Origin of the sequence: Aureitalea sp. L0-47, assembly GCF_026126405.1 — a bacterium.
Classification (GTDB): domain Bacteria; phylum Bacteroidota; class Bacteroidia; order Flavobacteriales; family Flavobacteriaceae; genus Pukyongia.
The window spans coordinates 1-57,671 of record NZ_JAFMTQ010000017.1 but is presented as its reverse complement, the minus strand read 5'-3'; the positions used below and the strand labels follow the sequence as shown (position 1 = coordinate 57,671).

The following is a 57,671-nucleotide window of genomic DNA, read 5'->3' as shown; positions in this document are numbered from 1 at the left end:
CTCAAAGAGTTCGGCCGTGTTCGTCATGTTGAAGTTTCCGGCGATGATAAGGTTACGGTGCATCCAGTTGTTCTGTCGCAGGAAAGGATGAACATTTTCTACGCTATTTATTCCGAAGGTACCATAGCGCACATGGCCTAAAATCAATTCACCTATATAAGGAATGTTCTTCTTTTGGGCAGCAACATCTCCCGAATACTCGGGATGAGCAATGAATTCAGAATTAATACGCTCATTGATCTGCGAAAAGATATCTTGAATGGGTTGGGACTGGTTACTGCGCACCCTGCTGATATATCGTTCCCCGGGGGAAACATCAAGTTTGATACTGGCAAAGCCGGCACCATCCTGCCCACGATTGTGCTGCTTTTCCATCATGAGGTACATTTTGTTTACCCCATAAAAAGCCGTACCGTATTTTTCACGATAATATTCGAGTGGTTTCAGTAAGCGGATCATTGCAATCCCGCATTCATGTTTTAAAGCGTCGCTCATGCTTTAAGGTATGAGAACCAAAAACGCCCCGAATTTCAGGGCGAGTGGTTAGGTTAATTCTATATCAAATTGTGTCAGGTTCTGAAATTGCTTCAGACGCTGATGCACTTCTTTGGATGTAAGGTTCAGCAAACGTTCCGTTCCGAATTTCTCAACACAGAAAGAAGCCAGGGCAGAACCATAAATAATGGCGTTTTTCATTCCTTCAAAACTGTAGTCTCCCGTTTTCGCCAGATAACCGGTAAAACCTCCAGCGAATGTATCACCCGCGCCAGTAGGGTCAAATACTTCTTCTAATGGCAGTGCCGGAGCAAAGAAAATATCGTTTTCATGGAACAACAAGGCGCCGTGCTCTCCTTTCTTGATCACCACGTATTTAGGACCCATCTCCATAATCTTTTTTGCGGCTACCACCAGCGAATACTCATGAGTCAATTGTCGCGCCTCTTCATCGTTGATGGTGATCACATGCGCTTTAGAGACCACATCCATCAATTCTTCCAGTGTATTATCCATCCAGAAGTTCATGGTGTCCAGAACGATCAACTTCGGATCTTTCATTTGCTCGATCACGCTCAACTGAACGGCCGGGTGTAAGTTTCCAAGCATAACCACTTCGGAATCCACGTATGCCTCAGGCACCCTGGGACTAAAGGATTCCAATACGTTTAATTCTGTGACCAGGGTGTCGCGAGAATTCATGTCGTTGTGATATTTTCCACTCCAGAAGAATGTTTTTCCCCATTCCACGATCTCCAATCCGGAAACATCCAGATCCCTGGAAATTAAAAGGTCGATATATTCTTGAGGGAAGTCCCCGCCTACCACCGATACGATGGCACCATCTGCATCGAATTGGGAAGCGGCCAAGCCTATAAAAGTGGCTGCTCCTCCCAGGATTTTATCGGTCTTGCCGAATGGTGTTTCAATAGCGTCGAACGCGACGGTTCCAACGATTACGAGCTTGCTCATTAAAGGCCTGTTTTGAAAGATGCAAAGTTAGGTATTTTAATTGAAAACTAAATCCTTATTAAAAGAGAGACAACTGATAGTTTTGAACTTGAAAATATGGATGATGAATGTTAAAAGAGAGGTGATTAGGAAGTCGGAGTTGGCAGTTTATCGAAAATATTCGCTGCTTAACTAATAAATTGTAATTCACACAACAGTAAGAAAGAAAATTCCTACATTTAATCTTGATTTTGTAAGGCGAAGAGTTCGCCTAATACAACTAACTAAATCAAATTCTGAAAAAAGTACTTTAGAACTACATCATACTTCATAGATTGGGACCATATTCAAGACGGTTTTAAAGTACGATAAACCCCCTGATTTCGAGCAGGGGGTTTTTATTTTCTTCCGAAGTCGGCGGGGATCTCACCCCAGGCCTTGGTTTCCCATTTTATGATCTTAGTCTCGTATTTATTATTCCGAAGCCATTTTTCGGCACGAGCGATCAGTTCAAAGAGCTTTTTGTTTTTAGCCGTCTGTTTGAGTTTGGTATTGCATTTCTTTCTTTTTACCCATCCCATAGCAATTCTGCTATCGCTGTAGATATTGCGGTCGCTTTCTTTTTCTTTCAGGTAAGCGATCCCATGAACCAATGCCAGGAATTCACCAACATTGTTTGTGCCTTGTTCAAAAGGTCCCTGGCGAAATAGCTCCTTGTGCGTTTGCGTGTCAACCCCCCTGTATTCCATTTTACCGGGATTACCGCTTGAAGCGGCATCTACGGATATGGTATACAGGTCTGGATCACCGATTTTCTCTAGCTCTTCAGGGGAAAGACGCGTCTTTTTCTTGCCCTTTCCTTTATAGTCTGCATACTCTTTGTTGTAGGCGGTTTTTGCTTCGGCAAAGGTCTCAAAAGATTTATACTGTGCTCCTTTCACACCTTTAATAGAACGCTGACATTCCTCCCAGCTCCCGAAGATTCCTGCTGGATTTCCAAACCAAACAACATAGAATTTCTGTTTCTTCGCCATCTTATTCAGTTTCTAGCAGTGTCTCGATTACTTTCGGAAAATGCTTGTATTCAAGTTCGTGGATTTTCTCAGCAAGTGAATCCGGATTATCTTCTGAACTCACGGCCGTACTGGCCTGGAAAATAATCGTCCCCTCGTCATAATGCTCATTAACATAGTGTATCGTAATACCACTTTCTTTTTCACCATTGGCGATAATCGCTTCGTGCACATATTTACCATACATTCCTTTACCGCCGTATTTAGGTAAAAGTGCCGGATGGAGATTGATCACTCTGTTTGGGTATTCGTGCAAAATATGATCGGGAAATTTCAGAAGAAAACCTGCGAGAACGATAAGATCGACCTCATTGCTTTCGAGGATGTCGAGTACGCGACCAGTTTCGTATAAGTCGACCTTATCAAAGAATAGAGATTTAATATCTTCATTTTCAGCTTTTTCGAGAACCTTGGCATGCCTCTTGTTAGAGAGCACAAGGACAACCTCTCCAACAGATGAGGTCTTAAAGTATCGAATTATATTCTGTGCGTTGGTACCGGCGCCAGAGGCAAAAATCGCGATGCGCTTCTTCATTAGCTAGGGGTCGTTGTTCGTAGAAGTAAATTATAAATAACAAAAGTAAGGCAAAGGAGTTTTACTTCGCTCAAAAATTGCTAAATTGCTTATCACATTTCTTAGTTAAAGTGGGGTATTAATTTAAAATATTTTATTTTTGCCACTTAATTAAATTCTAAATTCAAACATTATGTCAGACATTGCATCAAGAGTAAAAGCAATCATCGTAGACAAATTAGGCGTTGACGAAAATGAAGTAGTTAATGAAGCTAGCTTCACCAACGACCTTGGGGCAGATTCCCTTGATACAGTTGAGCTTATCATGGAATTCGAAAAAGAATTCGATATTCAGATCCCAGACGATCAGGCCGAAAACATAGCCACTGTAGGTCAGGCTATCTCATACATCGAAGAGGCCAAGTAAATATACTTCCGTATGGAACTTAAGCGAGTTGTTGTTACAGGTCTTGGTGCCCTAACTCCCATTGGTAACACCGTTTCCGAATATTGGGACGGTCTGAAAAATGGAAAAAGCGGATGCGCGCCTATTACCTATTTTGATACTGAAAAGTTCAAAACCAAATTCGCTTGTGAAATTAAAAATTACGATCCTAAAGACCATTTTGACAGGAAAGAAGCGCGTAAGCTGGACAAATTTGCCCAGTATGCCTTGGTATCCTCAGACGAAGCCATAAAGGACGCCGGAATAAATCTCGACGAAATTGATAAATTTCGGGTAGGGGTTATATGGGGTGCAGGAATTGGTGGGCTGGAGACCTTTCAAAATGAAGTTATAAATTTTGCAGAAGGGGATGGAACACCGCGTTTCAACCCCTTCTTTATTCCTAAAATGATAGCGGATATTGCCCCGGGTAATATCTCTATCAAGCACGGCTTTATGGGGCCGAACTATACAACGGTCTCAGCATGTGCTTCCTCTGCGAATGCAATGATCGATGCACTCAACTATATTCGTTTGGGCCATTGCGATATCATTGTTACAGGAGGTAGTGAAGCTGCAGTGACCAAAGCTGGAATGGGTGGTTTTAATGCCATGCATGCCCTTTCCACACGAAATGATAGTCCTGAAACCGCCTCACGTCCTTTCGATGCAACCCGCGACGGATTCGTCCTGGGAGAAGGTGCAGGAGCACTGATCCTGGAAGAATACGAACACGCGAAGAAAAGAGGAGCAAAGATCTATGCTGAAGTTGTAGGTGGAGGAATGTCTAGTGATGCATATCACATGACGGCACCTCATCCAGATGGTATAGGTGTTGAACGTGTAATGCTGAATTGCTTGCGCGATGCGAACATGAATCCGGATGAAGTAGACCATATTAACACTCATGGAACTTCTACACCGTTAGGTGACACCGCCGAATTAAAGGCGATCTCAAAAGTTTTTGGTGAACATTCCGAAAACATCAATATCAATTCTACCAAATCCATGACCGGTCACCTCCTGGGTGCCGCGGGAGCTATTGAGGCAATCGCTTCTATTTTAGCGATGGAGAACTCCACAGTTCCTCCTACAATCAATCATACAACGGTGGATGAAGAAATTGACCCATCTTTCAACCTAACGCTTAACAAGGCGCAGCACCGCGAAGTGAAGGCAGCTATGAGTAATACCTTCGGATTTGGGGGGCACAATGCTTGTATCTTATTCAGAAAACTAGAAGACTAACTCATGTAGATGGCTTCAATAAAAGACATATTTAATCCTCGTGCCGAAAGGGACGAGGATTTTTTTGTGGCGATTAAGAAGATACTCGGTTTTAAACCGAGAGATATCAGCATTTACGAAGAGGCTTTTACGCACCGGTCGATGAACGAAACAAATAGTGATGGTCAGCGACAGAATTACGAGCGACTGGAGTTCCTGGGTGATGCCATGTTGGGAGCAGTGATCGCCTCTCATCTCTTTATGGAAGTACCATCGGGAGACGAAGGGTATCTAACAAAAATGCGGTCCAAGGTAGTAAGTAGGGAGCACTTAAATGAATTGGGACGAGACCTGAACCTGCTGAAACTCTTAAAAACATCGATCCCTTTGGATCAGTTTGGCGGAAATATTCATGGCAACGTATTCGAGGCTTTAGTAGGAGCCATTTACCTCGACAGGGGATACAGATATTGTGAAAAGTTTATTCATCGGAGGGTTATAAAGCCTTATGTTGATATCGAAAGACTAGAAGGAAAGATCATTAGCTATAAGAGTCTTTTCATCGAATGGTGCCAGAAGAATAAAAAACCATTCAAGTTCATTGTTTATGATGATACGGGTGCCGATGAACTGAAACACTTCGCCGTGAAGCTACAACTAGAAGATAATATCGTTGCTAAAGCCAGGGCGACATCCAAGAAGAAAGCAGAGGAAAGGGCTGCCAAACGGGCTTTCTATAAACTTCAGACCGAGATCCAACGAGACCTTGCGTAAGTTGGAAACAACTTATTAACCGCAAACGTTTTCGCTTGCTGTATTCATAAATTTTAAGCTAAGTAAACACAGGGAACGCAAAACAATGTCTATTTTTAAGCTGAATATTAAAGTATGGCCAACTATAAACTGATCTTAGAGGAAGATTTCAACACCGATTTCTCGTTATTGGCGATCCATTGCAGCGCGGATGCTTATAAGATGGCTTATCTTTTAAATCGATACCTCGGATTGAAATTACACAGAAGAAGAACAGACCTGGATTTTTCGAAACAGGGACTGGAAATTTCTTTTCCCTGGTTTGAATTCGAAGATGAACAGGAATATACCACTTATGATCTCCTATCTAATAAATTTAGAACAGTAGGTGCCAGAACAGTGGCCAGCGGTGGACTATTCGGTGAAGAGGATTCAGAAGAGATGGTAACGGAAAACCTCATTCCCGAACTTAGGAACGTCGATTACTTTTTAAAAATATCTTCCGATTCCCTGCAACTTCCTTTGCGCAAAATGGCGCAGAGCATCAATGAAATTAACGAAGTTATTTCAGTGTATACTGTTGAGATCGATCAGCTTAAATCCAAGCATAACTTAATTTTCGACTAATGCCAAACCAAAAAAGAACAAAAATTGTAGCCACATTAGGGCCTGCGTCTTCAGAAAAACATGTGATCAAAGAAATGATCCTGGAAGGTACTGATGTATTCCGCATAAATTTTTCTCATGCAAATTATGAGGATGTCGAACAGCGGATTAAGTATATAAGAGAGTTAGCTGAAGAATTGAATCGCTCTACGGCTATATTGGCTGACCTCCAGGGACCGAAACTACGGGTTGGTGTAATGAAAGAAGAAGTTATCGTGGAGCCTGGTGATAAGATCACTTTTTGCACAGGTGAGGAATTCGAAGGGTCGAAAGAGCGAGTTTATATGAATTATGGCAACTTTCCAAAGGATGTAAACCCTGGTGAACGCATTCTGCTGGACGATGGAAAACTGATCTTCGAAGTAGAGACTACAAACAACGAAAATGAAGTTCAGGCTGTGGTGCTTCAGGGCGGACCACTTCGCTCCAAAAAGGGAGTGAACCTGCCAAATACAAAGATCTCATTACCGGCCCTTACCGCCAAGGACAAGAAAGACGCAATTTTTGCAGTAAAGCAAGAAGTGGACTGGATCGCTCTGTCCTTTGTTCGTCATGAAGCGGACCTCAAAGAACTTCAGGCTTTGATAGAAGCTCACAGTGAATACAAGATCCCCATAATTGCGAAGATTGAAAAACCCGAGGCCGTTGAGAATATTGAAAGAATCGTCCCATATTGCGATGGTCTTATGGTAGCTCGGGGAGACCTGGGAGTTGAAGTGCCTGCTGAAGAAGTGCCGCTTATTCAGAAACAGTTGGTGCTTACAGCCAAACGATCCCGAATCCCGGTCATCATAGCAACCCAGATGATGGAGACCATGATCGGCTCGCTCACGCCTACCAGGGCTGAGGTGAACGATGTTGCCAATTCCGTAATGGACGGGGCCGATGCGGTAATGCTTTCCGGAGAGACTTCGGTAGGGAAATACCCTGTAGAGGTTATCAAAACCATGACCAATATCTGTAAGCAGGTCGAAAATAGTGAACTGATCCGTGTACCACACGAGCCACCTCATGTCCGCACCAATCGATATATCACTAAGGCGGTTTGCTTTCACGCAGCGAAAATGGCTGACGAGATTGAAGCAACAGCCATTTGTACACTTACTAATAGTGGATATACAGCCTTCCAGATCTCGGCCTGGAGGCCCGATTCACACATTTTAGTTTTCACATCGAACAAACGTATTCTGTCTAGACTCAATCTGCTTTGGGGTGTTCGATCCTTTTATTACGACAAGTACGTAAGTACGGATGAAACAGTGGAGGATGTCAATCAAATTGCCCTTAAAAACGGCTTTGTGAAGAAAGGAGATTATCTTATAAACCTGGCGGCTATGCCCATAGTGGATAAAGGTATGGTGAATACCCTGAGGGTGTCTCATATACAATAGCATTTCACTTCAAAGAACGATATTATTGCTCACATTTAGATATTAGTTCGATGTAATGGTATAAACCAAAAAATCTATACCATTATGAAAACAAAAAATATACTTCTTGGCCTCGTTTTACTAGTGAGCCTTTCTGGGATAGCGCAAACCTATACCTTCATTGGAGCCGGTGCAGACAACCGCTGGCGTGATTCCCAAAACTGGGATCCGGTTGGAATTCCTGATATCAATAGTGATGTAATACTACCTAATGGATCAATCTCAAAGATCAGAGCTAATCCCGATCCTTTGGACACATTGGCTGTACAGTCAATAACCATGCTTGGAAACGCTGTGCTGAATGTAGAAGGCAGGTGGGGTGTCGTGGACACAAATTCAGATATACAGAATAATGCTTCAATTAACTGGTCTGCCGGCGCTTTTGGTGGAGGGGGAACACTCAATAATTCTGGAACTATTAACTTACTTTCTGCAAGTATTCACGAGATTGGAGGTGGGGCTTCCACTTGGGTTAATGAAGGCACTATCAATCTTTTTGAAGGAGGTAATTTCATCATTACGGGAACGGTGGAAAATAGATTGAGCGGAACTATCGACTTCAAGAATACTACCCTTATAGGAGGAAATGGTTTACTTATTAATAAAGGATTGATACAATCTACCATTACCGTGGGAGCCCAAAACGCATCTATATTGGTGCCGCTGGAAAATGATGATGGTACCATATCTGCAGCCGCTTCCGATACAACAGTCATTCTCAATAATCCCGGATTATATAACAACGGAACTTTCAACACTTTATCCACGGGACAAATAGAATTCATCGGAGATGCTTTTACAGTCTCAGGGTTCCTGGATGGAAATCTTGCAGGGAATGATGCCTTAGTTTGGACTGCGCCTATGATAGTGCCGAATTCCGCATCGTTCAATTTCACAGGACAAGGTTATGTGAGTTGGAATCAGGCCACATTAGGCGGAGGTGGAATTTTCACCAACAGAAGCGAGATGTGGACCGGAGGAGGTAATAAAGCTATTATAGACAATACCACCTTTCGCAATGAGGGAGAATTGAAATTGTCGCACGCACTTACAATTACCGACGGTGTTTTGGAGAATGATGAGGATGGAGTTATTATGTTGGATGGAGGTAATTATCAGATCGGAGCCGGAGGAGCAATGGCCGATAACCGTTTAATAATTAATAATGGATTGATTGAGAGAACTTCAGGATCTTTCACAACAATCGTCCCCGAATTATTCAATAATGGGGTAATTGATATAGCCACAGGTGAAATCATAAAGAGCAGTGCTTTACCCTTTACAAACACCGCTAACGGCGTTGTGAAAGGGAATGGAATTTTCGATTTTACCGCCAATTCAAACTACGTGAATAGCGGAACCTACGCACCAGGTTCATCGCCGGGGGTGCTGACGTTCCAGGGAAATTTTGACAGTGAATCCACATCGGTTTTAGAAGTTGAACTGGATGGAAATATGCAGGGCGACGAGTACGACCTGCTCGAAATAGTGGGTAATGCAGAATTCAATGGAACCATCGATGTTTTATTAGGTTTTGATCCGGAGATCGATGATGAATTTGTGATTGCAACAACTACGGGTGCGATAAACACCTGTAATCTTCCGGCTACAGTAACCGGACAGAATGGATTTAACCAGTATACATTTTCAGTGGTATGCAGAAATGACAACGAACTTGTTCTAACGGCGGAATCTGTGATACTAGGCAATGAGCAATTTGACCTGGATAAGGAGATCGCGGTTTATCCAAATCCAGTTAGCGATGTGCTGAATGTTCAAAGTTCATTTGCAGAGATCGATCAGATCACCGTGGTTGATCTCAACGGGCGAGTAGTTAAATTAATTTCGCAGATCTCAGGCAACGAGGCCCAACTCGATCTCAGAGAACTTGCTTCAGGAATGTATCTTGTAGAAATTACCACTGAAAAAGGAACCACCACAAAACGAGTTGCGAAGCAATAAGAAATTCAGAATAAAATAAAAAATGCGACCTAATGAGAGTCGCATTTTTTTATGATCAATTTACGTATTACTTGATCTTTTCCGTCTTCGAGATCTTCATGCCTTTGTCGGTTTTTTCAATTACGACCAGGTTGTCGAGTTTCTTCGATTTATATACATAAGAGATCCTTTCAAGCGTATTTTCTTTTCTTCTGATATCCAACTCGCTCGTCCAAACGTCCTTCTTAGGCTTGCTGTCGGCCACAGTTTGCTCGTCCTTGCCTTTCGGGTTCGGAAAATCGAATTCTTTCGGAAAATCGAACAATCGCTGTGCAATAAAGAAAGCATCATGCCAGTCTGCTTCTGGTAAAAGAATGGATTCGGTATTTTCCGGACTACTAACCGTTCCCCCGTTCTCTTCAGAATAAACAACTTCAGGGAAGAACTGGTTTAATTCTGAAGCATAGCCTTTTGCTGTGATATTCAATTCAGGAGGGAAATATTTCGATAGGTAACCGTTGAAAGCATAACCTTTCTTATGATTGAATTCAACCTCATCCATGCCTCCTTTGATTCCGCCCACAGTCATGGTGGCTTTGTCTTCAGCATTGATTACTTTAACCTTAGTACCATAAGGCATTTTAGCAAGTTTGTCGCTCTGGAGATTTCCATATTCCCTCAGGCTTAAGCCGCTGGGGGCTAATACGTATACATAATCGCCACCTGCCATGGTTTCCGCATTTACATCGGCAAGAGCAATATCTTCGGACTGAATTTGGGTTATGTCTTGTTCAGGGTTTACTTCTGAAGTAACCTCTTTGGCGTCATTCTTACAGGAAATTAGTGTTGCTGTTAAGACGATGGCAGCTAGTGTTAAAACTACTTTTTTCATGATTGTAAAGGATTTAGTTAATAATGATTAAAGTAATTTCATTTCACAAGCTAGAAGTCGAGTTTAAGTTGTACGTCTATTGAATTTTCGGGTGGAGGTTTATCCTCCTTTGTCTTGTCCTCGTTATTGAGGTTTGATAAGCTTATACCCAACAAACGTACCGATTCCCGCATTTTGTCTTGGAATAACAAATCTTTAACGTTTTCCATGAGTAATTCCTTTGTTGAAACGAAGTAGGGCAGGGTTCTACTGCGGGTTTGAAGGGTAAAATCGCTGTATTTTATCTTTAGTGTGATGGTCTTACCGGCTACCTTACTCTTTTTTAATCGGCGCTCTACTTCCGCTGCTATATCCTCTAATCTTTCCAGCATGAAAACCTCGCTGGAAATATTCTCGCTAAAAGTTCGTTCGGCCGCCAGCGATTTTCTTGTACGAGTGGGCTTTACCTGGCTGTTTTGAATTCCTCTTACAATATTGAAATAGTAAGCGCCACTCTTTCCGAAGTGCTCTTCCAGGAACTCTATAGGCTTCGATTTAAGATCCTTGCCGGTAAAGATCCCAAGCCGATACATCTTTTCCTTCATCACTTTTCCCACTCCATAGAACTTCTTGATATCCAATCCTTCCAGGAATTCGATTACCTCCTCAGGCGGAACCGTTTTCTGGCCGTTGGGTTTATTGATATCACTGGCAACTTTAGCGACGAATTTATTCACCGAAATACCCGCAGAAGCATTGAGCCCGGTTTTTTCCTTGATGCGGTCGCGAATATCCCTTGCCACCAGGGTAGCACTCGGATTCCCTTTTTTGTTCTCAGTAACATCCAGGTAAGCTTCATCCAGGGACAGTGGTTCTACCAGGTCTGTGTATTCGTGAAAGATCTTATGGATGGCTGTCGATATCTCCTTGTAGCGATCAAATCTTGGTCTAACGAATATGAGCTCCGGGCAACGTTGCCTCGCCAGAACCCCACTCATGGCAGAGCGCACACCAAATTTCCTGGCTTCGTAGCTTGCCGCGCTAACGACACCTCTTTTCCCTCCCCCTCCTACGGCAACCGGTTTTCCCACGAGATCCGGATTGTCCAATTGCTCCACGGAAGCGTAAAAAGCGTCCATGTCCACATGAATGATCTTTCGTATGGGAAAAGCTTCAGCCATCCTATAAAATTATGATATCTTAGTGAGTCTTTCAGTATAAAATGAATCTCAACCAAATTACCATACCTTCAAAGAATGTCCCCAGGGCAATTGAGTTCTACGAAAAACTCGGACTCAGACTAATTGTACATACGCACGATCGCTATGCACGGTTCGAACTACCCGATGGTGATGCGACTTTTTCGATCCACGAAGTGGATGAACTTCCTGAAGGTAATGGTGTAATCGTGTATTTTGAGGTGGATGATGTGAAAAAGACAGTGACCGAATTAAAAGAAAAAGGGTTTGAATTCGATACGGATATTGAGGAACAATCCTGGTTATGGACCGAAGCACGACTTCGTGACCCCGATGGGAATCAATTGATTATTTTTAATGCCGGAAGGAACAGAAAATATCCACCCTGGAGAAAAGAAGGCGTATGATCGAGATCGAACGTAAATTTTTAGTGAAATCAATGGCTTATCGGGAAGAGTGTTCTTCAAAGACCACCATGGTACAGGGGTTTCTGAACACAGACCCTGAACGGACGGTACGGATAAGAATTCACGGGGAGATTGGATATATAACCGTAAAAGGAATATCAAACGATTCCGGCACCACACGATTTGAATGGGAAGACGAGCTTAATTTGTCCGATGCCAAGGCATTGCTGAAGATCTGTGAACCCGGCATCATCGAAAAGACACGATACGAAGTTGTGATTGGTGATCACACCTACGAAATAGATGAATTTCACGGTGAAAACGAAGGCCTGGTAATGGCGGAGATAGAATTGGAAAGTGAGAATGAGGACTTTCCAAAACCCAAATGGTTGGGAACGGAGGTCACCGGGGACGTACGATATTATAATTCGAATCTGGCAAAACAACCTTTTAAATATTGGAAAGATGAAGCGTAGCACGTTATTAATTCTATTCTTAGTTGCGATTAATTTGGTGGCCTGTAAGGAAGAACATCACGGTGATAAAGAGGGTCATGAACTACATCAAAAAGAGGTTGACCACAACGGCCATGACGATGACGAGCTTCACAAGCACGAAACCAAATCGGTTGCTAAGCAAAAGAAAGAGTTAACGGACGCGGGGTTCCAGATATTCGATTATATAGATTCTAAAACGGGTGACACTATCCTCATGCAGCAGTATTTTATTGCATTTTTAAAGCGGGGCTCTGTACGATCCCAGGATTCGATAGAAGCAGCTAAGTTACAAGAGGCACACTTGAAGCATCTGGGTGAAATGTATGAAAAGGGATACGCGGATATTTCAGGCCCCTTCGGAGATGATGGTGACATCCGCGGGATAACGATCTACAATGTTCCCACCTTGGAAATGGCCGATAGCCTCGCAAATATGGACCCTTCGGTAAAAGCTGGACGTTTGGAGATCGAAGTCCATCCCTGGTGGGCGGCAAAAGGGTTTCCTCTACGCTAACGAACTATCGTGATCACCTTTTTTATTATTTCTGAATCTGACACCCCTTCAACACCTGTCTCAAACATTGAGTTAATTGCTATTCCCTTTTTTATTGCTGAAAGGTGAATGCTCTGAAAACCGGCAACTTTAAAAAGTTGGGCATTGGTTTCGTTTATTCCAGCTCCCGGCATGATCTCTATCCTACCAGCCGAATGTTCCTGGAGCTGTTTCAGTAAAGGAATTCCATCCGCCGCATTCAATTCCAGGCCGGAGCTTAAAAGGCGATCCACACCAAGTGCTATCAATGAGTTTAATGCTGAAATGGGATCTGCTACTTCATCGAAGGCCCTGTGAAAAGTAAATTCCATACCTTCCGAAGCCTTGACCAAATGTTTTGTTCGTTCGAAGTCGATCTCGTTTTCCTGCGTTAGCACGCCACTCACCACGCCTGCACAATTGAGTTCGCGGCAGAATTCGATCGTATCCAGCATTTCATGAAATTCGACTTCAGAATAAACAAAATTCCCTTTCCTGGGACGTACCAGAACATTTATGGGGATATCTAATTCTGTGGTCACTTTTTGAATTGATTCTCTGGAGGGGGTGAGTCCGCCAACACCGAGATCCGTGCACAATTCAATGCGATCTGCACCACATTCCTGGGCGATCCTGGCACTTTCGAAATTAGACGCACATATCTCTACTATCATTCTATGATGATTTCATCAATAAACGTCCAGGCCTTGTTTCCGGCGCCTTGCGCACCCTCTGGGATAGTTCCGTAGTTTGGGATACGAATTTTCAATTCGCCCAAGCTGTAATCCGCAAGATGTGAAAGGTCAATGTGTGCCCTTAAAAAATTCTCAGATGCATCCCGCTCTAACCTGTTTGTCGTTACAAACATTTGTCCATCCTTCAAGGTTCCTGAAACGGACATAATTTTTGGGGCATAGATCCACTGACCAGGAGCGTGGTAGAATCGGGTCCTGATCCCGGAAATTTCCAGGGAGTCACCCAGATCGATCTCGATCTCCAAGTCCTCTCCCCAAAACCCTAACCATTCACTATCCCCATATCGAGTATCACTTCCTGAAATGCCGTTGATCAAAGCCTCTCTTCCACCTGCTGAATAGGAGGGATTAGGTTCTTTATTGATTGAAATTTTACCGTTAATTCCTTTGTGAAACATGATCTTCTGTTTGAAGGTATCGCTCAGCTTTTTGTTTTCCTTAAATACCAAAGCTTCAATTTCCGAATCTTCTCGAATTTCTAATGGAGTTTCATAATCGAGCCATTCACTGCCATTCAAACGATACCGAATCTCTTTCCCCTGCGTTGGTGTTTGCAGCTGAAATTTCACACCACTTTCTTCCTTCAGCACTTTCCCATCTATGGTGTATAAATGATTGGCGTAATTGACACCTAAAACATCAAGCCTGGAATGAAACCATTCAACGCGATTCACAAACTCCCGATAGTCGTTGTCAAAATCATTTGTGGGCCCGTTCCACACCACTTCACTCATGGCGAGCATACGAGGGAAGATCATATACTCCAATTGTTGCTCGGTTTTCATGTATTCCGTCCAGACATTTCCCTGGGCACCCAGAACATATTTGGCTTCTTCAGCATTTAGTTCCGAAGGAATAGGATTAAAGCCGTATACCTTTTCCAAAGGAAGGAATCCCCCAATGGCCAATGGTTCGTTTGGGTTGTCACTTTGATAGTAATCGAAATAGGCATGGGAAGTAGGCGTCATGATCACATTATGTCCCGCCTTCGCCGCTTCGATACCACCTTGCACTCCTCGCCACGACATTACCGTTGCATTAGGAGCTAGGCCACCCTCCAGTATCTCATCCCATCCGATCATCTTTTTGCCTTTACTGTTCAGGAAGGTTTCGATCTCTTTTATGAACCAACTCTGCAGCTCATGTTCGTCGGCCAGGCCTAACTCGCGGATCAGTTTCTGACAATGATTGCACTCTTTCCAGCGTGTTTTGGGTGCTTCATCTCCTCCTATATGAACGTACTCTCCGGGGAACAATTCGATCACTTCAGACAGCACGCCCTTCAGAAAGGCGAAGGTCTTTTGGTTCGGACAGTAGATATCTTCAAATACGCCCCATTTGGTGGCTACGGGGATCTGCTCACCCGTACATCCAAGCTCGGGATAAGCGCTGATGGCCGCCTGTGCATGACCGGGCATTTCGATCTCAGGGACAATCGTGATATGATGCTTTCTCGCATGTTCAACGATCTCGCGAATGTCCTCTTTGGTGTAGAATCCTCCGTATCGCTCACCATCAAAATGCTGTGGTTGATCGTTGTAATGTCCCACCAGGGTCTCATTGCGATAGGCAGCGTGAGAAGTGAGTCTGGGAAACTGCTCTATCTCGATTCGCCACCCCTGGTCTTCGGTGAGGTGCCAGTGGAAATAATTCATCTTAAGCATGGCCAAATGGGAGATGTATTCCTTAACGAATTCCTTCGGAAAGAAATGCCGGGCTACATCCAGGTGCATGCCGCGGTAGGCGAATTCAGGTGCATCCCGGATAGTGATTACTGGAATTTGGATAGACTCTTTTCCGAAGGAATTGATCCGTTCCATTTCCGGAGGTAACAGTTGCCTCAAACTTTGAACCGCATAGAATGCTCCTGCGGCTTCAGATGCTTGAATCCTTATTTGTTTTTCAGAAACGGTGAGTTCATATCCTTCCGGAGGTATTGAGTCTGTCATTTCGATCACAATCTCTGCCGAAGACGCTTTGCTATCTTCTAATGGAAGCCCGGCTCCATTCTGTACATAGTTCCGAAGGAAATCCACGGAACTTCGAAATTCATCCGGTGCGTGGATCGCAGTGCTGCCGTCAAGTTCAAAATATCCTTCACCTAATTCCAGAGAAGATGGTTTCGGGATGATGGTGGGAGCTACTTCGGAGACTGATTCGGGTGTATCCGAACAGGAAAAATTCAGAAATAAAAGAAATCCTATAGCGAGAGAAAACAGTGGTCGGTTCATACAATCGTAATCTACGCCCTAAGTTACTAAATAATTGTAGCGATTCAGGTGGTGGGTTTGGTGATGACGAGCCGTTGTTTGAGTTGATTTCCCTCCTGGTCCACAACCGTGAGCATATATTCCCCCGGAACAGGTTGTACCGCAATTTCGTGGAAGATTTCGGTAACACCAATGAAGCTCTCATCGAGGTACCAGTAGAGTTTACTGTCTTCGTTTCTATGGGCCACTTTAAAGATGATATCATTGATATTCTCATCGAAGTCCTTTGCCAGTAAAATCGCTTCATTTGGCTTCGGATAAATGAACTCCATCAGTTGTTCCCCGTCCCTTAAGCAGTCGTTTCTGAACGGCGGCAAGGGAACGTACTCCGGGTGTTTTTTAGAATAGTAGTATTCTATAGTAGGAGGAAGCACAAATCGTTGCTGCTGTTTCATTTCCGCCAGGGAATAGCAGGAAGAGTTAACCTGGAAGGTTTCGCTGGCGTCCAGGAAGACCCTCTGGTGATAGGTACATGGAGTAGTCCTTATGCCTTTGACAGGGATAAATTCAGTAACAATATCATCGCAATGAACTCCAGCCAGGTGACCACTCGTTGCGCAGAGTTCCGCTTCGGTGAGCTCGTCGTAAGGAATGTCGAACCAACGACTTTTCGGCAGGACATCCAGCACACTGAACAAAGCGGGAGCTGCTGCCTGTATTCCTGTGAGTCCGGGCCTTCCTTCCCCATCGGCATTTCCTACCCACACCCCAATAGCGTATTTGGGAGTAACTCCAACTGCCCAGGCATCTTTGAAACCAAAACTTGTCCCCGTCTTCCAGGCGATAGGTTGTGAATTGCTGAAAAAACTCCAGTTTTCCTCCCCAGCTGGCCGGTTCACTTGTTGTAAAGCATCCAGGGTCTTAAAGATGGCTCCAGCATCAAACACTATAGGATCTTGTTCTCTTTTGTTTGGAGTTGGGTTTTTACCGTTGACCATTAGGGGTGATCTCAAGCTATTTTGGTTGTATTCGCTGGAGGTTCGATTGAAATAATTCAGTGTAGCAGCCATACCGGCATAGGCATTGGTCACTTCCCAAAGAGAACTCTCCGCACCACCGAGAATCAGGGAAAGTCCGTATTGACTCGAAGGTTTGTCGATTCCTTTGAAATCGAGTTCTTTCAAACGCTTGTGGAATCGTTCGAGTCCGTAAGAACGCAACATTCGAACAGCCGGGATATTCAGTGAGCGTGATAGTGCCACACTTGCGGGAACCGCCCCGTTGAACTCTCCATCGAAATTTTCCGGATTGTAGCCGTTTATAACCGTAGGGACATCAGCAACAAGGGTGTTGGGCAATAACTCTCCGCTGTTCAGCATGGAAGCGAAGAGGAAAGGCTTTAATACACTTCCTGTACTGCGACTCTTGTTGATAATATCAACATATTTATTGTTTTCTGAAGTTGTTGGAGCGTTGCCAACATAACCAAGCACCTCGCGAGTGTCTACATCCAAAACAAGTACGGCCATATTGTGGATGCCGTTTTGCTTTAATTCGAAGTGATGGCGGCTCACGATTCGATTTAATTTATTCTGAAGTTCATAGGAAATAGTACTCACTTTTCGCTCACCCGGATACTCTTTTTTCAATCTTTCGGTAAGGTGAAACGCGATGTCGGGAAGAGGATAGGGTTTCCCCGGGAGTGCTTCTGCCAGTGCCAGTTCATAAGTAGTTTCATCAATTATGCCTTTATCCAGCAATTTCTTCAGTAAGCTGTCTCGTTTTTGTTTCAGAATTGCTTCGTTCTTGCCAGGGAAGATCAAGGAAGGGGCGTTCGGGAGAATAGCAAGGGCGGCCGACTGTCCCCAGCTCAGTTCCGAAGAAGGCAAACCGAAATATCTCCAGGAAGCTGTTTCCAATCCCACTACATTCCCTCCGAAAGGAGCATGCGAAGCATAAAGACTCAGGATTTCCTCTTTAGAAAATCCCGCTTCAAGTCGGGTAGCCATAACGATCTCTATCCCTTTCTCGAAGTAGGTTCGTTTTTTGTTCTTTCGTGAAAGTCGGATCACCTGCTGAGTAAGCGTACTTCCACCCCGACGTTTATCCGTGGTGAGATTCTGCCATAGGGCCTTTCCCATAGAAACCGGATTGAACCCTGGATGGGAATAAAAATATTCATCTTCGAAATGAAGAATACACTGTTCAAAACGGCTGGGGACGGAATCCATTTCAGGGAATCGCCACTGGCTATCTTCGGCTATTCGAGCGCCCAGCATGATCCCTTCCCTGCTTTCAACCACGGTAGAAGTAGGATCTTTAAACAATTCCGAAGGCAAACAAAACAACCATAACAGGAAAAGCACCACAAGCGCTACTAATTTGCGCTTATGGCGTTTCACCTTCTGAATAATATGCTGTGTCCCCAGGGTCATCTACTGTTCTACAGTTACCCACTGGCCCTTGTTTCGGGCGTAATAGGTGTTGTCGTACATTGCCTCAACCTGTGTGCCTGGCAGATAGTAATTACCAAGGTAAGAAGCATTCACTTTAACGGTAAAGGTCTTGGTGGATCGCCGTTTCAGATCGAAATAATAATTCACCCTGTCATCCCGAATATCCGTATATCGCGCCGAACCGGAAGCACCGCCTCCAAGTTCTGTGAAGCTGGTATTCAAGATCTCCCACCCACTTGGCAGTATTTGCGTAAGTGCCAGGTTGTCCACGTAATCATTGGAAGTGTTGGTAACAGCTATCTTCAGGTTGATCTCCGTGGTTTGTCTCAATTGTGAAACATCCATGGTCTTTCCTTCTCCATCGAGGTACTGGGTTTTAACCGCGAGATTCCTCTGCTCTGCCAGTTCTTCTCCCAGTGGTAATTTACCTTGTTGGGATACGGAAACGTAGATCACGTTTCCTTTCTTATTCGTAATGTTCAAACTATTGGATCCCATACGAACATCAAGGTCCCTTTCAGCCATGGCGCGATCGGATTTCACGTCAAAGGCGTTACCATTCATAGTATAAGCGACGTCGATGTCCTTCCCTCCATTCTTAGAGATCATTTTCGACAAGGACAGTAATGCATAGGCTGTTTCCTGTGTGCTGTACCACTTGGAGGACGAGAGTCCTTTTGCCAGTGAAACGGATAACTGTCGTCGACGATCGTCACCGAGTTCGATCATAGTTTCCAGGGCCATGGCCTGGTTCCTGAACACCGAGCCATAAGTGTAATAATTGTAGCGCTCCGACTTAAAGTTGATATTAGCCGATTTTGCGATATCCTCCGCAACCTTTGTTTTACCTGCCAGGGCGTAGGCTGCTGCCAGTCGCCATTTGGCATCGTTACTGAGGCGTCCGGATTCGCGCAAACGGTTCATGGCTGCCAGTTCTGGCTGACCTGCAAGCGCCAGGGTAAATAATCGATAGGCCTGTGTGAGACTGGAATTATAGGAAGTACTGTTACTTCTCCATTGTCTCGCGGCATTCTTCTGGTAGCGCAACCAGTTGTCCAGGAATGTGATCGGCAGGGCATAGCCCTTTTTCTTGGCCTCCAGCATAAAATGACCGGCGTAGTTGGTTCCCCAAACATTGATCTCAGATTCACCCGGCCAGTAACTAAGTCCGCCACTCGCGCGTTGGAAATTATTCAACCTTTTGATCGCAGCTTTTACGTTGCTCTCCATCTTCTGTTTCTTGTCGTAGGTTAGATCGAAAATATCTGCTAGGTATAACTGCGGAAAAGCTCCCGAAGTGGTTTGTTCGATACAACCGTGAGGATAATGGATCAAATACCCCATTCGCTTGTTGAAGTCCATTGGTGGTAGTGTTGAAAATTCAATGGCAGCTGAATTGGTGCCAGCCACACCGTAAGTGTCGAAATTAATCGACTGGGCCTGGTTTGGATCTAAGGTATAGAGCCGTGCTCGCTGGGAGATCGGATTCGGATTTTCAACATCGATCTCAACATTGTAAGTCGCTTTTTCTCCATTTCCTGAAGCCGTTACCTCTATGGTTTGAAATTCTGAAGCAGGCAGGACCTCGAACTCAAAGTTCACTATCTGTTCGCCTATTTCAGGGAATGAGACCTGTTTAGAAGTACCGTTCAATGGTTTTAGAGCATCACCGGTTTTCACAGTGATCGTTGCGTTCTTAACCTTCTTCTCCATGGCGAATACGGTGACTGGGAGCGTCACTTTTTCACCAGGCGAAAGCTTTCTGGGAAGCGATGCGAGAACCATCAACGGTTTTCTAACCGGAGTAGTTACCTCGTTCTTGCCGTAGGCACCTTTTGAATTATCTCCCGCAACGATCATAGTGCGTACAGAACCTACATAATTCGGCATGGTAATATCGTGTTTGGCGGTCTTGCCTTTTTTAAGGGTAAACGGGCCTAAGAATTTTACCACGGGCTTAAATCGGTCTGCTTTTCGATTTTTTGCCCCCGCGGCATCATCGCCACCACCCACGGCATAAATATTATCCACACTTCCTGAATACGCCCCGATGATATAATCGTAAATATCGAAGGTTTTTACACCCAGCGCTTCCCGAGTGTAGAACGCTTTATGGATCTCGGGAGTTTTAAATCGAGTAAGATCCAGCAATCCTTCATCCACCATGGCTATGGTATAGGTCATGGCTTTGTTGTTTTCTTCGGAAACTTCTACTGTGAAGGTTTCTTCCGGTTTCAGCACCTTAGGCATATCGAGCATAGGCTCCAGTTTTGTAGCCGGGTCTTCAACCAGCATCGGGATCACTCCGTAGAGTCGGATGGGCAGATCATTTTTGGTTTGCTCATGAGGCTGAAGCAGTGAAATGTTCACGAAAACGTTCGGCGTCATTTCCTTGGTAAGTTCTACGGTTGCAACCGTTTCGCCTTTCTTTGTATCGATCCATTGAGTGGAGAGCACTTCCGTTCCGCTTTCCACACTGATCAGGGCTTTGCCTTCGCTGCCTGATGGGAAAGTGATTTTTGCCTTGTCACCTACCAGGTAGGATTCCTTATCGGAAGAAAAGATCAACATTTTGGCACTTTCGGAATCACCATCAACCGGCTGTCGCCACCAATTTCGGTAGAAGTAAGTGACCGTTCCCGTGGCGTGACCCGAAGCCTTGTCCATTACCCGTATGAGATATCGCCCTCTTTCCTCTTCAGGAATGGTGAGGTCAAAATTCCCTTTTCCATTATTCCCTGTGGTTATGGTAAAATTTTGAACCGGACGATGCACCCTCGCATTCTCATAGCGCGATAAGTTGTCCCTTCCGCGACTCCACCACCAGCGCCATTCGATCTTAAAGACCTGCACCTCCAGTTTACGGTTTCCTGCCGCATTACCCTGTGCATCCACAGATGCTACGTTAAAAGTTGTCTTTTCATTGGTATAATAGGAACCGTAACGATGCGGTTCCGGAGATCGCAGCCCTGCAAAATGTGAATAAGGTGATAATTGTTTCGTGAACACATCGATGGAAAAGTCACCACCCCCCTCAAACACCTTGGTGAGGAATGTCGCGTTCAGCATTCCCGGGGCTTTTTTGCTGATATTGAATTTTTCAGAAAACGTCACTTTTCCGTTTTCAGATAATTGTGTGCTGAGTACCGGGACCTCAACTTCATCAAACCGTCGCACCGGGTCGTTGAAGGTGTATCCTTTGAATTTCTCAAAGGCCGTAGAAGTAGATCGCAAAGTGGCGTCCATCTCTATCTTCATGTTTCTCGCCGGAGCGCCATGCAGCCACATGGCTTCGGCACTGCCACTCACCGCCTTGCTTGCGTCCAGGATCTCGTCGTCGAAATCGAGCTTGATCTTTAACCGGTTGGGTTTAACGGTGGCCACCCTCAATGTTTTACTGAAATTCACACCACCAACATTTACACTTGCATTCCAGTTTCCTGTGGGTGCGGAAGCATCTGTCGCCAGCGGAAAATAGTAGAAGTTCTCTTCGGAAATTCCACTTGATAGTGAGGCTCCGTTCAGCACTCTTCTTTCTACTAATTTGCCTCTTGCATCCTTCAGCTGAAGGGTTACAGGATGGTCTTTCGGAAGTGGATTCGACAGGTCGTTCAGTACAAAAGTAAGATGGATGCTATCACCGGGTCTGTGAACCCCCCTTTCAGTATAAATAAACCCCTTTAATCCTTTCTGAAGTTCTTTTCCGGACACATCGAAATTACTAAGTGACAATGCGTTTCCATCATCCAGTTTCACATAGGCGTAATTCGAACCTTTTTGTGCAACGGCAAAGGCTATGTTCTTTTCGCTATCGTACACGGTAAGACCTTCTCCGTCGGTAGTTGTCGTATGTATCATTTGCTGCTGGAAATTGTACAATTTGATCTTCACCGAAGGTTCCGGCTGTGAGGTGATCAAATTCGAAGTAGCAAAATGATATGCCCGGTTCTTGCTTTTTTTCGCGATCAGTCCAAGATCGCTACCCATTACATTCAATGTCACGTTGCGGTCTTCGTTATAGTAGGCGGCGTGACAGGGGTTGTCGCGTTCGCTCCAGTTGTAGGTAAAGGTGCGCCAACGATAGATCTCATTGTCCCAGTATCGTTCCTCGCGTTCCGCTTCGTCCAGGTCGGAAGCATCCGCGTACTCCACGTAATCGTCCTCCGGGTTTCCTTCTTCAGAACCGGAACAGTCGTAGAGTGCATTTTCCTTCTTGAAACTAAATTCCACCTGGTAGAGGGCGCCCGGATCGGCCTGAAAAAATTCAGAGAGATTAATAGCATGCGCTTTCCACAAGCCATCGGCTGGAATACCTTCTTCTACTAGTGAAATGGTCTTGGTGGCAACTCTTCGGCCCACTCTTCGGATGTTGTAGTTACTCGTGTTATTTAGGTTGGAAGTTTGCAGGAACTGAAGCATATTATCTTCAAAGATCTTGACCACCCGAATGTCTACCGACTTCAGATTCACCGCTTCAAAATAAAGGGGAGTAGAGGCCGCATTGGGGAGTATTACGCCTGAAGAAAGCAAACGAACAGCCGGCTTGAGTTGTTCGAAGGAGATCAGTTCTGAGAATTCGGTCTTAAGTCGGAAGCCATCCACATTCTTGATCCCGTTAAATAATGTGACTCGTGAGGTGCCCGTTAGCCGTGTGTTCGGATAAACAGTTAGCACATTTCCATCGGTTTCAAATCGAAGGTCAGAGGCATTCTCGATGGTGACAAGGCCGGCGAAATCCTGGTTTGGTTCCAGAGGATCGGAAAAATTAAAAGTGAGCGACGCCTGTGGGGAATGACTGCTTTTCACGTCAACTACCTTAAAATTGTTTTGCCCCGGGATAGCGAAAGTGTTGGAGCCTTTGGACTCCGCTGCGATGGCTTTACCGTCCCATTCGATAAGAATCTCCGTGTCGTCTACTTTTCGTTGGATACTATCGATAACAAAATCGTAGAATTTAGAGTTGTCTATCCCGTCGGACCACTTAAGGGGTAGAGACTTTCCACCCTGACTTACCGTTATGAGCTTCTGAACCTGGTCATGGGTAATCAAATCGGCTGAGGTTATGGTTCCGGAGACGTATTGCCATTCTTTGCTGTACGACTGAAGATTCCCGAGATCCACTTTGAAATTCGGGGTAATTGTCTTGAAAGCGAAGGTATAGTTTCGGAATTCCTTGTCGATGTCGCTATAGAGATCGGCCAGTTTAACCGTGACCGAATATTCGGTATCGGGTTTCAGGAATTCGTCGGGATCAAAGATAAGCGTGGTGCTATTCTCAATAGATAGTTTTCCTTTGGTGGCTGGGACGATCTTCAGAAATTTTGAGTCGATCTCCTCGGTGACCTCGTATTGTTCAAGAGGCTGGGCCAGTTCGATACGGATGGATTCCGCGATACTTTGGTTTCCGTAGGAATGATGAGAAATGTAATCTTTAAACTTAAAAAGGTTGTCGGTTTGGGCGGTTTCGGATTTGTCCTTACAGGCAGAAAAGAGGACAACTACAGCCAGGATACCTAGGCGAAGCAGTGATTTCATAGGTGATGGTTTTACTAATTAAAGGTACGATAAAAGGGTGGTAGCACAAAGGCGGTCTCGTCAGCAAACTGGGAAATATCTCAATTCGTTGATAACGTAAATTCGTCTGCTGGGTGGGTAAGGGTTGCCTTTAAAACGAGCTGCTTTGTTGTCTTGGTATACTGAATTTTAACATTTATCAGAAGTTTAACAAAAAGGCTATGTTCCTCTTCGAAACTCATACTCGCGTTCTATCTTGCAGATACGCGTTTTATACCATTGATACCAGCGATTACGGCCTGTAGATTGTGCTTCCAAATGATCTATGTTTTCCTTCCAGTTTTTAATGTCTTCAAGGCTTTCCCAATAGCTGATGGATATCCCCAGTCCGTCCCTGGCGCTTTCGAAGCCCAGGTAACCGGGTTGCTGTTTGGCGAGTTCTTCCATTTTTGTTGCCATCTCGGTATACCCTTCCGTGTCCTCCGAAAGTTCATTGGTAAAAATGACGGCGTAATAGGACATCTTATTCGTTTTTGTAGATTCCAATGCTTAGTTCCCCATCTGCGTTCATGTGGGCTCGGTACATTCCCGCTGTGTTGAATTCCATGGCGACATTTCCGTCCTTATCGATGGCAACAATTCCCCCATCACCTCCCAGGTCCGGTACTTTTTTCTGAATTACTTCTGAAGCAGCCTCCTGTAGGCTAACTCCTTTGTACTCCATCATGGCGGAAATATCATGCGCTACCATCGCCCGGATGAAATACTCTCCCCATCCTGTTGAAGATACCGCGCAGGTAGTGTTGTTGGCGTAGGTGCCTGCACCGATGATAGGGGCATCTCCAATTCGGTTCCACCGTTTGTTGGTCATCCCGCCAGTTGAAGTTCCCGCAGCCAGGTTGCCATTCTTGTCCAGGGCGGCACAACCTACCGTTCCGAATTTCGAATCTTTTATAAAGGGATCCTCAAAAGTAGCCGATACCTGTCGATCCTTTTCAATTTTCTTAATCCTCTGAAGCGACTGGAATCGACGTTCGGTATAGAAATAAGAAGGTTCTACTAGTTCGATACCCCTTTCTTCAGCAAAGGATTCGGCACCCTTTCCCGCAAGCATAACGTGGGGAGAATTGTCCATGACTTCAACAGCGAGGTCGATAGGGTTTCTTACCCGGGTAACCCCCGCTACCGCACCGGCGTTCAGGGTAGCACCGTCCATCACCGAAGCGTCCATTTCGTTGGTTTCATCGTGTGTAAAAACAGATCCTTTTCCAGCATTGAAAAGCGGTGAGTCCTCCATGACATTGATCGTCCTCGTCACGGCTTCCATAGCTGTACCACCGTTTACTAGAATTTCATGGCCCACTCGAATGGCTTCCTCCAGTTTTTGCTTGTAGGCCGTTTCCATAGAATCAGACATATTTTTCTTTAGGATGGTTCCTGCTCCTCCATGGATCACGATCCCGAAAGTTGGTGCTGCTTCAGCCACATTTTCGGAAGAAGTGCTGTCATTTTCAGTGGTTTTTGGGTTGTTTTCACAGCTAAATAGCAGGGAAACAAGACTTAGGAGAATAAAAATTCTGGACATCGACTCTTTTTTATATTGAGTTCCGAATATACCAAAAAAGGCCCTGTTTTCCGAAGGTGAGATTGAATTTTCAGTCATTTAAATCTTACACAGAGCGTGCATTTCATCGATAAAGTGCATAAAAAATACGCTGAAATACATTTTTAATGATTTTTTTTCTATATTTGACGAAGCATCATGCCCCAAATTTGATGCCCCCCGCTTATGAAACTTGTAAAAACCAGCCTACTGGCTATGGTATTATTTGCTACCGTAGTCTCATGCTCCAAAGACGAATCTGTCGTTGTTGAAGAAGCCAATTACACTATTGATCTTAACCTTGCCATGGAAACCGATTGGGAGTTGGCCGATGCCGTTCTCGACCTGGTGAACCAACACCGTGCAACGCTCGATTTGCCGGCAATCAAAAGAGATCAGACGTATGCTTCAGCCTATGCTGTGGAACACACCCAGTATATGATTGAAAAGTCACGCCTGAGTCACGATAACTTCGGTGTGCGTTCGCAAGCTCTGAAAGACAGAGGTGCGAAGATCGTTGGTGAGAACGTAGCCTACGGTTACGAAACCGCCGAGGATGTGGTTCATGCCTGGCTAAACAGTCCCGGACACAGAAAGATCATTGAAGGATTGTTTACTCATTCCGGTTTTGGGATCATCGCTAACGAACGTGGGGATTTTTACTTCACCCAGCTGTTCTATAGAAAATAACATTACTTTTTTTATAAGTTAAGCAATTGCCGTACTTTTATGTTTGCACATATAAAGTACGGCAATGGCTATTCCAAAACCTTTCAATTTAAATCAATGGGTAGAACAGAACAGAGACCTGTTGAAACCTCCTGTGGGGAATAAGAACCTTTACAAAGAGTCCGACGACTATATCGTAATGATAGTTGCCGGTCCGAATGCAAGAAAGGACTACCACTACAACGAAACGGAGGAACTTTTCTACCAGTTAGAAGGGAATATTGAGGTCATCATTCAGGAAGATGGTGAACGCAAAGTCATGCCATTAGGCCCTGGAGATATGTACCTTCATCCGGCTAAAGTTCCGCATTCTCCGAACCGCAGCGAGGGATCCATAGGTTTGGTTGTTGAGCGAAAACGAGACGACATGGATGCCAAGGACGGTCTGCTGTGGTTCTGTGACAACTGCAATAACAAACTTCACGAAGTCTATTTTCCACTTCACGACATCGAGAAGGATTTTCTGAAGCATTTTAAAGAATTCTATGGTTCTGAAGATATGCGAACCTGTAATAATTGCGGTCATGTGATGGAAGCCGATCCAAGGTTTGTGAGCGAGGACTGATGAAGGATTTAGAACCGGAAGAGCAGCCACACCCATTTTTGGTTTTTACCCATTGGTTTCACGAGTACAGTTCAAAATCAAATAGCAAATTCACCGGAGCCTGCGTCTTATCGACTGTGGGTGAGGATGGCTTACCCAATGCACGTAACATTTCAATAAAAGGACTCGAATACCCCTACCTTATATTTGGTTCTCCCACTAGTTCTCTAAAAGCAAAGGAGATTGATGCAAATAAAAATGTAGCACTCACATTCTGGTGGGAAGAATCCATGAGGCAAGTGAGAATTCAAGGCGTTGTTTCGAAAGCAAATGATGAAACCTCCAACTTCCTCTTCCAGGACAGACGTAAGGAGGCTCAGGTGGTAAGCTTAATAAGTGAACAGGGGGCTGAACTTTTATCCTGGGAGATGCTGGAAGGGAGATATCGAATTATGCTCGAGGATATGAAGGATAAAGAAATCCAAAGGCCAGAGCATTGGAGTGGTTTTCAGATTGAACCCTTTCGCTACGAATTCATGGAGTTCAGGAAAACAAGGTTGCATTTCCGTAAAGTATTCAGCAAGAAAAATGATGGATGGGAAATGAAAATGATCCAACCCTGATCTCTAGACGAAAGCCCTGAATATCATTTCTATTTCCGAAGGGATTACGTACCTTCGCAGTATTAAATTCAGCATAAAAAATTATACAATATGATAACTGCAGCAACTTCCTTCGGAATTGAAGAAGCCCTTGAGAAATTAGGTGTTCAGGAGGTAAATTACGGCACCTCCACAGGCTCGAATTGGATGCCGGGCGAAGAGACCATTGCTTCCTATTCTCCAGTAGACGGAAAGCTTATTGGGAAGGTCACAACGACCACCAAAGATGAATACGAACAGATGATGAAAACGGCTTTGGAGGCCTTTAAATCCTGGCGTGTTATGCCGGCACCTCAGCGAGGGGAGATCGTTCGCCAGTTTGGCGAAGAACTTCGTCGTTTAAAAGAACCACTTGGTAAATTGGTTTCCTATGAAATGGGTAAAAGTTACCAGGAGGGACTTGGCGAGGTACAGGAAATGATAGACATCTGTGATTTCGCAGTGGGTCTTTCGCGTCAGTTGCACGGATTTACCATGCACAGTGAGCGACCCGGACACAGAATGTATGAACAATATCACCCGCTGGGAGTTGTAGGTATCATTTCTGCCTTTAACTTCCCTGTAGCTGTTTGGAGCTGGAACACAGCTCTTGCCTGGATATGTGGAGATGTTTGTGTTTGGAAACCTTCGGAAAAAGCGCCGCTATGCGGAATTGCCTGTCAGAAGATAGCAGCAAAAGTCTTTGCAGATAACAACCTGCCTGAAGGTATTTCTTGTCTGATCAATGGAGATTACAAAGTAGGGGAATACATGACCACCGACAAGCGAGTTCCTCTTATTTCTGCAACGGGATCCACCCGTATGGGTAAGATTGTTGCGAAAACTGTTGGTGAACGACTCGGGAAGTCATTGCTAGAACTTGGTGGAAACAATGCCATCATCGTAACTCCCGATGCCGATATCAAAATGACGGTGATCGGAGCGGTATTTGGCGCGGTAGGAACCTGCGGACAACGCTGTACTTCTACACGAAGATTGATCATCCATGAAAGTGTATACGACAAAGTAAAAGACGCTGTAGTGGCTGCCTACGGACAACTCAGAATTGGAAATCCACTGGATGAGAATAACCACGTTGGCCCACTTATCGATAAAGATGCTGTTGCCATGTATCAGGACGCATTGAAGAGGGTAGTTGAAGAAGGTGGAAACCTGGTTGTTGAAGGTGGTGTACTTGAAGGAGAAGGATACGAAAGCGGATGTTATGTGAAGCCAGCGATTGCTGAAGCGGATAATACTTACGAGATCGTACAACACGAAACTTTTGCGCCAATTTTATACTTACTGAAATACTCCGGGGATGTTGAAAATGCGATCGACATCCAGAATGGAGTGGTGCAAGGTCTTTCTTCAGCTATTATGACGAATAACCTGAGGGAAGCCGAACGTTTCCTCAGCCATGCCGGAAGTGATTGTGGTATCGCGAACGTAAATATCGGTACGAGTGGAGCCGAGATTGGTGGTGCCTTCGGAGGTGAAAAGGAAACCGGTGGCGGACGTGAAAGCGGAAGTGATGCCTGGAAGATCTACATGAGACGCCAGACGAATACCATCAATTACACTACTGAATTACCTCTTGCTCAGGGGATCAAATTCGATCTGTAATTGCATCTACATAGATAAGAAACCGCCTCATTCGAGGCGGTTTTTATTTTATTGGTATCTTGCTTTAAAACCGCTTGCTTATGAAACGAAGAGACTTTGCCAAAAATCTCTCAATCGCCGGGGGAGTGATTGGGCTGGGAATGCTTTCAGCCTGCGAACAGCAAACCGAGGACCCTTCCGAAGAAACAAATAACACAAATAAGAGTACAGTTTCCAAGGAACTGGCAGACACCATGTATGCCAAAGCCCTGGAAATTACCAAATCCAAGGTGAGAGGCGGCGTTGCAGAACCCTTTTTCAAAAAACCGTTTATAGATGCGGCCTTCTCCCCGAATATTTTTCTCTGGGACACCTGTTTTATGTGCTGCTTTGCAAAGTATCACCTTAGCGAACTCCCGGTCTACCAGGCACTCGATAATTTCTACGAGCAAATGGAGGAAGATGGTTATATCTGTCGCGAATACAGGCAGGATGGTCGCCCACTCTGGTCTAAAGATCACCCGGTTTCCATCAATCCACCACTTCTGGCCTTTGCGGAATGGGAGATATACAAGGTTTCAAAGGATATGCTCCGACTCAAAAAGGTATATCCAATACTGAAAAAGAACTTCGAGTTCCATGTGAAAACCTATATGATGGAGGACAACCTTTTCTACGGAGATACCCTTGGAATGGGAATGGATAATATCCCTCGCGCACCCCGCGATTGGGAGCCTCAAGAAGGTAACGGAATGACCCATCATGAACTTGGAGAAAAGCTAGGTAGAATGAATGTCTCAGGGGAAGAAAGATTAAATGCATTTATTGCAGAGTACGTTGAGACGAAGCAGGGAGTATGGAACAAACAAGCGAGATTGGTTGATTTCTCTTGCCAGATGGCGATGTATGCGGTTCAGCTAAAAGAAATGGCAACCCTTACCGGTAATGAAGCTGATGTTTCACAATACGAAGATATTCACGCTCGAATTAAAAAAGCGGTTAACGATAAATGCTGGAACGACAAGGATAAATTTTACTACGACCTCGGTTTCGATAAGCAAGTACCGCGCAGGCATATTGGAATGTACTGGGCATTGCTTGGAAAAGTAGTTCCCAAAGATCGATTGAAATCCTTCCTTGAACACCTTCGTAATCCGGATGAGTTCTACCGAAAAACACCACTTCCTGCATTATCCGCAGCCGATCCAGACTATGTTGGCTGGGGTGATTACTGGCTGGGAGGCGTATGGGCACCCACAGCTTATATGGTGTTAAGAGGACTATCCGAATACGGAGAAGATGAACTCGCCAAGGACCTGGCTGGTAAGATCTACCGAAATGTGGCCACTGTTTTTGAAGCTACCGGCACCTTCTGGGAGAATTATGCCCCGGACCTGGTTTCCTATGGAATGCCGGCAAAGAAAGATTTTTGCGGGTGGACGGCGCTAATTCCTATCGCGGTTTACAAAGAATATATCGAAGCTTAATTCCGGCCTTTTTCATCGGGGTATAGCGTCCACACCGGATCGCTTTGCCAGAATTCTTTGCTGTCCGCATCTATGATAGAAAGCAGCCCTTTGAAAGCAGCCCCCGTATCCACATTCCACACATTGGCTTTTTGTTGGGGAGTGATTTCTCCAATCCGGGTAACCGGCGTATGTCCAATGTAGATCTCACGGAATAGCGTTAATCGCCTTGGATAAAACGGATTATCCGATGATATATCAGGATCTAAACTACAAGCCATTTCCCAGAGCGTTCTATCCCAGTATACCATATTCGGATAATACTCGTGTTGCGGACCATGCATATTGGTAAAACCGGCATGCAGGAACAACCTGTTCTCTTTGTCTATATGGTAGTACTCCAGGGCTTCGTAGAAAGCGATGTGTTTCTCTATTTCTTCTTCGGAAAGCTTTGCATAACTGTCCTTGGATGCCTGACCTCCGTGTGCCAGCCACATGGCTCGGTCATCTCCTTTTTTCAGAAAATTATACACCAGTTCATCGTGATTTCCCCTAAGGAAAACACAGGAATAGGATTCGGAAAAATTCATCAGGAACCGAATGGTTTCAGCATTTTCACTCCAGCCATCTACATAATCTCCTACGAAGATCACCTTATCATTTGAAGAAACCTGCGCCCGCTCCAGGACCTGTTCTAAAGCTCTTAACCCTCCGTGTATGTCTCCAACCACTAATGTCCTCATCCCTGGTTGGTGAAATAAATGATAGCCGCCAACACGGCAAGGATGGTTAAAACAAAGAAGAAAATCTTCCAGAACGAATACGGCCGCTGACCGGATAAGACACCGGATTGACCGTTTACGAAGAAGTTATAGCGTTTACCATTGTACCTGTAAGCAGAAATATAAACCGGTAACAGAATGTGCTTAAAGGTCTCATCACTTAACTTCATATCGATTGAGCTAACGCGTTGCGTATCCCCTCCAATGTCCCGTCGGGCCCAGCGATCGGCTATGCGCTCTGCTTCCTTGGTCGCGTCCAGGTGCCCGTCTTTCAACGAAATGGTATACTTTTCAGTAACAAAACCAGCAAGGTAACTGCTGTCGAAGGGTACTAATTTGCCAAGATCCCAGCGTGCAACTTTCCTGGGTATTTTCCCGGATTGCTGTTTGGATGCTTTGATCAGTGTATCATCGATAAAGCCCGAGATACTTCCACTAGCCGGAGTCCAACGAGTTCTTCTTTCCTGTCGCATTTTTGTAACGTTCTTACCATTCACGACTGTGGTATACGGAACACTTACGTAGTAATAATCGCCTCGCTGACCTGTATAGGTAGCAAACAACTGTGCGTCGAAGGTCCAGTATGGTGAATAAAGACCTTTGGTATTCTGGGGATCCAGGCTTGCCTTTTTCAGTTTATTCGGGGCCCACCACAATTTTTTTACCCATTTCTGAAATATCTGATGCGCCTTTCCCTGGTCGATCTGGAAGGGTAATACTGCACCTGGCAGTATCCATTCTTCCTTCTGAGCGTCCTCGATGATCAAAGGAGAATTGCAATACACACAATGAAGTGATTTGTAGTTTTCCTCTATGTGCTGGTTGGCTCCACAACTCTTACATTGAAGCATGAGTATGGACTGGCTATGCGAATGATGGCCCAGAGAATCGAGGTAGGTATTCAGCTCGAGTTCTTCGAAACCAAGTTCATTTTCAGGGATGTCCTGGGAATGACCGCAGTATTCACATTTTAGTTCTGTGGTTCCGGGCGCATACAGCAATTCCGCCCCGCAGTTGACGCAGGATTTCTTTAACTCGGCTTTTTTCTCAGGTGCTTGCTGCATAAGCTCTTAGGCTCCCGGAAGCGGTGGAGGTGTACTTCCTCCCAGGAAGGCTTTCAATTCTTCCACATCTTTTAAAGGAGTCCAGCCGGACATTCCCTGCTTCCAGATCAATGAATCTCGATTCACGGTTCGGTTGGCAAATAGTGCACTTAACTGCTCAAAACTTACAGGTCCGGATTGATGTCCGTTAATAGCATAAAAATACTGAACCGCTTGTGGAACCGGAGGAGGTACAGCCGCCTGTTGTTGAGGTGGCATTTGCTGTCCGCCCATTTGAGGCGACATCATACCACCCATTTGCTGTGCAAGGACAAAGCCCATTCCCATTCCCATTCCGGCACCAGCCGTTCCGCCTTCGTTTGTGGCAGCGGCTTCGATGGCTTTGGCGGTTTTGAATTTGGTCAATTTGTCAAGGTCCAGCTTGTCGATCCTGCTATACTCAAAGATCTCCTTTTTAAGATCTTCCGGCATGGAAACGTTCTCTATAAAGAATTTCTCGAGGGCGATCCCAACACTCTCAAATTCCGGCTGCATCACCTCTTTACAGGTTTCACTCAGTTCGGTAGTATTTGCAGCGTAGAGCTCGATAGGCAGATTGGCTTCTCCCACCGTGTCTGTGAATCGCGTAGCGATCAAACTTTTCAGGTGTTCGTTGATCTCGAAATTGGTAAAGTTATTGTCGGTTCCAACAATGTCCACGATGAATTTCCCGGGATCACTAATTCGGAAAGCATAGGTTCCGAAGGCGCGGATCTCAACCAGTCCGAAACGTTCATCGTTCAAAGTGATGGGGTTCTTGGTGCCCCATTTCTCATCGGTGAACAAATGTGTATTTACGAAATACACTTCAGCTTTGAACGGGCTATCGAAGCCGTATTTCCATCCTTTCAGTGTGGTGAGGATCGGAAGGTTTTGCGTGTTCAGCGTATAAGTTCCAGCCTCGAAAACGTCCGCCAGCTTACCCTCATTGACAAAGACAGCCGTCTGCCCTTCGCGGACTATGAGTTTGGCGTTGTTCTTGATCTCGTTTTGGTAGCGTTCGAAACGATGACAGATGGTATCATCCGTGTAATCCAGCCACTCGACGATGTCGATGAACTCGTTACTAAGTTTTTCTTTTATTTTATCGAAAAGTCCCATGTAGTGATGTTTTGAAAATTGAATATTAAAGATAGGAAATTTGGGCGATGCCCTGTTACCATAATTTTATATTTCGTCTATGGGTCTGAATTTTCAGGTAAATGTTTCAATTGGAACTACAGGATGTTTTTCTATTCTGAAAGAGATTATGAATCGTCGAGTTAAGCATTTCTCTCAAAATTGACCGATTTCGCTTCAAAAACCCCAAAATTGAGCCAAAAAACACTCATCTTTGATAAAAACATATAAAAAATGGCACAATCCGAATAACAAACAACGAACCATGAACACAATATGTTTGGTGTCAATTCGACAAATCGGAAATGTGTAAAAATGGCAGAAACACCCCTATTTTCACTAAAAAACAGTCAAATGGGAGTGAATTTGACTTAAACTAGACAAAAAATGGTCATTTTCGGGAATTTTATGTTTCAGGAACAACTTTAGTGAAAGTGTTTATAATTTTAGGGAAAACCTTCCTGCTTCGAAGTCCAACTTTTGCTATCTTTGAGTAATTCTCCCCTTGATCATACGGTTATCTCTACACGCATATCCCATATTTTGAAACGGATAATGTTAATTGATTTAATGAAATAACAAGTTGTAACCAATTAAAAATATGGGTAAGGAATTTTTCAGTTCGGAAAAAGAAATGCAAAAATGGTTAAGTGATGAATTTTCTAGTAAAACACAATTAGCTGACCTTATTCAAAATATTGAAGATTTTGAAGAATACGTAGCATACTCTTTGGCTGCTAAAAAGATATTTCAAAGCTTCTCACATTCTCTAAAATCACTATATAATACTTCAGTAATTTCCGAAGATGAGAATATTTCATTCAAAATTGGAGATTCTCTAAAACCAGATTTTTTATTGTATGCACTCGAAACTGAAAGTGTAGTTATTGTTGAAATAAAAAATTCAGGACATGCTACTAGAGAAGGAGGCACAGAATTAGGCGCATATGCGAGTGAAGTAAAATCTTATGTGCCATTTATTTCAGATGGAGATATTGTTAACGTCATAATATCTCCTGAATGGCCTACGTTAATTCGGCACTATGTTTTTCATGAAATCTTTTGGGTTCAAAGAAATTTGATCTGTCTTGAACCTGTAAAAATTGATGATAAAATAAAATTGAAAATAGTCGACATAGATTCTATCATAGAAGATAATTTATCTTTAAAAATTGGGTATCAACATTTGGGAGGGTATCAGCTGTGTTTGTACGACTACAATTTATATTCAGAACCAGATAACAGAACTAGATTGGACGCTCATTTAGAACAAATGAATACAGCAATCAGCGCTATGGCGACAAAAGGGAATTCACAAAGAAACCACGGGTTCGCATTCTTATGGAAGGACAATTGGGAATTAAGTCTTGCACCGTATAGTATAACAATAATAAATTTTTCACCATTTCAATCCCTTGAAAGATTATTTCATGATGAGAACTTCGAACCAAATTCAATCACAGAAAGATTTGTGGACATCATTAAAGATTTTGATCCCAATGGGCATGGCGAGTCATTACTATCTATAACAGAAACTGGACGAGAATTTTTAGAGGAATTTTGCGAACCTAGAATGGAAGGTTTTCATACTTGGGACATACTTAAACAGACAATGCTAGGTAGATCAGATTTAATTTCGTTTCATTCTTGGGGAGTATTTGGGGAACTCTATTCTGATAGATTACAAGAAAAATATAAAGAAGGAAATTTTAACCTAAAATCAAACGATCCCGAACTAGGGCTTGAATTACTTGATGAATTGATAGACCCAAACTACGAGTTTATTAATCTTGCTTATTATGATTATGATCCAGACGAAGATGATAGCTTTTTTAGAGCCTTCGAAGAATTATTTGACGAAAACGATGATATTGAAGATGACGGAGAAGATATACCTCTCTAAATTAACTGGCTACAATAAAGGAGATAAATCAGCTTAATTCGTTCCGAGTTGATTTAATTCAGGTTTTAAAAAAAAGTCCACTGAAAATTTGACTTAACGCACCGATTCTTTTGGGTGCCAAAAACTTATCCATAGCAGCCGTCAAATCGCCGAATTCATTGCCGTGGGCGGCATGCACAAGGAAAAAATAGGCAGGTGTTAATAAAAATGTTGAAATCTCAGGAATTGTTTTGGAATCATTTTGGAATAATATTATTATGTTTGTTGCATTAATTATTATTTACCTAAGATGACAATAGAACAATTACAATTTTTCCCTTCAAAGGAAAGTTTCGACTCTTCAGATTTTGAAAACCCATCAAATCCATTCTTTTTTGATCAAGTAGCAACAAGTGTATACGAAGGCTGGAATCAATTTCACGAAAGTAATAAGCACTTTTATCATAAAACAAGTAAGGCCAATATGTTAAATGACGCAATAATTCACTGTATTGAAAAGAACTGCACTCATAGAAGCTTTAATTTTGTCCAATCACTATCTTATACTAGAAGATCGATTGGAATTTTAGATGATAAATACGTCCTCCTTTTTAAGAAATCTCCTGTTTCAAATGTACGAACATATCAGGATGACCTAATCAAACATCAAAATTTGGATAAGCATGTATTGTTTTTAACATATGATGTTGACGAATATTGGAGTGAGATTCGAAAAATAGAATTTCGATATTACTCCTCTCCGAGGAATATTATTTATACTTTTGACATAACAGACAAGGGGGATTCTAGAGTTTTAGAATTGAAAGCCCCTGAACCAGATTCTCCTATCGTTAAAGTTAAGAACTCCGCTAAAATTAATAAACAGGCGCAATAAACTATGCTTTATGATTTAAACCCGAGAATGATCAGCCTGGCACGGGAATCCAGAGGTCTTTCTCAAACTGAATTATCAAAAGTCATCTCAATTTCACAGGGTAAGCTGTCTAAAGTAGAAAAAGGAGAGCAGACCATTGGTGATGATATACTCTATAAATTAGCTCAAGTATTAGAATATCCCTTACAATTCTTTTACCAACCAACACCGTCATCACCGGTAAGTCATCTATACTATCGGAAGAGAATTACAATCTCCAACAAAATTATATCGAAGATGGAAGCCAATATTAAAATATTTCGACAGAATATTGATGCGCTTATGAATTCCATCGAACTACCAAATCTTAATATCCCGTTCTGCGACCCAAATGTCGAAACTCCGGAGCAAATTGCTCGCAAAGCTCGCTTGAAACTGAATATTGGCAAAGGTCCGGTTGAAAATTTGGTAAATACATTGGAAAAAAATGGAATAGTCATAGTGACTACTGATCTGTTTAATGAAAAAACAGACGCAGTATCAACGATCAGTGATAATGGAACTCATATTATCTATCTAAATGAGCGTATGCCCCAAGACAGACAAAGGTTTTCGCTTGCACACGAGTTGGGACATCTCATCATGCATTTTAGATTCAATTCTGATCCATCCTTTATTGAAAAAGAGGCTGATCGCTTCGCTTCAGAGTTCTTAATGCCAGAAAATGAAATTAAGAGTTCTCTAAGAAATCTGACTTTTAATAAACTTTCTGATCTAAAAAGATATTGGAAAGTTTCGATGAGAGCATTGGTACGACGTGCTAGAGATCTTGGTTCTATAAGTCAAAACGATTATAGAAATTTTCAAATTGGTTTTTCTAAAAGAGGACTCAACAAGAGCGAACCTATTCCAGTCCCAAAAGAAATTCCTTTTGTTATAAAGGAAGTTGTAAAACTTCATATTACAGAATTGAATTATTCAATAGAAGATTTGGCTAAATTTATCAACTTGAATGTCAGAGAATTTCAACAACGATTCATTCGTGAAACCAACCCTAAATTGAAAATCGTATAGTCTATACCCAGAACCTAATAGGGGCTATAAATCAACGCCAGGATTTTGAGTTATAATCAATGATTTCACTGCACTAACTATACTTCACCTTCCTTAGTATCCGCTGCGCCTCTTTAAACGATTGATATGCATTGCCTCCTAATTGTTGCAGATATGGTCGCGCTTCGGTTAAATTTTCCATGGCGTCGCCAAAATCGTTGAGATAACAGATAAGGTAGGTTACGGAAAATTGATTTTTCTGCAGCAACTTTTTTGGAAGCCTGTATAATTTTACGGAAATCCCTCCCAATTCGAAGATCAACTTTTGCTATCTTTGAGTAATTCTCCCCTTTTTTTAACGGAACCCTTTGTCGCGCATCCATTTTAGGGGCATGGCATGTAATTTTAAAATAAGACATATAACGAATTATGTGCTATGATATCATAATTCTCTTGAGTTTCAGATTTAGTTATGGATGAAAAAATAGTATTAGAGTTTCAGCAAAAAATGACTGATGAGCGACTTAACGAACATCACAACCATGAAAATGAGCTGAAAAGATTATATCAAGAAATTCTATCTGAGATGGCTGCGGATTATAATGAGTACAGAAGGCACGTCCCGATGTTCTTATCGAGTTTAGAAAGCAATAACCCGCACTCAATTTCTTATTCAATTTCATTATTCTTTGAGTTGTATGAGCAGCTTATGAACTCAAAACATTTCAGTTTTTTCGACCTGTCCATAATGGGTCACGATGTCGATAATGATACGCTTGAAAGGATGAAACCAATATTTGAAGCTTCATTTGCAAAAAATAATCAACAAAGATTATCTGAAGAAAATTTTGATATTTCATCTCTATCTGTTGAGGACAAAAGAAAGATGGCGGCTCTTATAATAGGTAAGCTTCAAGTTGATTCCAAGCAATTGAATTGGGATAAAGATATGGTGGAAGTAACTATGATGCAGTTTACCTTTTTAAGGCAAATATTGAAATCGCTTAACAATTCAGAATTGTTTTACCATGCAGTAGGATTACTTATTGATAGGTTAGCCTCTTCGGAATATTATCAGTCAGGACGCGATATAGCAGAAGAAGTAATATTATCATCCTATAGGGATGGCTTACCAGAGTTAGGATATTTCAATTCGTTTCGTTTGTATTCGCATGTTGGCAGCATTCATGCTTCTTTAATGTATGCTAACCTTAGTCTAACCTGCATTTTGAAAAAGGGGCCTCCATTTTCCGAAAAGTTCAGCAAAGAAATCGTTTGGCAAGGCATAAAGTTTTATAGAAATGTTAAGCTCTATCCATGGGCGGCAAAGATATATAGTGAAATACCTGTCGAATTAAAATTTCTCAATTATGAAAGGAGATCACTAGACCACAGCTATTTTACTGTATTGCTTATGATGACGGACCCTTCTCTACCGGAGAAGTTATTGGATTATTTGCGCAAGGAAAGAGAGGAGATATTAGTAGGTGGTGTTAATGAAGCGCTTCCTTGGCTCTTGACATTGTACAATGTGAGAAGGTTTTATCCAAAAGCAGATTTTAGTAATGCCGGCTTTGGTTTTTTTCTTGACATTTTTGAAGTAATGGTTCCAGCAGATACGGTCAAGAAGTATAAGGATGTTATAGAAGCAGATTCCGAAGACTTAAAAAAGCACTTGAAAGAATCACTGATTAAACTAAATGAAACTCGATATTCTACTGACTTTGTTTACGATAATGAAAGTGCGATTAAAATTTCAAGCCGTCTAATTGAATATAGCACAAAGAAAAAGGATGCAGCCGCATTTCTACTATCAATGATGCTAAAGTCCGATTATAGTATTTTATTCAAGCAAAAGGAATCAAAAGAGATTGCCCCACTGATACTGCCAGAAGTAGATGTTGACAGCATAGAAACACTTTACGAGAATAGTGAAAAATTTATAGAAGCATTACCTGTTAAATCAGATATATCGATGATTTGGTTGGCATTTTCGGAAGGGAAATTATATCAGCTTGAATTATATAATGGCGAATATTCATTTTCCGCATTAGCAGACTGGAATTTTGATGCATTTAAAGAATTAGTTCGGAATAATTATTTCACTGATCTGACATTTGAAGATGCAGTAAAAGACAAAGGTGGAGTAAGGCAAATATCACCTGAAGAATTCAAAGAAGAAGAAAATGAAATAACGAAGCAATTAAGTATAGCGATATTGCCAGTTGCTAAGCACGCAGAGGAAATTTACTTCGTAAAGGACATGGAGTTATCCAAATATCCTCACAATCTATTTTTAAATGAAGACGGGGATTTCTTAGCCAAACATATTCCAGTCACCAATGTTCTTTCAACGGAATGGTTACTCCAAACAAATGATGTTGCTCCTTTAGCTCCAACTTACAGTAAATCCATTTGGATCCCAGTTGAAAGCGGAGATATTGCATTAAACTGGTTATATAGTGGTATAGAGAATACATTGAAAGAGAATGATTTTGAAGTATTAACGCAAGTAGAATTAGAAAGACCAATAGCAGCTGACATCAATGTTGTTTGTTCTCATGGGTCTAAGAACATTTCTGAAACTCAAATTATATTTCAGGAAGATGAGCCTACCTATAATCTTAGCAAGGTAATTGGAGCAGGAAAAATTCTTATATTCTTTGTTTGCTATTCTGGCTCAATGAAATCTGAGTTTTTCAGAAACAATGTTACCTCAATGGTCAAAAGATTTATTGCTCAGGGCTACGAGGCTGTTATTGCACCGTTTTGGGCACTAGATGTTACCATTCCTAGGTATTGGCTACCGGAGTTTTTAAGGTCTCTGGATGCACAATTAACCATATCTGAATCATTGTTCAATGCTAACATGAAAGTATATGATAAGTACCCTACACCTGCAGCTTGGGCCTGTTTGCATTTGTACGGAAACCCAAATCTTAAGACTAATACGATTAAAGATTAGATTCCGAGGATATTTCACATGCTATTGCCCAGCATTAGATTTGACATAAAAATATACCTCAACTATACTTCACCTTCCTCAGTATCCGTTGCGCCTCTTTAAACGATTGGTATGCATTTCCTCCTATTTGTTTCAGGTAAGGCCGAGCTTCCAACAAATTTTCCATCGCATCCCCGAAATCATTGAGATAACAAATGAGGTAGGTCTCCGGTAATTGCACCAGGTCTTTTTCTTCCGAAGGATTCAAAGGGATTTTCTTCTGAAGCTTTTCCACCAGAGCGTTATTGGCGTTATATATGTGGTACAGAGTCTTTTTATTGAATCGCGGTGGTTCGAAGACCAATTCAGAATTCATCGCATAGGAACCATTTTCCCTGAATTCGATGGTTAGCTCTTCCAGCGGGTAGTATTTGGTTTGTTGGTTTAGTCCCAGATTCACATATTCCAGTGTTTTAAAATGGTCGTCATCGTATTCGATACTCACTTCGTCCAATGCTGAATAGAACAAACGCACCTGTTCGTTTATGAGTTCGATATCCACCCTTGAATAATAAGTGCTTCCCTTAACTTGCTTTGGAATACCGGCCCAACACAGTACAAACTGTTCCTTATAAACCTTATAATCTGAAGGCAGGTCACTGTGGCGGTTATTCAGGAAGTCGATCACACCGTCAAGAGTGAGCTCAATATTGTTCCTCGCTTTATTCTCAATGGCTTTCACAATCTCCGAATTCACATCCTTGATCTCGATATCGAAGTCTTTAGGCATGGAAATGCTACCGTCTCTTAGGAAGATTGATCCACCCCAGTATTTCCAAATGTTTTTCCGAAGTGATGTGATCTCACCTGTTGGTCTAATAGTTACTAAGCCAACTACTTTATCATCCGGCAAATGTGGGAACATGATGTTTTCGTAGGAGATCAATGGAGGGTTGGTGAGATAGGCGTTTACAAGGTTCTGCAGTTTGCTGTCATCGAAGAAATCAACCCCATTTATTTCGTTGGCCTCATCTTCCACCCCAACTACGATGTAGCTGTTATTGGCCGGGTTACTGTTGCTGAGCGCACAAATATGTTTCAGGAATTTTGCCTTTCCTTCCTTGCTGCCCAGGTCGATCTTTCGCTTCTTGTCGTAGAAACTGCTCTCATCATTGTGAGCCAGTAGGTTTTTTACAAGAAGGCGTTTGTTGATCAAAATTATTTTTTATTACTATTATTATTTTTTATTGGTATTGCTATTATTTATTGGGGTTAGTCGAATTTTGAGCCTTTACGATCGGTTGATTTTAAGTAGTTAATGAACTTTGAGATTTGATCCGACAAATCCTGTGTTTTAACCGAAATCTCCTTGAAAGTTTCTTCAGAAATATGATTTCGATCGTATGCTCTCTGAAGCTGGGCTTCGGTTTCGAAACAAGAACCTCGGGAATAGCTCAAAAAGTTGATAAATTCTTTATTTCCGCCTCTTCCAAAACCTTCAGCAATATTATCCATAATCGATCCCGACGATCCATTTATCTGATCTCGTAGTTTATAATCATTTCCCAGAGAAGTAGTTTTGATAAGACTCCAAACATCTTTGTTAATTTCTCGAGCCAACTTATATATTTCAAGTTCATTATGTGAGTTATAATGGGCCATCTAGTTCAACAAAGAGTAAATAATAATAATAAATCAATCCGATTTATTTACAATAGTGCTAGACGCCTGATCAAGACACATTACGGTGAGATCCGCGATATTTACATGGGGTGGCCTTGTAACGGCGAACCAGATGATGTCTGCGATGTCCTCGGGTTTGAGAGGAGTAAATCCCTGGTAAACTTTTTCGGCTTTTTCGGAATCGCCTTTGAACCTCACTTCGCTGAATTCTGTTTCCACCAACCCGGGATTAACAGCCCCAACTCTAATTCCTTTGCCGTTGAGGTCCAGCCGCATTCCCTGGTTGATGGCGTCTACCGCGTGTTTACTGGCGCAATATACATTCCCCCTGGGGTAAACTTCCTTTCCCGCAGTGGAACCAATATTGATAATATGACCATCTTCACGTTCCAGCATTCCGGGCAGCACTGCTTTCGAAACGTATAGTAAACCTTTTACATTGATGTCCATCATCGCGTCCCAGTCGTCCATACTTCCGGTTTGGATAGGATCGAGACCATGGGCATTACCCGCGTTATTGATAAGGATATTTATTTCTGAAAATTCCTTCGGAAGCCCTTCAATACTTTTGAAGACCAGCTCCCTGTTGCGAACATCGAATACCAATGAATGCACTTTTACCAACTCCGAAAGTTCAGACCGGAGCTCATGCAAACGATCCACTCGCCGTCCGCAGAGTACCAGGTCGATACCATTTTGCGCAAACAGACGCGCCGTTGCCCTTCCTATTCCTGAGGTTGCCCCTGTTATTAATGCCGTTTTATTTTTCATATGTTCACTTAACACTTAACACTTAACACTTAACACTTAACACTTAACACTTAACATTATTCACAATATGTCATCGACTATACCACTTCTCGATACATCGGCCTATGGCGGACACTCGAAGTGACAAATGATCGCTCCAACCCACAACCAACAGCTAAGAATGCCAAAGAAGCACGATATTAACTTCTAACTTCTAACTTCTCACGCCACTTTGTGCCCCTGACTCGCCACCAGCATTTTAAACCAATCTATTTCTGAAAGATCGATCTTTACAGACTCACTGGCCTTCGTAATCCTTTCAGGAGTAGCCGTGCCGATCACCGGATGTATGCCCGAAGGATGTTTCAATATCCAGGCAAGTAGTAACTGATCTTTGGATGCGTTGTATTTCTCAATTAAGTCATCAAGAACCTTGTGAATTCGTTTCGTTTGATCGTTGTCTTCTTTGAAAACCGAACCTAACGGACTCCAGCACATGGGTGTGATATTGTTCATCATCATATGGTCCAGGCTGCCGTTCCACATGGCCTCGAAGGCGGTGATGGAAAATTCGATCTGGTTGGCACTAACCTTACTTTGGCTCGCCACAAGTTCTGTTTGAGAAGGAGTGAAATTCGATAACCCGAAGGATTTTATTTTCCCTTCGGAAGTTAATTTATCGACGGCTTTAGCTACTTCTTCCGCCCGGATCAACGGGCTGGGGCGATGAAGTAACAACAGATCGAGATAGTCGGCTTTAAGATCAGAAATTGATTTTTCTGCACTCCAGATGATGTAATTCGCATCGTATTGGTAGTGCTTGATCTCATTGTCCCGTGTGTTTCCAACGTATTGTATTCCACACTTGGTGATTAGCTGAATGTCCTCTCGTTTCACGCCACTCGAATGGAAGGCATCTCCAAATGCGGCCTCAGTGGTATAGTCGCCATATATATCTGCATGATCGAAAGTTGTTATTCCTAGTTCAAGGCAATGATGAATGCGTTGGGACATTTCAGATTCTGAGAGTTTTGATCCCCAGATTCCCCATCCCATACAACCTTGAATAATTCGTGAAAATTCTATTGTCATTTTTGGGTTTTGAAAGTTTTAAAGGTAACAATTTGAGCCGAATAGCTAAAGGCTGTCAGCGGCTTTTTACCCCTCTATTTTTAACCAATCATTAACAGGGAAAACCATAATAAATAAGCAATTTGCGGTTCCTAATCAACCGAAATCAATATAGTTCAAACAATTACAAAAGATGGAAGAAGTAACAACTGCATTAGACATTGGTGCGTTAAATGAAAAAATTGAAAAAGAGAGTGCTTTTGTAGACATCCTTACCCTGGAAATGAATAAAGTGATCGTGGGCCAGAAACATATGGTTGAACGATTACTCATAGGCCTTCTGGGCCAGGGGCATATTTTACTTGAAGGTGTGCCCGGGTTGGCAAAAACCCTTGCCATAAATACCCTTTCGCAGGCGGTTCACGGATCTTTCAGTAGAATTCAGTTTACCCCGGATCTACTCCCTGCCGATGTGATCGGTACGCTGATCTACAACATGAAATTGAACGATTTCAGTATAAAAAAGGGTCCGATATTCGCAAACTTTGTACTCGCCGATGAGATCAACAGAGCTCCGGCAAAAGTACAGTCGGCGCTGCTGGAGGCTATGCAAGAGCGACAAGTGACTATTGGAGAAGATACGTTTAAGCTGGACCAACCTTTCCTCGTTATGGCTACTCAAAACCCCATCGAACAGGAAGGAACCTACCCGCTTCCGGAAGCACAGGTAGACCGTTTCATGCTGAAAACTGTGATCGATTACCCGAAACTGGCGGAAGAGCAACTTATTATTCGCCAGAATATGAAAGGCGCTTACGAAAAAGTAAACCAGGTGGTGACCCTGGAACAGATTCTTAGAGCACAGGCAGCTGTGAGAGATGTTTATATGGATGAGAAGATCGAAAAATACATCCTTGATATCATCTTCGCCACGCGTAATCCCGAAGATTACAATCTTTCGGAAATTAAACCTCTCATCGGATTTGGTGCTTCTCCCCGAGGAAGTATCAACCTTGCGTTGGCGTCTAAGTGCTATGCGTTCATTAAGCGCAGGGGTTATGTAATTCCTGAAGATGTTCGGGCGATAGTTCACGATGTGTTACGACACAGAATTGGTGTGACCTACGAAGCAGAAGCCGAGAATGTAACTTCGGAAGATCTCATCAACAAAATTGTCAATGTAATAGAAGTACCGTAATCAGTAAGTAGTGCAAAACGCTCAAGGAGACCAACCTGGCAACACTTCAAAATTCACTACTTCAAACTTTTTAAAGTTTACTGAAAATGGATACCAAAGAACTTCTAAAAAAAGTACGCAAGATCGAAATTAAAACACGTCGTCTCAGTGACCACGTGTTTGGAGGAGAGTACCACAGTACTTTCAAAGGTCGGGGTATGACGTTTAGTGAAGTTCGGCAATACCAGTTTGGTGATGATGTTCGAAATATCGACTGGAATGTTACGGCCCGATACAATGAACCCTTCGTTAAGGTATTCGAAGAAGAACGTGAACTTACCCTGATGCTGGTTGTGGATGTGAGTGGTTCTGAATTCTTCGGAACGGATTCTCAATTTAAAAACGAAGTGATCACGGAAGTCGCGGCTACACTTGCATTTTCTGCCATGCAGAATAACGACAAAACCGGACTTATCCTGTTCAGCGATGAGATCGAACTCTTCATTCCACCAAAAAAGGGGAAGTCGCACGTATTGAGGATCATTCGAGAATTGATCGAATACCATCCTAAAAGTAAAAAGACGGATGTGGCCCAGGCATTGAAATATCTAACTAATGTGATGAAAAAGAAGGCTATCGTTTTCGTGCTTTCCGATTTTATCACAGATGGCTATCGTGACACTCTGAAGATTGTCGCGAAGAAACACGACGTAACGGGAATCCGTATTTACGATGCCAGAGAAGAAGCTATCCCGAACCTCGGGATGGTGGAAATGCAAGACGAAGAAACCGGTGAAAATATGTTGGTGAATACGGCCTCACGAGCGGTCCGAAGAAATTATCACAGCTATTACAGGGATCGCGTGGAGTATTACCAGGAAGCTTTTACTAAAAGTGGAGCGGGTGCTATCAATTGCCGGGTTGATGAAAGCTATGTAAAAAAATTATTGGGTTATTTCAAGAGGAGAGCTTAGAAACAGTATGCAACAGCAGACAAGAAATATAAGTCAAATGTCATTCCGAGCTATCGAAAGGTCAGCGAGGAATCTCATACTCATATGTCTTATTCTGACAGCTGCTTCTGTGCAGGCTCAAATTTCAACTTCCGTAGACACCACAAACATTCGGATAGGCGAGGAAATAAAATATTCCATTGAAGTAGTTGCAGATTCAACCGACCTGGTTCTATTTCCGGAAGGGCAATCCTTTCAGCCGCTGGAAATGATAGAGTCGTACAAAGTGGATACCACTTATGAGCAGGCAAAATACCGGTTGATCAAGAAGTACGGCCTTACCCAGTTCGACTCGGGAGCATATACCATACCACCCCAGCGAATTGCCATAAACGACAAAGTTTTCAGTTCGGACTCGATCTTTATAGAAGTGGCCGATGTCCCGGTAGATACCACCAAGCAAAAGATGTTCGAGATCAAGCCAGCCATCACGGTTGGTGGTTCATCATTCAACTTCCTGAAATTTCTCTATTGGCTTCTTCCTATTTTGGTGCTAGCCGGAATTGGATGGTATCTTTTCAGAAAAAAGAAACAAAGAGAAGCAGAGGAAATTCAACTACCACCTTACGAGGAAGCTTTGGTCTCATTGCAAAAACTGGATGAATCCAACCTGCTGAGCAGGAACCGATCCAAGGACTATTACTCCCAACTCACGGAGATCGTGAAACGCTACCTTGACCGGGAGATAGACGAGACCGCATTAGAAAGTACGTCCGATGAATTGATCGAGCGCCTGCAACTTCATAAGGATGCCGGGAATTTCGAATTTGACCAGGAAACCATCCAAAAACTGGATCAGATCCTCAAGCGCGCAGACCTGGTAAAGTTTGCCAAACTGGAATTAAACCAGGTTCAGGCTTCTGCAGACCGTGGCGCTATTGAAGAGATCATCACGGACACGCATGAAGCGGTGCCGGAACCTACGGAAGAGGAACTGCTTCAGAATGAAATATACGCCCAGGAACAAAGGCGAAAACGCAAGCAAAAACGAATCGTCTATGGAAGTTTAGCGACTTTGTTGGTGTTGATACTTACGACTGTGATATTCGGTTCTGTGTACGGATGGGGAAAATTAAAGGATAATGTGATCGGCCACCCTACAAAAGACCTGGTGGAGGGACAGTGGTACAGAAGTGAATACGGAATTCCTTCCGTTGTTCTGGAAACACCTTTTGTCCTGAAACGCCTGGACGAGGAACTTCCTCAAGAGATCGCTGAAGCTGTGAAAAGTAACAGGTTCTTTGCCTACGGTAGTTTACTGGATCGTTTCTATGTTGTAGTAAGCACCACTGAATTCTCACAACCACTTGAAGGAGAATTAGATGCTTCATTAGAGGCGTCCCTTCGAAGCTTTGAAGCCCAGGGAGCAAAGAATTTACTGGTAAAAAAAGAAGCCTTTGAAACGGGTAAAGGAGTAAAAGGCCTGAAAGCGTATGGAAGTTTCGAAAGTGACAATCCATTTGTAAAAGGATACGATACTCAAAATTACGAGATGTTTGTCTTCGGCCAGCAGGGAGCCCTTCAACAGGTGATCATTGCATGGCTGGATTCTGACCCATACGCCGAACAAATGATCGAGCGGATTAGAAATTCGATCGAACTGGAAGTACAAACCGCTCAACAAGCAAAGAAATAATGAACAGATTTGAATACGTAAATCCCGAGTTCTTTTGGCTGCTGCTTTTGCTGCCTCTGCTTGTAGTTTGGTATATATGGAAACGACATCAGCAAACAGCTACACTTACTATTTCCAGTTTGACCGGTTTTAAGACTGCAAAGAACTGGTTAGCAAAACTCCGCCCCATACTTTTCGCGTTGAGGATAGCGGCTTTGGCAGCGATAATTGTTGCGCTCGCTCGTCCTCGAACTGTGGACGAATCCACCCGTATCAAAACCACCAAGGGTATCGATATTGTTATGGCGATAGACGTGTCTGCAAGTATGCTGGCACGAGACCTTAGACCCAGTAGGTTGGAAGCACTGAAGACTGTTGCCGCACGATTTATCAATGCAAGGCCTAACGACCGTATCGGCCTGGTGGAATACGCCGGGGAGAGTTTTACAAAGACACCGCTCACTAGTGACAAAAGCATAGTGCTGTCGTCTTTAAAAGGGCTGAGATACAATACGGTTATCGACCCGGGCACGGCTATAGGAATGGGCCTGGCAACGGCGGTGAACAGACTAAAAGATAGCCGGGCGAAGAGTAAGGTGATCATTTTGTTGACCGATGGAGTTAACAACACCGGTTTTATAGACCCGAAGATCGCGAGTGAACTGGCAGTTGAGTTTGGGATCAAGGTGTATACCATTGGATTGGGGACCAACGGAATGGCCCAATCACCCATCGGGATTCGACCGGATGGTAGTTTTCAATATGGAAGTATACAGGTAGAGATCGATGAAGAACTGCTCAAGGAAATTGCTACCACCACCGGTGGGCAGTACTTTCGAGCAACAAGTACCACGAAGTTGAACGAAATCTACGATGAGATCAATAAACTGGAAAAAACAGACATAGAAGAATTTAAGTATACGAATTACGAAGAGAAATTCCGGCCTTTGGTGCTACTTGCACTGGGATTATTAGGATTGGAGTTCCTCTTGCGATATACACTGTTTAGAAGCTTTGTATAGTTAATACTGAATAGAAAAGCATGTATCAATTAGAAGAACCCATATATTTTTACCTTCTGCTGGCCATACCGGCCATAGTGGTTCTGTTTATGATCGTGCTATTCTGGAAGTATCGCGTTCAGAAAAAATTTGCAGATAGTCGGCTGCTGAAAAAGTTGAGTCCGGACCGATCTTCTTTTAAATCACTTCTGAAGATATCCGTCTTTTGCTTCGCTCTGGCAGCTCTTATATTTGGCCTGGTGAATCCAAAGATCGGAACCAAACTGGAAACGGTGAAACGAGAAGGAGTTGACGTTGTATTTGCTTTGGATGTTTCCAAAAGTATGCTAGCCGAGGACATCGCACCCAACCGGATCGAGAAATCAAAACAGCTCATAACCCAGATCATCAATAGCCTTGCGGGTGATAGGGTGGGTATTATAGGTTATGCCGGAAGTTCGTTTCCACAGGTTCCTATAACCACGGATTTTGCTTCGGCTAAATTATTCCTGAACGGAATGAATACAGACATGGTTTCCTCTCAGGGAACTGCCATAACCGAGGCCATTACCATGGCAAAGACCTATTACGACGATGAGGAGCAAACCAATCGGGTGTTATTTATCATTTCGGACGGGGAGGATCACGAAGGAAATATCGCCCAAATAGCCGAGGAGGCCGCTTCAGAAGGAATAAAGATCTACACCATTGGAGTAGGAACTATAGCCGGAGGGCCTATTCCAATTAAAAGAAACGGAGTGCTGCAGTCGTACAAAAGAGATCAGAACAATGAACAGGTGATCACAAGACTTGGCGAGGAAACCCTGATAGAAATAGCCGACCAGGGAAACGGGTCGTACATTGATGGAAACAACACCAAAGAAGTGGTGGAAGAAGTAACTGCGATACTGAATGGGATGGACAAAAAAGAATTCGATGCAAAGCAGTTTACAGATTTTAAGGATCAGTTTCAGTGGTTTTTGGCGGGGGCATTATTTTTGTTGATAGTAGATGCGCTGTTACTGGAAAGAAGGACAGCCTGGTTACGTAAGTTGAACTTATTCAATGAAAGGGAATAATATGGAAAGAAGGAAATTAATAAGCACGATATTTTTATTTGCAGTTTGCCTGTTGGCTGGCGGTGCCGTTCTCCACGCACAGGCAGATAAGGAAAAATTAAAGATAGAGAAACAGGCCAACAATTATTTGAGGTCGGCCAGTTCCGAATTGGATTCGGATGATTTTGTAAATGCTGAAGTAGATCTTCGAAAAGCGATCTCGCTTATTCCCGCCGACGAGACCGGAAAGTACAATTTAGGGAATGCTTATTATGACAAAGACCTGAACGATGAAGCCATGCGGAGATATCTTCAGGCGGCAGAGATAGCTCAGTCCAAATTGGAGAAGCACAAAGCCTATCACAACCTGGGGAATACCTTTATGAACTCAAAGAAATATCAGGAAGCGGTGGAAGCGTATAAAAATGCCCTTCGGAATAACCCAACCGATGACGAAACCCGTTATAACCTTGCATTAGCTAAAGAAATGCTTGAAAAGAATCCTCCACCTGAAGGAGGCGATGACGATAAGGAAGAAGAGAATAATAAGGACGAGGAGAACAAAGACCAGAACGAAAATAAGGACGACCAGGGCAAGGACCAGGAAGGTGATGAAGGCGATGAAAAGGAGAATGAGGATAAGGGTGATGAGCAGGATGAGAATAAAGAAGGAGAGAACAAAGACGATAGAGGAAACCCTAAAGACCCGAATGAACAGAAAGACGGGGAAGGAGAACAGCCTCAACAACAAAAACCTGTTCCGGGGCAATTGTCGCCTCAGCAGATCAAGAATTTGCTTGAAGCCATGAACAACGAAGAGAAAAAGGTTCAGGATAAAATAAATGCCCGAAAACAGAAGGGCGCCAAAGTAAAATCGAACAAAGACTGGTAAGAATGAAACGTTCGTTTTTTGTTTACATATTCGTTTTTTTGGTGGGAATCGGTTTTTCCGAGGCCCAGGTACGCTTTGAAGCCAAAGTGAGTAAGAACAGACTAGGTGTGAATGAAAGGTTGCGTGTGGATTTTGAGATGAATCAGGATGGAGACAATTTTAATCCCCCCTCTTTTGAAGGATTCCGGGTTGTTGGAGGCCCTAACCAGGCGATCAGTAATTCCTATATCAATGGAAAACGCAGCTACTCCAAGACCTATTCATATTATCTCACACCACAGAGAAGGGGCAAGTTCACCATTGGTCAGGCCACCATTCAAATTGATGGGGAGACGTATAAGACCACTCCTGTCGCGGTTGAAGTTACAGCTGCAGTGGAACGCCCGCGAGATGGCAACAATGCCGAATATGTGGCTAGTGAGAATGTTCACCTGGTGGCCAGTATTTCGAATACCAATCCGTATCTGAACGAGGCCATAACTGTTCAGTACAGGCTGTATGTCTCTAACGATGTGAACCTTACAAGAGGTTTCCGGGAGATAGACACTCCTAAGTATGCCGATTTCTGGAGTCAGACGATTTCGAACCGCGGGAACTTCACCGTATATGACGGAGAGTACAACGGCAGGACGGATTACCGATACATCATTGTTCAAACAACTGTTTTGTATCCACAAAAAACAGGGAAGCTTACCATTGAGCCATTGACCCTTGATGTCCCTATTGATGTTGAGACCAACAAAAGGGATCTCTTCGGAAGAAGACTGATGACCAGGGTTAATAAGACCATTTCAGCGGGCAACCGGACCATTGATGTAAAGCCTTTACCAGCTAATGGCCGACCAGCCGACTTCAACGGAGCTGTTGGCGATTTCAGTTTTGATGTTAGCGCAAATCGTACTGCCCTGGATGCCAATGAGGCACTTGAGCTAAGTATAAAGGTGAGTGGAAAAGGAAATTTGAAACTGTTCGATCTGCCTTCGGTAAAATTACCGAGCGCCCTGGAGCAATACGAACCTGAAAGGGCCGAAAATGTGAGTACGCAGACCGATGGAATGCGAGGTTCGATCTCAGAAACCTATACTGTAGTGCCTCAGTACAAAGGAGACTATCCTATAAGACCGATCAACTTCTCCTTTTTCGATCCTAAATCAGAAACCTACAAAACACTAGCTTCTGAGGAGATCATCCTCAATGTTGTAAATGGACCGGTTACTAGTACTGCCTCTACTGAATCTTCCGAAACTACAAAGAATACCGTCACCGTACTCAACGAGGAACAGTTTAAGTATATAAAATTGAACGCCAATCTCAAGCCCGTGGAGAAGGAGGTTTTCTTTAAATCCGGTTTGTTCTGGTCGCTATTGGGGGGACCATTCCTATTAATTCCGTTGTTTATTGCAGTGGGTAAGAAGCGCAGGAAAAGGATGATGGATGTGCATGGTAACAAGTTGCGAAAGGCAGATAAACTTGCGAAAAAGTATTTGTCGGAAGCCAGGCGATCAATGGGCGATAAAGCAGTCTACTACGAATCCTTGCAGCGAGCACTGCACAACTACCTGAAAGCAAAACTGGCTATTGAGAGCAGCGAATTCAGCAAAGAGAAGATTAGTTCACTCCTGCTGAAAAAGGGAGCGTCACAAGATAATGTTGATGCCTTTATCGAGATTCTTAAGAGCTGTGAATTCGCTCGTTATGCACCAGCCTCTAACGTTACTATTCAGCAGGATTATGACAAGGCTGTGAAAACCATTAGTTCCATCGATAAACAACTGGTGCTATGAAGAAATTGAGCATACTATTTCTATGCGGACTGCTACTTCTTGCTAACTCAGCTATCCTGGCTCAGAATCAATCCGGTTTTGATAAAGGAAAGGAAGCTTATAAAGAGGAGAATTACCAGCAGGCGATAAACCATTGGAATGAGATCCTGCAGAATGGCGAGCATTCTGCATCGCTGTACTTCAACCTTGGAAATGCCCACTACAAACTGAACAACATAGGGGCGAGCATTTATTATTATGAAAAAGCAAAGCAGCTAGATCCATTTGATGCCGATATTAAGAACAACCTGGCGTTTACCGAGAATGCGCGCATCGATGTTATAGAACCTTTGCCTCAAACGGTCTTTAAGACCTGGTATAAGAATGTTTCCGGAGTATTTAATTACGACGGATGGGCGATCAACGCCGTTGTGTTTGCATTTATCTTTGTGGCGTTGTTTCTCAGTTACTATTATTCCACTTCGGAAAAGCGCAAAAGATTACTTTTTGCAGTATCTGCGGCTATAATGTTTTTCCTTGTGGCCAGTATAGTTTTGGCTTTTCTAACCTATTCAGACCATCTGAAAGATAAGCCTGCGATCATTTATTCCGAAGAAGTAGAGATACGAGATGCACCTACAGTAGGCGGAGGAGTGAATTTTATCCTACATGAAGGGACTAAGGTTCAGCTGCTTGAGAAAGATGGAGAATGGGTGCGAATCCGACTGAGCGATGGCAAAGATGGGTGGATGCCTATTGCCGATCTAAAGGAACTGTAATGTTCGTTTTTTTCGCTATCTTAATTCCCGAGTAGTTTCAGGTAATTTCTAACTAACACCTACACTAATTATATGTTCAAAGGAATTTTCACTAATATCCGGGGTAACCTCTTTGGAGGTATCACAGCCGGTATCGTTGCTCTCCCTTTAGCTCTCGCATTTGGTGTTCAGTCTGGATTAGGCCCGGACGCAGGACTTTACGGGGCGATCTTCATTGGATTCTTTGCATCTCTTTTTGGGGGAACCAGCACACAGATTTCAGGACCCACCGCACCCATGACGGCTCTGTCCATGGTAATTATTGCTGGCATTATTGGCGCTAACGACGGAGATGTGTCCAAGGCGCTTCCATATATCTTAATGGTATTCATGCTCGCGGGTCTAATACAGATCGCGATAGGGGTGGTAGGGTTAGGCAGATACATCAAATACATTCCTTATCCCGTAGTTTCAGGATTTATGACGGCCATCGGTGTGATAATACTTGTTACCCAAATTCTCCCGGTGCTGGGGTATTATGCCGAAAATGACACGGAGTATATCAAAGAATTTAAACCTCAGGCAGAAGAAGTGCTGCTTGATAAGATCTTAATTGATGAAGCAGGGGAGGGAATCCTTGTTCTGGAAGATTTCAGAGAGACTGTTTTAAGAGCAGAGAAGATTACCGAAGATGAAATTATGAGAGAAGCTTCTGCTTTAGCGAAGAACAATAGTTCAGGAGTGATCGGAACCATAAAAACTACCTTGCGAGCAGCTAAGAACGTCAAATGGCTCGAAGTTGCGTTAGCACTTATAACCATATTTCTCATATACGGGTTTAAAAGAATTACTACTAAAATTCCAAGTACATTAGTAGCACTATTGTTGGTCACCACGGGTGCGTATTTACTGAAGTTAGACTATCAACCTATAGAAGAGATTCCAGCTGGTTTCCCGATGCCAAATCTCGATATTTTCGGGAATTTCAGCCTGTCACAGATATCGCCATACATTTTTACTGCTATTACGCTGGCCTTTCTCGGAGCTATAGACTCCCTTCTCACTTCCATAGTGGCAGACAATATGACTAAAACAAAACACAAACCGAATCAGGAATTAATCGGACAGGGGATAGGGAATGGTCTGGCGGCATTATTCGGAGGCCTTCCGGGTGCTGGAGCGACCATCAGAACAGTAGTGAATATAAATTCAGGAGGAACGACAAAGTTATCAGGAATGATTGCAGCCTCTCTATTGGTGGTTGTCCTCTTAATACTGGGGCCTGTAGCTTCACAGATTCCGGCAGCAGTCCTTGCGGGAATTCTCGTTACCGTTGGAATTGGTGTAATGGACTATAAAGGTCTGCGAGCCATCCCGAATATGCCGATCTCGGAAGTAATTGTAATGATTGTGGTCCTGGTACTATCCGTTTTCTGGAACCTGATTTACGCGGTAGGTATTGGATTGGTACTTGCCTCCCTGATTTTTATGAAAAAACTAGGAGACGCTACAGCAGCGCGATCTCAGGTTATTCCACTTTCAGATATTGACGAAAATGATATCGCCTGGAAGGATGAAAGAGATTTTCCGAGGGAATTAAAGGAAGAAGTATTTATCAAGCACCTTGATGGACCTATGTTCTTCGGAAATACCAACGATTTCCAGGAACTGGCAAAAGGGATACCAGAGACAGCTTCACACGTTATAATCCGCATGGATAAAGTGCCTTATATGGATCAGTCCGGCCTTTATGCCATGGAAGAGACCTTATATCGTTTCAATAAAGCAAAAATCACTGCAATTCTGATTCATCTTGAAAAGCAACCACGGGTTATGATGGAATCGATCGATATCATTCCAGACCTTCTTCCAAGGGAACTGATCTTCGAGGATTTTAACGAAGCTCTAGACTATATAAAAGAGAATGTAAAAGACGTGGTTTAATGCACGCTATTACTGAGGGGAGTCTTCCGTATTGGTTTCTTCGGAATCGTCCGTCGTGAAATTGTTTACTTCTCGCAGGATATGAGGAATTACAACAGGCGCAAGTGATGCGACCGGTGTGTAAAGAATTGAATCCTGTCGCTTCTCTTCTGAAAGAATACTATAAGTTTCCGAAGCATTTACAAACATAAAGACCACGCTTACAATAAAGGCATATTTCAATGCATTAAAAGCACCGCCCAGTAATTTGTTAAAGATCCCAAGCATGGCGAAGTCGGCTATTTTTGTAAGGAATTTTCCGGCAGCGGCTATTAGAAAGACAATACCCAGGAAAGTCACTGCAAAAGCCACCATATTAACCGTCTGTTCACTCCAGTTGAACCAACCGGAAATATAGCCTGCTGCAAAATCCGAGAAATAAACCGCGCCATAGGCTCCGGCAACTAACCCAATAAGTCCGGCCAGGGCCACGAACAATCCTCTCTTATAGCCAGCGTAAAAAGCAAGGAGTAATATGACTCCTAAAACAATATCGATGAGGTTCATATGTAGATTTTAACGTAAAGATAGCTTTTATCTTGTGCATCGGGGATATCTCTATTACATCGGCTGCACATATGGTTATAGAATGATAATGAAGTATCTTTGCCAACGAAATTATGGCCAGGGACGAGATTTTAAAAGAACGATGGGAAAGGGTAGTAACGATCCTTAGTGAGCGCTTTGCAGATGGCGATCCACTAGAGCTCGATGCTGTTATATACTTGGTAGGTGTACAGGAATTGGGGCAACTTCACAGGAAGTTTAAAAAGGATGAGAAGGTAAATCTAATGCATATCGCTATTTGCAGACTACTTGAACCCTACGGATATTATTCTTTCGATTATTTTGATGAAGAGGGCTGGCCTCATTACAAAGTTCAGGAACAATTACCTTCTTTACGAGCCGGGGAGCAAAGTGTATTGATGAAAGAAGCCATAGTACAATACTTCCTGGAAAAGGAATTCATTGATTAGATTTTATGTAGTTTTGCCATCGAAATCACAGGGTCATGATAGACAAGATAAAAGAACATATCGCCGAAGTTGAGGCATTTAAGGCCAAAAAGACCGATGAGGTAGAAGCATTCAGAATCAAATATCTTGGAAAGAAAGGTTTGCTGAACGAGTTCTTTGCCGAGTTCAAGAATGTGCCTAATGATAAAAAGAAGGAATTCGGGCAGGTAATTAACACTTTGAAAACGGCAGCCCAGGAAAAGGTGAATAGCTTGAAAAACTCACTGGATGCATCTGTGGAAACCAAGGGAGTTTATGGGGATCTTACCAGGCCTGGTGAGCCGGTTAAAGTGGGATCCAGACATCCTGTGTCCATTGTAAAAAACAAGATCGTAGATATTTTTTCAAGGATAGGATTTAATGTTTCCGAAGGCCCTGAGATCGAAGATGACTGGCACAATTTCACTGCACTTAACTTGCCGGAATATCACCCGGCCAGGGATATGCAGGATACTTTCTTTATTCAAAAGGATCCAGACCTATTGTTGCGAACGCATACCTCTTCCGTACAGGTACGTTATATGGAGAATAACAAACCTCCTATTCGTACCATTTCTCCGGGGCGGGTGTATCGAAATGAAGCTATTTCTGCCAGATCACATTGTTTCTTCCATCAAGTAGAAGGACTATATGTAGACAAGGGTGTTAGTTTCGCCGATCTTAAACAGACACTACAATATTTTACTACGGAAATGTTCGGTAAGTCGAAGATCCGACTTCGTCCTTCCTATTTTCCATTTACCGAACCAAGCGCAGAGGTAGATGTATACTGGGGTTTGGAAACGGAAACGGATCATAAGATGACCAAGGGCACCGGTTGGCTGGAGATCATGGGGTGTGGAATGGTTGATCCGAACGTACTGTCCAACTGCGGAATCGATCCGGAAGTATATTCCGGTTTTGCCTTCGGAATGGGTATCGACAGGGTGGCCCTATTACTTCACCAGATCCCCGATATTCGAATGCTTAGCGAAAATGACATTCGTTTCCTGGAACAATTCAAAAGTTCCCTTTAACTATGCGTAAAGACATAATTATTCCTGAAGTTAAGGATGTTTATGTTGCTGCGGTTTTGGAATTCAATGAGGATTTCAATACCCGGGACTGGAATGCCTATATCATCAATGACGGAGAACAACCGCTGGAAACAGTAATAATCGTTTCCCAGGGCTATGATGATAAGGATATGACAGCTCCAATGCGACATACTATTGAAGAACTGCCCGCTAAAGGATATGCAAAGATCGAGTTCCTTGAGGATAGTATATTAAGGCTTGATAATTTCTTCAGCATCACCTACTTCATTGAAGATAAATTGTACGACAAGCGATTTGAACTTCCTTCAAATTCGGTAGTTGAAGACAATCGTGTGCAATTACCTGTAATGGAGAAGATGGGTGTGTTAGCGAGATAATTTAGATAAACTTAAATAAAAAACCCCTTCCAAATTGGAAGGGGTTTTCTTTTGGTTGGTTATATAATCTCTAGGATTATTCTTTGATCAAACGCTTGACAGTTGTAGCGGCTTCGCTGTTGATCTGAACCATATACACTCCGGAGGCAAGTGCTGAGACGTCGATAGACAGCTCACTTCCCATATTTCGAAGGTC

Annotated in this window: 52 protein-coding genes (1 of these 52 running past the window's edge); 30 read left to right on the top strand and 22 right to left on the bottom strand. The window is 43.2% G+C overall.

The annotated features are described in order from the left end of the window. The 4 genes from J1N09_RS13895 to J1N09_RS13880 all read right to left on the bottom strand — a co-directional run. Window positions 1-495, bottom strand: the 5' end (the start) of a protein-coding gene (locus J1N09_RS13895) for an amidophosphoribosyltransferase (RefSeq protein WP_265200844.1). The gene continues 1,404 nt to the left of window position 1, outside the view; 495 of the gene's 1,899 nt are visible here — the first part of the coding sequence; it begins with the start codon at window positions 493-495; its stop codon lies beyond the left edge, outside the window. A gap of 48 nt (window positions 496-543) precedes the next feature. Continuing rightward, a complete protein-coding gene (locus J1N09_RS13890; protein ID WP_265200843.1) occupies window positions 544-1,467 on the bottom strand; it encodes a PfkB family carbohydrate kinase in 924 nt (307 codons plus the stop codon). A gap of 377 nt (window positions 1,468-1,844) precedes the next feature. Then, window positions 1,845-2,480: a ribonuclease H family protein gene (locus J1N09_RS13885; RefSeq protein ID WP_265200842.1), complete on the bottom strand. Its 636-nt coding sequence runs from the start codon at window positions 2,478-2,480 to the stop codon at window positions 1,845-1,847. A gap of 1 nt (window position 2,481) precedes the next feature. Next, window positions 2,482-3,054: a phosphoribosylglycinamide formyltransferase gene (locus tag J1N09_RS13880; protein WP_265200841.1), complete on the bottom strand. Its 573-nt coding sequence runs from the start codon at window positions 3,052-3,054 to the stop codon at window positions 2,482-2,484. A 172-nt stretch (window positions 3,055-3,226) separates the two neighbouring features. On the opposite strand from J1N09_RS13880, the gene J1N09_RS13875 reads away from it, so the two are divergent. The 6 genes from J1N09_RS13875 to J1N09_RS13850 all read left to right on the top strand — a co-directional run bounded on the left by J1N09_RS13875 (window position 3,227) and on the right by J1N09_RS13850 (window position 9,516). After that, window positions 3,227-3,460 (top strand): acyl carrier protein, encoded by a 234-nt coding sequence (locus J1N09_RS13875; protein ID WP_034259990.1) that lies wholly within the window; start codon window positions 3,227-3,229, stop codon window positions 3,458-3,460. Between the two features lie 12 nt (window positions 3,461-3,472). Beyond that, on the top strand, window positions 3,473-4,726 hold the full coding sequence (fabF, locus tag J1N09_RS13870; RefSeq protein WP_265200840.1) for a beta-ketoacyl-ACP synthase II: 1,254 nt from the start codon (window positions 3,473-3,475) through the stop codon (window positions 4,724-4,726). Between the two features lie 9 nt (window positions 4,727-4,735). Next, window positions 4,736-5,479: a ribonuclease III gene (gene rnc, locus J1N09_RS13865; protein WP_265200839.1), complete on the top strand. Its 744-nt coding sequence runs from the start codon at window positions 4,736-4,738 to the stop codon at window positions 5,477-5,479. A gap of 114 nt (window positions 5,480-5,593) precedes the next feature. Beyond that, complete coding sequence (locus J1N09_RS13860; RefSeq protein ID WP_265200838.1) at window positions 5,594-6,085, top strand: IPExxxVDY family protein; 492 nt, start codon at window positions 5,594-5,596, stop codon at window positions 6,083-6,085. Further along, entirely contained in the window at window positions 6,085-7,515 is a 1,431-nt protein-coding gene (gene pyk / locus J1N09_RS13855) for a pyruvate kinase (RefSeq protein ID WP_265200837.1), read from the top strand. Before J1N09_RS13860 ends, pyk begins: the two co-directional genes overlap by 1 nt. An 84-nt stretch (window positions 7,516-7,599) precedes the next feature. Continuing rightward, window positions 7,600-9,516, top strand: a complete 1,917-nt coding sequence (locus J1N09_RS13850) for a T9SS type A sorting domain-containing protein (protein ID WP_265200836.1) — start codon at window positions 7,600-7,602, stop codon at window positions 9,514-9,516. 67 nt (window positions 9,517-9,583) lie between these two features. On the opposite strand, the gene J1N09_RS13845 is transcribed toward J1N09_RS13850, so the two are convergent. Together J1N09_RS13845 and dinB are read right to left on the bottom strand one after the other, a co-directional pair. After that, complete coding sequence (locus tag J1N09_RS13845) at window positions 9,584-10,387, bottom strand: SH3 domain-containing protein (protein WP_265200835.1); 804 nt, start codon at window positions 10,385-10,387, stop codon at window positions 9,584-9,586. 50 nt (window positions 10,388-10,437) lie between these two features. Continuing rightward, window positions 10,438-11,547 carry a DNA polymerase IV gene (gene dinB / locus J1N09_RS13840; RefSeq protein WP_265200834.1) on the bottom strand — a complete coding sequence of 370 codons (1,110 nt, stop codon included), beginning with the start codon at window positions 11,545-11,547 and terminating at the stop codon, window positions 10,438-10,440. 41 nt (window positions 11,548-11,588) lie between these two features. Between dinB and J1N09_RS13835 the strand changes: the two genes are divergently transcribed. From J1N09_RS13835 to J1N09_RS13825, 3 genes are read left to right on the top strand one after another with little or no spacing between them, the layout of a single operon-like run. After that, window positions 11,589-11,972 carry a VOC family protein gene (locus tag J1N09_RS13835; RefSeq protein ID WP_265200833.1) on the top strand — a complete coding sequence of 128 codons (384 nt, stop codon included), beginning with the start codon at window positions 11,589-11,591 and terminating at the stop codon, window positions 11,970-11,972. Further along, the gene (locus J1N09_RS13830; protein ID WP_265200832.1) at window positions 11,969-12,448 is read left to right on the top strand and encodes a CYTH domain-containing protein; all 480 of its coding nucleotides are present in this window, start codon (window positions 11,969-11,971) and stop codon (window positions 12,446-12,448) included. Before J1N09_RS13835 ends, J1N09_RS13830 begins: the two co-directional genes overlap by 4 nt. Beyond that, on the top strand, window positions 12,438-12,983 hold the full coding sequence (locus tag J1N09_RS13825) for a YciI family protein (protein ID WP_265200831.1): 546 nt from the start codon (window positions 12,438-12,440) through the stop codon (window positions 12,981-12,983). Before J1N09_RS13830 ends, J1N09_RS13825 begins: the two co-directional genes overlap by 11 nt. On the opposite strand, the gene J1N09_RS13820 is transcribed toward J1N09_RS13825, so the two are convergent. From J1N09_RS13820 to J1N09_RS13795, 6 genes are all read right to left on the bottom strand, one after another. Further along, entirely contained in the window at window positions 12,980-13,675 is a 696-nt protein-coding gene (locus J1N09_RS13820) for a copper homeostasis protein CutC (RefSeq protein WP_265200830.1), read from the bottom strand. The genes J1N09_RS13825 and J1N09_RS13820 overlap by 4 nt on opposite strands. Further along, on the bottom strand, window positions 13,672-15,987 hold the full coding sequence (locus J1N09_RS13815) for a beta-N-acetylhexosaminidase (RefSeq protein WP_265200829.1): 2,316 nt from the start codon (window positions 15,985-15,987) through the stop codon (window positions 13,672-13,674). The genes J1N09_RS13820 and J1N09_RS13815 overlap by 4 nt, the downstream gene beginning before the upstream one ends. Window positions 15,988-16,031: 44 nt before the next feature. Continuing rightward, the gene (gene pbpC / locus J1N09_RS13810) at window positions 16,032-18,401 is read right to left on the bottom strand and encodes a penicillin-binding protein 1C (protein ID WP_265200828.1); all 2,370 of its coding nucleotides are present in this window, start codon (window positions 18,399-18,401) and stop codon (window positions 16,032-16,034) included. Continuing rightward, on the bottom strand, window positions 18,402-23,957 hold the full coding sequence (locus J1N09_RS13805; RefSeq protein WP_265200827.1) for an alpha-2-macroglobulin family protein: 5,556 nt from the start codon (window positions 23,955-23,957) through the stop codon (window positions 18,402-18,404). Window positions 23,958-24,155: 198 nt separating this feature from the next. Further along, window positions 24,156-24,458 (bottom strand): antibiotic biosynthesis monooxygenase family protein, encoded by a 303-nt coding sequence (locus J1N09_RS13800; protein ID WP_265200826.1) that lies wholly within the window; start codon window positions 24,456-24,458, stop codon window positions 24,156-24,158. 1 nt (window position 24,459) lies between these two features. Next, window positions 24,460-25,521 carry an isoaspartyl peptidase/L-asparaginase family protein gene (locus J1N09_RS13795; RefSeq protein WP_265200825.1) on the bottom strand — a complete coding sequence of 354 codons (1,062 nt, stop codon included), beginning with the start codon at window positions 25,519-25,521 and terminating at the stop codon, window positions 24,460-24,462. A 204-nt stretch (window positions 25,522-25,725) separates the two neighbouring features. On the opposite strand from J1N09_RS13795, the gene J1N09_RS13790 reads away from it, so the two are divergent. The 5 genes from J1N09_RS13790 to J1N09_RS13770 all read left to right on the top strand — a co-directional run bounded on the left by J1N09_RS13790 (window position 25,726) and on the right by J1N09_RS13770 (window position 30,545). Beyond that, a complete protein-coding gene (locus J1N09_RS13790) occupies window positions 25,726-26,229 on the top strand; it encodes a CAP domain-containing protein (RefSeq protein ID WP_265200824.1) in 504 nt (167 codons plus the stop codon). Window positions 26,230-26,293: 64 nt separating this feature from the next. Then, window positions 26,294-26,833, top strand: coding sequence for a 3-hydroxyanthranilate 3,4-dioxygenase (locus J1N09_RS13785; protein WP_265200823.1), 540 nt, complete (start codon window positions 26,294-26,296; stop codon window positions 26,831-26,833). Continuing rightward, window positions 26,833-27,435 carry a pyridoxal 5'-phosphate synthase gene (locus J1N09_RS13780; protein WP_265200822.1) on the top strand — a complete coding sequence of 201 codons (603 nt, stop codon included), beginning with the start codon at window positions 26,833-26,835 and terminating at the stop codon, window positions 27,433-27,435. The genes J1N09_RS13785 and J1N09_RS13780 overlap by 1 nt, the downstream gene beginning before the upstream one ends. A 90-nt stretch (window positions 27,436-27,525) precedes the next feature. Beyond that, window positions 27,526-29,079: an aldehyde dehydrogenase family protein gene (locus tag J1N09_RS13775; RefSeq protein ID WP_265200820.1), complete on the top strand. Its 1,554-nt coding sequence runs from the start codon at window positions 27,526-27,528 to the stop codon at window positions 29,077-29,079. Between the two features lie 80 nt (window positions 29,080-29,159). Beyond that, window positions 29,160-30,545 carry an MGH1-like glycoside hydrolase domain-containing protein gene (locus J1N09_RS13770; RefSeq protein ID WP_265200818.1) on the top strand — a complete coding sequence of 462 codons (1,386 nt, stop codon included), beginning with the start codon at window positions 29,160-29,162 and terminating at the stop codon, window positions 30,543-30,545. Here J1N09_RS13770 and J1N09_RS13765 read toward each other — a convergent pair. The 3 genes from J1N09_RS13765 to J1N09_RS13755 are packed head-to-tail and all read right to left on the bottom strand — an operon-like array spanning window position 30,542 to window position 33,510. Beyond that, on the bottom strand, window positions 30,542-31,267 hold the full coding sequence (locus J1N09_RS13765; protein ID WP_265200817.1) for a metallophosphoesterase family protein: 726 nt from the start codon (window positions 31,265-31,267) through the stop codon (window positions 30,542-30,544). The genes J1N09_RS13770 and J1N09_RS13765 overlap by 4 nt on opposite strands. Next, complete coding sequence (locus J1N09_RS13760; protein WP_265200816.1) at window positions 31,264-32,370, bottom strand: DNA helicase PriA; 1,107 nt, start codon at window positions 32,368-32,370, stop codon at window positions 31,264-31,266. Before J1N09_RS13760 ends, J1N09_RS13765 begins: the two co-directional genes overlap by 4 nt. A gap of 6 nt (window positions 32,371-32,376) precedes the next feature. Next, window positions 32,377-33,510 carry an SPFH domain-containing protein gene (locus J1N09_RS13755; protein ID WP_265200815.1) on the bottom strand — a complete coding sequence of 378 codons (1,134 nt, stop codon included), beginning with the start codon at window positions 33,508-33,510 and terminating at the stop codon, window positions 32,377-32,379. Window positions 33,511-34,129: 619 nt separating this feature from the next. Between J1N09_RS13755 and J1N09_RS13750 the strand changes: the two genes are divergently transcribed. The 3 genes from J1N09_RS13750 to J1N09_RS13740 all read left to right on the top strand — a co-directional run bounded on the left by J1N09_RS13750 (window position 34,130) and on the right by J1N09_RS13740 (window position 37,358). After that, window positions 34,130-35,431 carry a hypothetical protein gene (locus J1N09_RS13750; protein WP_265200814.1) on the top strand — a complete coding sequence of 434 codons (1,302 nt, stop codon included), beginning with the start codon at window positions 34,130-34,132 and terminating at the stop codon, window positions 35,429-35,431. A gap of 289 nt (window positions 35,432-35,720) precedes the next feature. Next, a complete protein-coding gene (locus J1N09_RS13745) occupies window positions 35,721-36,305 on the top strand; it encodes a hypothetical protein (RefSeq protein ID WP_265200813.1) in 585 nt (194 codons plus the stop codon). A 27-nt stretch (window positions 36,306-36,332) separates the two neighbouring features. Beyond that, window positions 36,333-37,358, top strand: a complete 1,026-nt coding sequence (locus J1N09_RS13740) for a helix-turn-helix domain-containing protein (protein ID WP_265200812.1) — start codon at window positions 36,333-36,335, stop codon at window positions 37,356-37,358. A gap of 73 nt (window positions 37,359-37,431) precedes the next feature. On the opposite strand, the gene J1N09_RS13735 is transcribed toward J1N09_RS13740, so the two are convergent. After that, window positions 37,432-37,659: a DUF5929 domain-containing protein gene (locus J1N09_RS13735; protein ID WP_265200811.1), complete on the bottom strand. Its 228-nt coding sequence runs from the start codon at window positions 37,657-37,659 to the stop codon at window positions 37,432-37,434. A 150-nt stretch (window positions 37,660-37,809) separates the two neighbouring features. Between J1N09_RS13735 and J1N09_RS13730 the strand changes: the two genes are divergently transcribed. After that, window positions 37,810-40,302, top strand: coding sequence for a hypothetical protein (locus J1N09_RS13730; protein ID WP_265200810.1), 2,493 nt, complete (start codon window positions 37,810-37,812; stop codon window positions 40,300-40,302). Between the two features lie 58 nt (window positions 40,303-40,360). Here the strand turns inward: J1N09_RS13730 and J1N09_RS13725 are convergent, their stop codons facing one another. The 4 genes from J1N09_RS13725 to J1N09_RS13710 all read right to left on the bottom strand — a co-directional run bounded on the left by J1N09_RS13725 (window position 40,361) and on the right by J1N09_RS13710 (window position 43,806). Further along, on the bottom strand, window positions 40,361-41,497 hold the full coding sequence (locus J1N09_RS13725) for an ATP-binding protein (RefSeq protein ID WP_265200809.1): 1,137 nt from the start codon (window positions 41,495-41,497) through the stop codon (window positions 40,361-40,363). A 56-nt stretch (window positions 41,498-41,553) separates the two neighbouring features. Next, window positions 41,554-41,943 (bottom strand): four helix bundle protein, encoded by a 390-nt coding sequence (locus J1N09_RS13720; protein ID WP_265200808.1) that lies wholly within the window; start codon window positions 41,941-41,943, stop codon window positions 41,554-41,556. Window positions 41,944-41,976: 33 nt separating this feature from the next. Beyond that, window positions 41,977-42,735: an SDR family NAD(P)-dependent oxidoreductase gene (locus tag J1N09_RS13715; protein ID WP_265200807.1), complete on the bottom strand. Its 759-nt coding sequence runs from the start codon at window positions 42,733-42,735 to the stop codon at window positions 41,977-41,979. A 201-nt stretch (window positions 42,736-42,936) separates the two neighbouring features. Continuing rightward, complete coding sequence (locus J1N09_RS13710) at window positions 42,937-43,806, bottom strand: aldo/keto reductase (protein WP_265200806.1); 870 nt, start codon at window positions 43,804-43,806, stop codon at window positions 42,937-42,939. Window positions 43,807-43,978: 172 nt separating this feature from the next. On the opposite strand from J1N09_RS13710, the gene J1N09_RS13705 reads away from it, so the two are divergent. The 9 genes from J1N09_RS13705 (at window position 43,979) to J1N09_RS13665 (ending at window position 55,006) form a co-directional block, all read left to right on the top strand. Beyond that, a complete protein-coding gene (locus J1N09_RS13705; protein WP_265200805.1) occupies window positions 43,979-44,983 on the top strand; it encodes an AAA family ATPase in 1,005 nt (334 codons plus the stop codon). A gap of 86 nt (window positions 44,984-45,069) precedes the next feature. Then, window positions 45,070-45,936, top strand: coding sequence for a DUF58 domain-containing protein (locus tag J1N09_RS13700; protein ID WP_265200804.1), 867 nt, complete (start codon window positions 45,070-45,072; stop codon window positions 45,934-45,936). A 37-nt stretch (window positions 45,937-45,973) separates the two neighbouring features. Further along, window positions 45,974-47,611 carry a BatD family protein gene (locus J1N09_RS13695; protein WP_265200803.1) on the top strand — a complete coding sequence of 546 codons (1,638 nt, stop codon included), beginning with the start codon at window positions 45,974-45,976 and terminating at the stop codon, window positions 47,609-47,611. Continuing rightward, window positions 47,611-48,612 (top strand): vWA domain-containing protein, encoded by a 1,002-nt coding sequence (locus J1N09_RS13690; protein WP_414826854.1) that lies wholly within the window; start codon window positions 47,611-47,613, stop codon window positions 48,610-48,612. Before J1N09_RS13695 ends, J1N09_RS13690 begins: the two co-directional genes overlap by 1 nt. A 20-nt stretch (window positions 48,613-48,632) precedes the next feature. Beyond that, window positions 48,633-49,670: a vWA domain-containing protein gene (locus J1N09_RS13685; protein ID WP_265200802.1), complete on the top strand. Its 1,038-nt coding sequence runs from the start codon at window positions 48,633-48,635 to the stop codon at window positions 49,668-49,670. A gap of 1 nt (window position 49,671) precedes the next feature. Then, window positions 49,672-50,541, top strand: a complete 870-nt coding sequence (locus J1N09_RS13680) for a tetratricopeptide repeat protein (RefSeq protein ID WP_265200801.1) — start codon at window positions 49,672-49,674, stop codon at window positions 50,539-50,541. Between the two features lie 2 nt (window positions 50,542-50,543). After that, the gene (locus J1N09_RS13675) at window positions 50,544-52,325 is read left to right on the top strand and encodes a BatD family protein (RefSeq protein WP_265200800.1); all 1,782 of its coding nucleotides are present in this window, start codon (window positions 50,544-50,546) and stop codon (window positions 52,323-52,325) included. Continuing rightward, on the top strand, window positions 52,322-53,083 hold the full coding sequence (locus tag J1N09_RS13670) for a tetratricopeptide repeat protein (protein WP_265200799.1): 762 nt from the start codon (window positions 52,322-52,324) through the stop codon (window positions 53,081-53,083). Before J1N09_RS13675 ends, J1N09_RS13670 begins: the two co-directional genes overlap by 4 nt. A 72-nt stretch (window positions 53,084-53,155) precedes the next feature. Next, a complete protein-coding gene (locus J1N09_RS13665) occupies window positions 53,156-55,006 on the top strand; it encodes a SulP family inorganic anion transporter (protein WP_265200798.1) in 1,851 nt (616 codons plus the stop codon). Between the two features lie 9 nt (window positions 55,007-55,015). On the opposite strand, the gene J1N09_RS13660 is transcribed toward J1N09_RS13665, so the two are convergent. Continuing rightward, on the bottom strand, window positions 55,016-55,552 hold the full coding sequence (locus tag J1N09_RS13660) for a CvpA family protein (protein ID WP_265200797.1): 537 nt from the start codon (window positions 55,550-55,552) through the stop codon (window positions 55,016-55,018). Between the two features lie 113 nt (window positions 55,553-55,665). Here J1N09_RS13660 and J1N09_RS13655 point away from each other — a divergent pair, with 113 nt between their 5' ends. From J1N09_RS13655 to J1N09_RS13645, 3 genes are read left to right on the top strand one after another with little or no spacing between them, the layout of a single operon-like run. After that, the gene (locus J1N09_RS13655) at window positions 55,666-56,022 is read left to right on the top strand and encodes a hypothetical protein (protein ID WP_265200796.1); all 357 of its coding nucleotides are present in this window, start codon (window positions 55,666-55,668) and stop codon (window positions 56,020-56,022) included. 35 nt (window positions 56,023-56,057) lie between these two features. Continuing rightward, window positions 56,058-57,077 (top strand): phenylalanine--tRNA ligase subunit alpha, encoded by a 1,020-nt coding sequence (gene pheS, locus J1N09_RS13650; protein WP_265200795.1) that lies wholly within the window; start codon window positions 56,058-56,060, stop codon window positions 57,075-57,077. 2 nt (window positions 57,078-57,079) lie between these two features. Further along, a complete protein-coding gene (locus tag J1N09_RS13645; protein ID WP_265200794.1) occupies window positions 57,080-57,475 on the top strand; it encodes a hypothetical protein in 396 nt (131 codons plus the stop codon). Window positions 57,476-57,551: 76 nt separating this feature from the next. On the opposite strand, the gene J1N09_RS15560 is transcribed toward J1N09_RS13645, so the two are convergent. After that, window positions 57,552-57,659 (bottom strand): T9SS type A sorting domain-containing protein, encoded by a 108-nt coding sequence (locus tag J1N09_RS15560; protein WP_414826851.1) that lies wholly within the window; start codon window positions 57,657-57,659, stop codon window positions 57,552-57,554. Window positions 57,660-57,671: the final 12 nt, after the last annotated feature.

What these genes read in the sequence shown, in the direction of transcription:
- J1N09_RS13645 (WP_265200794.1), top strand. Translation starts at nt 57,080, where the DNA reads ATGCGTAAAGACATAATTATTCCTGAAGTTAAGGATGTTTATGTTGCT.
- fabF (WP_265200840.1), top strand. Translation starts at nt 3,473, where the DNA reads ATGGAACTTAAGCGAGTTGTTGTTACAGGTCTTGGTGCCCTAACTCCC.
- J1N09_RS13780 (WP_265200822.1), top strand. Translation starts at nt 26,833, where the DNA reads ATGAAGGATTTAGAACCGGAAGAGCAGCCACACCCATTTTTGGTTTTT.
- J1N09_RS13655 (WP_265200796.1), top strand. Translation starts at nt 55,666, where the DNA reads ATGGCCAGGGACGAGATTTTAAAAGAACGATGGGAAAGGGTAGTAACG.
- J1N09_RS13710 (WP_265200806.1), bottom strand. Translation starts at nt 43,806, where the DNA reads ATGACAATAGAATTTTCACGAATTATTCAAGGTTGTATGGGATGGGGA.
- J1N09_RS13695 (WP_265200803.1), top strand. Translation starts at nt 45,974, where the DNA reads ATGTCATTCCGAGCTATCGAAAGGTCAGCGAGGAATCTCATACTCATA.
- J1N09_RS13715 (WP_265200807.1), bottom strand. Translation starts at nt 42,735, where the DNA reads ATGAAAAATAAAACGGCATTAATAACAGGGGCAACCTCAGGAATAGGA.
- J1N09_RS13675 (WP_265200800.1), top strand. Translation starts at nt 50,544, where the DNA reads ATGAAACGTTCGTTTTTTGTTTACATATTCGTTTTTTTGGTGGGAATC.
- J1N09_RS13890 (WP_265200843.1), bottom strand. Translation starts at nt 1,467, where the DNA reads ATGAGCAAGCTCGTAATCGTTGGAACCGTCGCGTTCGACGCTATTGAA.
- J1N09_RS13775 (WP_265200820.1), top strand. Translation starts at nt 27,526, where the DNA reads ATGATAACTGCAGCAACTTCCTTCGGAATTGAAGAAGCCCTTGAGAAA.
- J1N09_RS15560 (WP_414826851.1), bottom strand. Translation starts at nt 57,659, where the DNA reads ATGGGAAGTGAGCTGTCTATCGACGTCTCAGCACTTGCCTCCGGAGTG.
- J1N09_RS13755 (WP_265200815.1), bottom strand. Translation starts at nt 33,510, where the DNA reads ATGGGACTTTTCGATAAAATAAAAGAAAAACTTAGTAACGAGTTCATC.
- pbpC (WP_265200828.1), bottom strand. Translation starts at nt 18,401, where the DNA reads ATGACCCTGGGGACACAGCATATTATTCAGAAGGTGAAACGCCATAAG.
- J1N09_RS13845 (WP_265200835.1), bottom strand. Translation starts at nt 10,387, where the DNA reads ATGAAAAAAGTAGTTTTAACACTAGCTGCCATCGTCTTAACAGCAACA.
- J1N09_RS13825 (WP_265200831.1), top strand. Translation starts at nt 12,438, where the DNA reads ATGAAGCGTAGCACGTTATTAATTCTATTCTTAGTTGCGATTAATTTG.
- J1N09_RS13730 (WP_265200810.1), top strand. Translation starts at nt 37,810, where the DNA reads ATGGATGAAAAAATAGTATTAGAGTTTCAGCAAAAAATGACTGATGAG.
- J1N09_RS13815 (WP_265200829.1), bottom strand. Translation starts at nt 15,987, where the DNA reads ATGAACCGACCACTGTTTTCTCTCGCTATAGGATTTCTTTTATTTCTG.
- J1N09_RS13665 (WP_265200798.1), top strand. Translation starts at nt 53,156, where the DNA reads ATGTTCAAAGGAATTTTCACTAATATCCGGGGTAACCTCTTTGGAGGT.
- J1N09_RS13745 (WP_265200813.1), top strand. Translation starts at nt 35,721, where the DNA reads ATGACAATAGAACAATTACAATTTTTCCCTTCAAAGGAAAGTTTCGAC.
- J1N09_RS13835 (WP_265200833.1), top strand. Translation starts at nt 11,589, where the DNA reads ATGAATCTCAACCAAATTACCATACCTTCAAAGAATGTCCCCAGGGCA.
- J1N09_RS13680 (WP_265200801.1), top strand. Translation starts at nt 49,672, where the DNA reads ATGGAAAGAAGGAAATTAATAAGCACGATATTTTTATTTGCAGTTTGC.
- J1N09_RS13740 (WP_265200812.1), top strand. Translation starts at nt 36,333, where the DNA reads ATGATCAGCCTGGCACGGGAATCCAGAGGTCTTTCTCAAACTGAATTA.
- J1N09_RS13685 (WP_265200802.1), top strand. Translation starts at nt 48,633, where the DNA reads ATGTATCAATTAGAAGAACCCATATATTTTTACCTTCTGCTGGCCATA.
- J1N09_RS13690 (WP_414826854.1), top strand. Translation starts at nt 47,611, where the DNA reads ATGAACAGATTTGAATACGTAAATCCCGAGTTCTTTTGGCTGCTGCTT.
- J1N09_RS13760 (WP_265200816.1), bottom strand. Translation starts at nt 32,370, where the DNA reads ATGCAGCAAGCACCTGAGAAAAAAGCCGAGTTAAAGAAATCCTGCGTC.
- J1N09_RS13880 (WP_265200841.1), bottom strand. Translation starts at nt 3,054, where the DNA reads ATGAAGAAGCGCATCGCGATTTTTGCCTCTGGCGCCGGTACCAACGCA.
- rnc (WP_265200839.1), top strand. Translation starts at nt 4,736, where the DNA reads ATGGCTTCAATAAAAGACATATTTAATCCTCGTGCCGAAAGGGACGAG.
- J1N09_RS13795 (WP_265200825.1), bottom strand. Translation starts at nt 25,521, where the DNA reads ATGTCCAGAATTTTTATTCTCCTAAGTCTTGTTTCCCTGCTATTTAGC.
- J1N09_RS13790 (WP_265200824.1), top strand. Translation starts at nt 25,726, where the DNA reads ATGAAACTTGTAAAAACCAGCCTACTGGCTATGGTATTATTTGCTACC.
- pheS (WP_265200795.1), top strand. Translation starts at nt 56,058, where the DNA reads ATGATAGACAAGATAAAAGAACATATCGCCGAAGTTGAGGCATTTAAG.
- J1N09_RS13805 (WP_265200827.1), bottom strand. Translation starts at nt 23,957, where the DNA reads ATGAAATCACTGCTTCGCCTAGGTATCCTGGCTGTAGTTGTCCTCTTT.
- J1N09_RS13705 (WP_265200805.1), top strand. Translation starts at nt 43,979, where the DNA reads ATGGAAGAAGTAACAACTGCATTAGACATTGGTGCGTTAAATGAAAAA.
- J1N09_RS13800 (WP_265200826.1), bottom strand. Translation starts at nt 24,458, where the DNA reads ATGTCCTATTACGCCGTCATTTTTACCAATGAACTTTCGGAGGACACG.
- J1N09_RS13670 (WP_265200799.1), top strand. Translation starts at nt 52,322, where the DNA reads ATGAAGAAATTGAGCATACTATTTCTATGCGGACTGCTACTTCTTGCT.
- J1N09_RS13660 (WP_265200797.1), bottom strand. Translation starts at nt 55,552, where the DNA reads ATGAACCTCATCGATATTGTTTTAGGAGTCATATTACTCCTTGCTTTT.
- J1N09_RS13720 (WP_265200808.1), bottom strand. Translation starts at nt 41,943, where the DNA reads ATGGCCCATTATAACTCACATAATGAACTTGAAATATATAAGTTGGCT.
- pyk (WP_265200837.1), top strand. Translation starts at nt 6,085, where the DNA reads ATGCCAAACCAAAAAAGAACAAAAATTGTAGCCACATTAGGGCCTGCG.
- dinB (WP_265200834.1), bottom strand. Translation starts at nt 11,547, where the DNA reads ATGGCTGAAGCTTTTCCCATACGAAAGATCATTCATGTGGACATGGAC.
- J1N09_RS13830 (WP_265200832.1), top strand. Translation starts at nt 11,969, where the DNA reads ATGATCGAGATCGAACGTAAATTTTTAGTGAAATCAATGGCTTATCGG.
- J1N09_RS13700 (WP_265200804.1), top strand. Translation starts at nt 45,070, where the DNA reads ATGGATACCAAAGAACTTCTAAAAAAAGTACGCAAGATCGAAATTAAA.
- J1N09_RS13885 (WP_265200842.1), bottom strand. Translation starts at nt 2,480, where the DNA reads ATGGCGAAGAAACAGAAATTCTATGTTGTTTGGTTTGGAAATCCAGCA.
- J1N09_RS13820 (WP_265200830.1), bottom strand. Translation starts at nt 13,675, where the DNA reads ATGATAGTAGAGATATGTGCGTCTAATTTCGAAAGTGCCAGGATCGCC.
- J1N09_RS13750 (WP_265200814.1), top strand. Translation starts at nt 34,130, where the DNA reads ATGGGTAAGGAATTTTTCAGTTCGGAAAAAGAAATGCAAAAATGGTTA.
- J1N09_RS13875 (WP_034259990.1), top strand. Translation starts at nt 3,227, where the DNA reads ATGTCAGACATTGCATCAAGAGTAAAAGCAATCATCGTAGACAAATTA.
- J1N09_RS13860 (WP_265200838.1), top strand. Translation starts at nt 5,594, where the DNA reads ATGGCCAACTATAAACTGATCTTAGAGGAAGATTTCAACACCGATTTC.
- J1N09_RS13765 (WP_265200817.1), bottom strand. Translation starts at nt 31,267, where the DNA reads ATGAGGACATTAGTGGTTGGAGACATACACGGAGGGTTAAGAGCTTTA.
- J1N09_RS13770 (WP_265200818.1), top strand. Translation starts at nt 29,160, where the DNA reads ATGAAACGAAGAGACTTTGCCAAAAATCTCTCAATCGCCGGGGGAGTG.
- J1N09_RS13850 (WP_265200836.1), top strand. Translation starts at nt 7,600, where the DNA reads ATGAAAACAAAAAATATACTTCTTGGCCTCGTTTTACTAGTGAGCCTT.
- J1N09_RS13785 (WP_265200823.1), top strand. Translation starts at nt 26,294, where the DNA reads ATGGCTATTCCAAAACCTTTCAATTTAAATCAATGGGTAGAACAGAAC.